This is a genomic window from Streptomyces sp. A0642 (genome assembly GCF_004795105.1).
In the GTDB taxonomy this organism is placed as follows: domain Bacteria; phylum Actinomycetota; class Actinomycetes; order Streptomycetales; family Streptomycetaceae; genus Streptomyces.
In genome coordinates, this window is record NZ_SSBL01000012.1 from 1 (window position 1) to 57671 (window position 57671).

General features: G+C 72.7%; 52 protein-coding genes. 41 read left to right on the forward strand and 11 right to left on the reverse strand.

The genetic code is table 11. From position 1 onward, the window contains the following. Window positions 1-789 (reverse strand): hypothetical protein (locus E6R60_RS37835; RefSeq protein ID WP_136328113.1); only part of this gene is annotated, 789 nt, incomplete at its 3' end. Between the two features lie 30 nt (window positions 790-819). On the opposite strand from E6R60_RS37835, the gene E6R60_RS20755 reads away from it, so the two are divergent. Further along, entirely contained in the window at window positions 820-1560 is a 741-nt protein-coding gene (locus E6R60_RS20755) for a tetratricopeptide repeat protein (RefSeq protein WP_136328114.1), read from the forward strand. Window positions 1561-1629: 69 nt separating this feature from the next. On the opposite strand, the gene E6R60_RS20760 is transcribed toward E6R60_RS20755, so the two are convergent. Beyond that, window positions 1630-2907 (reverse strand): DUF1015 domain-containing protein, encoded by a 1278-nt coding sequence (locus E6R60_RS20760; protein ID WP_136328115.1) that lies wholly within the window; start codon window positions 2905-2907, stop codon window positions 1630-1632. 71 nt (window positions 2908-2978) lie between these two features. Between E6R60_RS20760 and E6R60_RS20765 the strand changes: the two genes are divergently transcribed. The 4 genes from E6R60_RS20765 (at window position 2979) to E6R60_RS20780 (ending at window position 7150) form a co-directional block, all read left to right on the forward strand. After that, window positions 2979-4007: an HAD-IIA family hydrolase gene (locus tag E6R60_RS20765; protein ID WP_136328116.1), complete on the forward strand. Its 1029-nt coding sequence runs from the start codon at window positions 2979-2981 to the stop codon at window positions 4005-4007. 193 nt (window positions 4008-4200) lie between these two features. Further along, window positions 4201-5160, forward strand: a complete 960-nt coding sequence (locus tag E6R60_RS20770) for an iron chelate uptake ABC transporter family permease subunit (protein ID WP_136328248.1) — start codon at window positions 4201-4203, stop codon at window positions 5158-5160. 89 nt (window positions 5161-5249) lie between these two features. Beyond that, window positions 5250-6239 (forward strand): iron chelate uptake ABC transporter family permease subunit, encoded by a 990-nt coding sequence (locus E6R60_RS20775; protein ID WP_136328249.1) that lies wholly within the window; start codon window positions 5250-5252, stop codon window positions 6237-6239. Window positions 6240-6322: 83 nt separating this feature from the next. Further along, a complete protein-coding gene (locus E6R60_RS20780; RefSeq protein WP_136328117.1) occupies window positions 6323-7150 on the forward strand; it encodes an ABC transporter ATP-binding protein in 828 nt (275 codons plus the stop codon). Window positions 7151-7294: 144 nt separating this feature from the next. Here E6R60_RS20780 and E6R60_RS20785 read toward each other — a convergent pair whose 3' ends face one another. Beyond that, window positions 7295-7642 (reverse strand): SCP2 sterol-binding domain-containing protein, encoded by a 348-nt coding sequence (locus tag E6R60_RS20785; RefSeq protein WP_136328118.1) that lies wholly within the window; start codon window positions 7640-7642, stop codon window positions 7295-7297. Window positions 7643-7739: 97 nt separating this feature from the next. On the opposite strand from E6R60_RS20785, the gene E6R60_RS20790 reads away from it, so the two are divergent. The 5 genes from E6R60_RS20790 to E6R60_RS20810 all read left to right on the forward strand — a co-directional run bounded on the left by E6R60_RS20790 (window position 7740) and on the right by E6R60_RS20810 (window position 12890). Next, window positions 7740-8027 carry a hypothetical protein gene (locus E6R60_RS20790; RefSeq protein ID WP_136328250.1) on the forward strand — a complete coding sequence of 96 codons (288 nt, stop codon included), beginning with the start codon at window positions 7740-7742 and terminating at the stop codon, window positions 8025-8027. Window positions 8028-8034: 7 nt separating this feature from the next. Next, on the forward strand, window positions 8035-8850 hold the full coding sequence (locus tag E6R60_RS20795; protein ID WP_136328119.1) for a TlyA family RNA methyltransferase: 816 nt from the start codon (window positions 8035-8037) through the stop codon (window positions 8848-8850). After that, window positions 8847-9752, forward strand: coding sequence for an NAD kinase (locus tag E6R60_RS20800; RefSeq protein ID WP_136328120.1), 906 nt, complete (start codon window positions 8847-8849; stop codon window positions 9750-9752). Before E6R60_RS20795 ends, E6R60_RS20800 begins: the two co-directional genes overlap by 4 nt. Before the next feature lie 82 nt (window positions 9753-9834). Then, complete coding sequence (gene recN / locus E6R60_RS20805; protein WP_206309472.1) at window positions 9835-11580, forward strand: DNA repair protein RecN; 1746 nt, start codon at window positions 9835-9837, stop codon at window positions 11578-11580. Between the two features lie 212 nt (window positions 11581-11792). Further along, window positions 11793-12890 carry a glycosyltransferase family 4 protein gene (locus tag E6R60_RS20810; RefSeq protein WP_136328122.1) on the forward strand — a complete coding sequence of 366 codons (1098 nt, stop codon included), beginning with the start codon at window positions 11793-11795 and terminating at the stop codon, window positions 12888-12890. A 9-nt stretch (window positions 12891-12899) separates the two neighbouring features. Here the strand turns inward: E6R60_RS20810 and E6R60_RS20815 are convergent, their stop codons facing one another. Next, on the reverse strand, window positions 12900-14525 hold the full coding sequence (locus tag E6R60_RS20815; protein WP_136328251.1) for a PucR family transcriptional regulator: 1626 nt from the start codon (window positions 14523-14525) through the stop codon (window positions 12900-12902). 174 nt (window positions 14526-14699) lie between these two features. Here E6R60_RS20815 and E6R60_RS20820 point away from each other — a divergent pair, with 174 nt between their 5' ends. Beyond that, window positions 14700-15626, forward strand: a complete 927-nt coding sequence (locus E6R60_RS20820; RefSeq protein WP_136328123.1) for a sulfurtransferase — start codon at window positions 14700-14702, stop codon at window positions 15624-15626. An 83-nt stretch (window positions 15627-15709) separates the two neighbouring features. Here E6R60_RS20820 and E6R60_RS20825 read toward each other — a convergent pair whose 3' ends face one another. Beyond that, window positions 15710-17512, reverse strand: a complete 1803-nt coding sequence (locus tag E6R60_RS20825) for a glycoside hydrolase family 15 protein (RefSeq protein WP_136328252.1) — start codon at window positions 17510-17512, stop codon at window positions 15710-15712. Window positions 17513-17917: 405 nt separating this feature from the next. Between E6R60_RS20825 and E6R60_RS20830 the strand changes: the two genes are divergently transcribed. From E6R60_RS20830 to E6R60_RS20895, 14 genes are all read left to right on the forward strand, one after another. Beyond that, window positions 17918-19579 carry a CTP synthase gene (locus E6R60_RS20830; protein ID WP_136328124.1) on the forward strand — a complete coding sequence of 554 codons (1662 nt, stop codon included), beginning with the start codon at window positions 17918-17920 and terminating at the stop codon, window positions 19577-19579. A gap of 88 nt (window positions 19580-19667) precedes the next feature. Further along, entirely contained in the window at window positions 19668-20294 is a 627-nt protein-coding gene (locus E6R60_RS20835) for an NUDIX hydrolase (RefSeq protein ID WP_136328125.1), read from the forward strand. A gap of 222 nt (window positions 20295-20516) precedes the next feature. Next, window positions 20517-22580, forward strand: a complete 2064-nt coding sequence (locus tag E6R60_RS20840) for a tetratricopeptide repeat protein (protein WP_136328126.1) — start codon at window positions 20517-20519, stop codon at window positions 22578-22580. A 143-nt stretch (window positions 22581-22723) separates the two neighbouring features. After that, on the forward strand, window positions 22724-23839 hold the full coding sequence (gene ald / locus E6R60_RS20845; protein ID WP_136328253.1) for an alanine dehydrogenase: 1116 nt from the start codon (window positions 22724-22726) through the stop codon (window positions 23837-23839). Between the two features lie 391 nt (window positions 23840-24230). Beyond that, a complete protein-coding gene (locus tag E6R60_RS20850; protein WP_136328127.1) occupies window positions 24231-25349 on the forward strand; it encodes a ParA family protein in 1119 nt (372 codons plus the stop codon). Beyond that, on the forward strand, window positions 25346-25945 hold the full coding sequence (locus E6R60_RS20855) for a hypothetical protein (RefSeq protein WP_136328254.1): 600 nt from the start codon (window positions 25346-25348) through the stop codon (window positions 25943-25945). Before E6R60_RS20850 ends, E6R60_RS20855 begins: the two co-directional genes overlap by 4 nt. A 112-nt stretch (window positions 25946-26057) precedes the next feature. Next, on the forward strand, window positions 26058-27275 hold the full coding sequence (locus tag E6R60_RS20860) for a ScpA family protein (protein ID WP_136328128.1): 1218 nt from the start codon (window positions 26058-26060) through the stop codon (window positions 27273-27275). Continuing rightward, on the forward strand, window positions 27272-27919 hold the full coding sequence (scpB, locus tag E6R60_RS20865) for an SMC-Scp complex subunit ScpB (RefSeq protein ID WP_136328129.1): 648 nt from the start codon (window positions 27272-27274) through the stop codon (window positions 27917-27919). Before E6R60_RS20860 ends, scpB begins: the two co-directional genes overlap by 4 nt. After that, entirely contained in the window at window positions 27919-29139 is a 1221-nt protein-coding gene (locus E6R60_RS20870; RefSeq protein WP_136328130.1) for a pseudouridine synthase, read from the forward strand. Before scpB ends, E6R60_RS20870 begins: the two co-directional genes overlap by 1 nt. A gap of 119 nt (window positions 29140-29258) precedes the next feature. Next, a complete protein-coding gene (gene pnuC / locus E6R60_RS20875; RefSeq protein WP_136328131.1) occupies window positions 29259-29912 on the forward strand; it encodes a nicotinamide riboside transporter PnuC in 654 nt (217 codons plus the stop codon). Then, the gene (locus E6R60_RS20880) at window positions 29909-30988 is read left to right on the forward strand and encodes an AAA family ATPase (RefSeq protein ID WP_136328132.1); all 1080 of its coding nucleotides are present in this window, start codon (window positions 29909-29911) and stop codon (window positions 30986-30988) included. The genes pnuC and E6R60_RS20880 overlap by 4 nt, the downstream gene beginning before the upstream one ends. After that, window positions 30985-31719: an NUDIX domain-containing protein gene (locus E6R60_RS20885; RefSeq protein WP_136328133.1), complete on the forward strand. Its 735-nt coding sequence runs from the start codon at window positions 30985-30987 to the stop codon at window positions 31717-31719. The genes E6R60_RS20880 and E6R60_RS20885 overlap by 4 nt, the downstream gene beginning before the upstream one ends. Next, the gene (locus E6R60_RS20890; RefSeq protein ID WP_136328134.1) at window positions 31716-32738 is read left to right on the forward strand and encodes an ADP-ribosylglycohydrolase family protein; all 1023 of its coding nucleotides are present in this window, start codon (window positions 31716-31718) and stop codon (window positions 32736-32738) included. Before E6R60_RS20885 ends, E6R60_RS20890 begins: the two co-directional genes overlap by 4 nt. Window positions 32739-32741: 3 nt before the next feature. Then, window positions 32742-33536 carry a nucleotidyltransferase domain-containing protein gene (locus E6R60_RS20895; RefSeq protein WP_136328135.1) on the forward strand — a complete coding sequence of 265 codons (795 nt, stop codon included), beginning with the start codon at window positions 32742-32744 and terminating at the stop codon, window positions 33534-33536. Here the strand turns inward: E6R60_RS20895 and E6R60_RS20900 are convergent. Next, the gene (locus tag E6R60_RS20900; RefSeq protein WP_136328136.1) at window positions 33525-34238 is read right to left on the reverse strand and encodes a nucleotidyltransferase domain-containing protein; all 714 of its coding nucleotides are present in this window, start codon (window positions 34236-34238) and stop codon (window positions 33525-33527) included. The two genes, E6R60_RS20895 and E6R60_RS20900, sit on opposite strands and share 12 nt — an antisense overlap. Window positions 34239-34411: 173 nt before the next feature. On the opposite strand from E6R60_RS20900, the gene aroH reads away from it, so the two are divergent. The 5 genes from aroH to der all read left to right on the forward strand — a co-directional run bounded on the left by aroH (window position 34412) and on the right by der (window position 38967). After that, complete coding sequence (gene aroH / locus E6R60_RS20905) at window positions 34412-34774, forward strand: chorismate mutase (protein ID WP_136328137.1); 363 nt, start codon at window positions 34412-34414, stop codon at window positions 34772-34774. Then, on the forward strand, window positions 34771-35856 hold the full coding sequence (locus E6R60_RS20910) for a prephenate dehydrogenase (RefSeq protein WP_136328138.1): 1086 nt from the start codon (window positions 34771-34773) through the stop codon (window positions 35854-35856). Before aroH ends, E6R60_RS20910 begins: the two co-directional genes overlap by 4 nt. A gap of 156 nt (window positions 35857-36012) precedes the next feature. Then, window positions 36013-36729, forward strand: a complete 717-nt coding sequence (gene cmk, locus E6R60_RS20915) for a (d)CMP kinase (RefSeq protein ID WP_136328139.1) — start codon at window positions 36013-36015, stop codon at window positions 36727-36729. Next, window positions 36726-37433 (forward strand): lysophospholipid acyltransferase family protein, encoded by a 708-nt coding sequence (locus tag E6R60_RS20920; protein ID WP_136328140.1) that lies wholly within the window; start codon window positions 36726-36728, stop codon window positions 37431-37433. The genes cmk and E6R60_RS20920 overlap by 4 nt, the downstream gene beginning before the upstream one ends. A 64-nt stretch (window positions 37434-37497) precedes the next feature. After that, window positions 37498-38967 (forward strand): ribosome biogenesis GTPase Der, encoded by a 1470-nt coding sequence (gene der / locus E6R60_RS20925; RefSeq protein ID WP_136328141.1) that lies wholly within the window; start codon window positions 37498-37500, stop codon window positions 38965-38967. An 81-nt stretch (window positions 38968-39048) separates the two neighbouring features. On the opposite strand, the gene E6R60_RS20930 is transcribed toward der, so the two are convergent. Both E6R60_RS20930 and E6R60_RS20935 read right to left on the reverse strand, forming a co-directional pair. Then, entirely contained in the window at window positions 39049-39393 is a 345-nt protein-coding gene (locus E6R60_RS20930; protein WP_136328142.1) for a hypothetical protein, read from the reverse strand. Window positions 39394-39530: 137 nt separating this feature from the next. Continuing rightward, window positions 39531-40313, reverse strand: coding sequence for a hypothetical protein (locus tag E6R60_RS20935; RefSeq protein ID WP_136328143.1), 783 nt, complete (start codon window positions 40311-40313; stop codon window positions 39531-39533). Between the two features lie 696 nt (window positions 40314-41009). On the opposite strand from E6R60_RS20935, the gene E6R60_RS20940 reads away from it, so the two are divergent. Further along, window positions 41010-41225 carry an I78 family peptidase inhibitor gene (locus tag E6R60_RS20940; RefSeq protein WP_136328144.1) on the forward strand — a complete coding sequence of 72 codons (216 nt, stop codon included), beginning with the start codon at window positions 41010-41012 and terminating at the stop codon, window positions 41223-41225. Window positions 41226-41633: 408 nt separating this feature from the next. Here the strand turns inward: E6R60_RS20940 and E6R60_RS20945 are convergent, their stop codons facing one another. Then, window positions 41634-42650 carry a phosphatase PAP2 family protein gene (locus E6R60_RS20945; RefSeq protein WP_136328145.1) on the reverse strand — a complete coding sequence of 339 codons (1017 nt, stop codon included), beginning with the start codon at window positions 42648-42650 and terminating at the stop codon, window positions 41634-41636. A gap of 554 nt (window positions 42651-43204) precedes the next feature. On the opposite strand from E6R60_RS20945, the gene E6R60_RS20950 reads away from it, so the two are divergent. Together E6R60_RS20950 and E6R60_RS20955 are read left to right on the forward strand one after the other, a co-directional pair. Continuing rightward, window positions 43205-44923 (forward strand): MFS transporter, encoded by a 1719-nt coding sequence (locus tag E6R60_RS20950; RefSeq protein ID WP_136328146.1) that lies wholly within the window; start codon window positions 43205-43207, stop codon window positions 44921-44923. 92 nt (window positions 44924-45015) lie between these two features. Next, window positions 45016-46227, forward strand: a complete 1212-nt coding sequence (locus tag E6R60_RS20955; RefSeq protein ID WP_136328147.1) for an acyl-CoA dehydrogenase family protein — start codon at window positions 45016-45018, stop codon at window positions 46225-46227. Between the two features lie 36 nt (window positions 46228-46263). On the opposite strand, the gene sepF is transcribed toward E6R60_RS20955, so the two are convergent. Then, entirely contained in the window at window positions 46264-46707 is a 444-nt protein-coding gene (gene sepF / locus E6R60_RS20960) for a cell division protein SepF (RefSeq protein ID WP_136328148.1), read from the reverse strand. A 308-nt stretch (window positions 46708-47015) separates the two neighbouring features. On the opposite strand from sepF, the gene E6R60_RS20965 reads away from it, so the two are divergent. After that, on the forward strand, window positions 47016-48248 hold the full coding sequence (locus E6R60_RS20965; RefSeq protein ID WP_206309477.1) for a DUF5685 family protein: 1233 nt from the start codon (window positions 47016-47018) through the stop codon (window positions 48246-48248). 81 nt (window positions 48249-48329) lie between these two features. Here the strand turns inward: E6R60_RS20965 and E6R60_RS20970 are convergent, their stop codons facing one another. Then, complete coding sequence (locus E6R60_RS20970; protein ID WP_136328149.1) at window positions 48330-49271, reverse strand: ABC transporter substrate-binding protein; 942 nt, start codon at window positions 49269-49271, stop codon at window positions 48330-48332. A 491-nt stretch (window positions 49272-49762) separates the two neighbouring features. Between E6R60_RS20970 and E6R60_RS20975 the strand changes: the two genes are divergently transcribed. From E6R60_RS20975 to E6R60_RS21005, 7 genes are all read left to right on the forward strand, one after another. Continuing rightward, window positions 49763-50629, forward strand: coding sequence for an amino acid ABC transporter permease (locus E6R60_RS20975; RefSeq protein ID WP_136328150.1), 867 nt, complete (start codon window positions 49763-49765; stop codon window positions 50627-50629). After that, a complete protein-coding gene (locus tag E6R60_RS20980; RefSeq protein ID WP_136328151.1) occupies window positions 50626-52470 on the forward strand; it encodes an FAD/NAD(P)-binding protein in 1845 nt (614 codons plus the stop codon). Before E6R60_RS20975 ends, E6R60_RS20980 begins: the two co-directional genes overlap by 4 nt. Window positions 52471-52579: 109 nt before the next feature. Beyond that, window positions 52580-53332 (forward strand): amino acid ABC transporter ATP-binding protein, encoded by a 753-nt coding sequence (locus E6R60_RS20985; protein ID WP_206309478.1) that lies wholly within the window; start codon window positions 52580-52582, stop codon window positions 53330-53332. Window positions 53333-53386: 54 nt separating this feature from the next. Continuing rightward, on the forward strand, window positions 53387-54454 hold the full coding sequence (locus E6R60_RS20990; protein ID WP_136328153.1) for an LLM class flavin-dependent oxidoreductase: 1068 nt from the start codon (window positions 53387-53389) through the stop codon (window positions 54452-54454). After that, window positions 54451-55569 carry an LLM class flavin-dependent oxidoreductase gene (locus E6R60_RS20995; RefSeq protein ID WP_136328154.1) on the forward strand — a complete coding sequence of 373 codons (1119 nt, stop codon included), beginning with the start codon at window positions 54451-54453 and terminating at the stop codon, window positions 55567-55569. The genes E6R60_RS20990 and E6R60_RS20995 overlap by 4 nt, the downstream gene beginning before the upstream one ends. Before the next feature lie 4 nt (window positions 55570-55573). Continuing rightward, entirely contained in the window at window positions 55574-56374 is an 801-nt protein-coding gene (locus E6R60_RS21000) for a DUF1684 domain-containing protein (RefSeq protein ID WP_136328155.1), read from the forward strand. 292 nt (window positions 56375-56666) lie between these two features. Further along, on the forward strand, window positions 56667-57566 hold the full coding sequence (locus E6R60_RS21005; RefSeq protein WP_136328156.1) for a S1 family peptidase: 900 nt from the start codon (window positions 56667-56669) through the stop codon (window positions 57564-57566). Window positions 57567-57671 lie beyond the last annotated feature (105 nt).

The following is a 57671-nucleotide window of genomic DNA, read 5'->3' on the forward strand; positions in this document are numbered from 1 at the left end:
GGCGGCTTCCGTCGTGACGACAGCCGTGGCGGCTCGACCGGCGGCGGTTTCCGTCGCGATGACAGCCGTGGCGGTTCGTCTTCGGGTGGTGGGTTCCGTCGTGATGACCGGGCTCCGCGTCGGGATGACGACCGTGGTGGGCGTCCGAGTGGTGGGTTCGAGCGTCGTGACGACCGGCCGCGTGGGCCGCGTCGCGACGACGACAACCGCAGCGGCGGCTTCCGCCGCGACGACAACCGTGGCGGCTCGACCGGCGGCGGTTTCCGTCGCGATGACAGCCGTGGCGGCTCGACCGGTGGTGGTTTCCGTCGTGACGACAGCCGTGGCGGCTCGACCGGTGGTGGTTTCCGTCGTGACGACAGCCGTGGCGGCTCGACCGGTGGTGGTTTCCGTCGTGACGACAGCCGCGGTGGGGCGTCTTCGGGTGGTGGGTTCCGTCGTGATGACCGGGCTCCGCGTCGGGATGACGACCGTGGTGGGCGTCCGAGTGGTGGGTTCGAGCGTCGTGACGACCGGCCGCGTGGGCCGCGTCGCGACGACGACAGCCGTGGTGGCTCCTCCGGTGGTGGTTTCCGTCGTGACGACAGCCGTGGTGGCTCGTCCGGCGGCGGTTTCCGTCGTGACGACAGCCGTGGCGGTTCCTCCGGCGGCGGTTTCCGCGGTCAGCGGGACGACCGGGACCGTGGGGGCTACCGCGGACGCGACGACCGTGGCGGTTACGAGCGGCGGGACGACCGGGACCGTGAGCCCATCAAGCGGCTTCCGATCCCCGACGACGTCACCGGTCACGAGATCGACAAGGACGTCCGCCAGGAGCTGATGAGCCTCCCGAAGACACTGGCTGAAGACGTGGCCAGGAACCTCGTCATGGTGGCCCGTCTCCTCGACGAGGACCCCGAGCAGGCGTACGCGTACGCGCGCATCGCCCTGCGGCTCGCCTCGCGCGTGGCCGCTGTGCGGGAGGCCGCGGGCTTCGCCGCCTACGCCACCCAGAGGTACGCGGAGGCGCTGGCGGAGTTCCGGGCGTCCCGGCGCATGACCGGTTCCGTGGAACTGTGGCCCGTCATGGCCGACTGCGAGCGCGGACTGGGTCGGCCCGAGCGGGCGATGGCCATGGCCGGTGAGCCCGAGGTGCAGAAGTTGGACAAGGCCGGTCAGGTCGAGATGCGTCTGGTCGCCGCTGGGGCCCGCAGGGACATGGGGCAGATCGACGCGGCCATCGTGACGCTGCAGAGCTCCGAGCTCGCGTCCAGCGCCGTGCACCCGTGGACGCCGCGCCTTCGTTACGCGTACGCGGACGCGCTGCTGGCAGCCGGTCGTGAGGACGAGGCGCGGGAGTGGTTCGGGAAGGCCCTGGAGGCCGACAAGGACGGTTCCACCGACGCGTCCGACCGCCTGGCTGAGCTGGACGGTGTCGAGTTCGTCGACGCCCTCGGTGACGACGACGACGAGACCGCCGAGGTGACGGCGCCGGTCGTGACCGAGGCCGACAACGACCTCGAAGACCCCGATGACCAGGACGACGACGAGGACGACGAGGACGGTCCCGTCAAGGCGTAGGCATAGGGAAGAGGCATGAAAGAGGGCGGCACCCCCGGGGTGCCGCCCTCTTCTGCGTTCGGGAACGGATCAGCCGAGCGCCAGGCTGCGCAGGACCAGGCCGGTGGCCGGCTTCGGGCCGAAGGAGGTCGACTTGCGGGGCATGGTGACGCCCTGGCGGGCCAGGTCCCGTACGACCTCTTCACGCACCGGATGCATCAGCACCGCCGTCGAGTCGTGGCGTTCGGCCTGTTCGACGGCGGCTGCCGTGTCATGGATGTAGGCGATGCGGGCCGGGTCGTCGGGGATCCGCCAGACGTGGTCGAGCAGGGCCGAGTGCAGGACCGTCGCGTCGAGGGTGCGCCAGGCGGCCGGCCTGTCCGCGGGAACCGTGCGGGCCAGCAGGGTCTCGTCGGGGCGGTCCGCCAGATGGAAGGCGCCGTCACCGGCGAGCAGGAAGGCGTTGCCCTCGGACGCCGCGGCGGCCAGGGCGTCCAGCGCCCGGGGGAGCGGTCCCTCGACGGTGCGGACGCGGAACAGGCCGTCCAGGGCGGCCAGCGCGTCCCTCACCGGCAGGCCGTGCAGCAGTCGGTGGATGGAGCGGACCCGGAGGGGGTAGCGGGCGGTGTCCACCAGGAGGACCAGGCCGAAGTCCCAGGGCCCGGGGACGGTGTGCTCCCGCTGGAGCCGGAGGTAGGTGGCCCATCGGTGGTGCCCGTCGGCGATCAGTGCCTGGCGACCGGCCAGATCCCTTTCGATCTCCGTACGGTCGGTGGGGTCGGTGACCGCCCACAGCCGGTGGCTGAAGCCGTCCTCGGTCGTCGTGGCGAGCAGCGGCGGGCCCTGGATGGTCCGCTCGATGACCGCGGTCGCCCCCGTGGCGTCGCCGTCGCTGCGGTAGGTCAGCAGCAGCGGTTCGAGATGCGCCGCCGTCGTCCGCATCAGGTCGGCGCGGTCCTCGACGACATGGGCCATCACGTCCTCGTGGGGGAGCACGATGCCCTCGGCAGGGCCGGAGAGGGCCAGTGCGCCGACGAGGCCGCGCTGCAGGATCTCGTCGTTGCGCTGCTCGTACACGTAGAGCGCGGGTTCGGAGTCGGCGGCGAGTATGCCCTCGGCCAGCCAGCGCTGCAGGGTCGCCGCGGCCTGCTCGGGCCGGGCGGCCGGGGAGTCGGCCTGCGGAAGGATCAGGCGCACGATGTTGTGCGGATCCGCCGATTCCAGGTGGAGCAGCCCGTCGGGCCGGACGACGACGTCGTACGGGGGCGAGGTCACCGCCGCGAGACTGCCGACCCGCTCGGGGACGTAGCGCAGTCCACGGAACGGATACAGGCGCAGTCCCTTGTCCGCCGGGCCTCGTGTGTTCATTTCTGCATCGTATGTGCGCTCCGGGTATGCGCGATGATCGGGGGAGACGCAGGCAACGAGGAGCGCGGGATATGAGTCAGGCGAGCAGGACCAGGCCGAGCGGGAGCAGCACCGCGCTGAGCGAGGCGTACGACACGGCGCTGCTGGATCTCGATGGGGTGGTGTACGCGGGCGGGCAGGCGATCGCTCATGCCGTCGACGCCCTGCGCACCGCGCGGGACGGCGGAATGCACCTGGCGTACGTCACCAACAACGCCCTGCGGACTCCGGCCGCGGTGGCGGAGCATCTGACCGAGCTGGGGGTGCCCGCCGAGCCCGCCGATGTGATCACCTCGGCGCAGGCCGTGGCCCGGCTGGTCGCCGATCAGCTGCCGGAGGGGGCGCGCGTGCTCGTGATCGGGGGCGAGGGGCTGCGGGTGGCGCTGCGCGAACGGGGCCTGGTGCCGGTGGAGTCCGCGGACGACGACCCGGCCGCGGTGGTGCAGGGGTACGGCGGGCCCGACATGGCGTGGGGCCGCTTCGCCGAGGCCTCGTACGCGATCAATCGCGGGCTGCCGTGGTTCGCGTCCAACACGGATCTGACGATTCCGGGCGCCCGGGGGATCGCGCCGGGCAACGGCGCCGCCGTGGAGGTCGTACGGATCGCCACCGGGGCCGAGCCGCAGGTGGCGGGGAAACCGCTGCCTCCGATGCACCGTGAGACGGTGCTGCGGACGGGGGCCGAGCGGCCGCTCGTGGTGGGCGACCGGCTCGACACGGACATCGAGGGGGCGTTCAACGGAGGCGTGGACTCGCTGCTGGTGCTCACCGGGGTGACGGACGCGGCGCAGCTGGTGACCGCGGTCCCCGAGCACCGGCCGACGTACGTCGACGCCGATCTGCGGGGTCTGCTGACGGGGCAGCCCGAGGTGACGAGGACGGGCGAGGCGTACGCCTGCGGCGGCTGGACGGCGTCCGTACGCGGCGGGGAGCTGGTGCTGGACGGCGACGGCGAGGCGCTCGACGGTCTGCGGGCGCTGTGCGCGGCGGCGTGGTCGCATGCCGGGGACGGTGCGTGCGCGCTGGACGCGGGCAAGGCGGTGGCCCGGCTCGGACTGTAGGCGACGGTCCGGCCTTCCCCGCCCCCCGGGCCGGAGGCTTGGCGGGGGTGGCCGGATCATGTCCATGCGAGGCTAGGCTAACCTAACTCGCGTGTTGGTTGAGAGTCCTCCGAAACCGAGCGCAGGCCCGCCGGCCGCGCCGGACAGCGCCGCGCCCCCCGGACGCCATGCGGTACGCGCCGCAGGGCTCCTGGTGGCGCTGGCCGCCCTGGTGCTGGTGTGCCTGGCGAGCATCGCGATCGGCGCCAAGGGGCTGCCGGTCGCCGACGTGTGGCACGGCCTGTTCCACCCCACGGGCAGCGGCGACGACGTCCTCGTACGGAAGGTGCGGATCCCCCGGACCGTGCTCGGCCTGGTCGTCGGCGCCGCGCTCGGGCTCGCCGGGGCCGTGATGCAGGCGCTGACCCGCAACCCGCTGGCCGAGCCGGGGCTGCTCGGGGTCAACGCCGGCGCCTCGGCGGCCGTCGTCTCCGCCATCAGCTTCCTCGGCGTCACCTCGCTGACCGGGTACGTCTGGTTCGCCTTCGCCGGAGCCGCGATCGTCTCGGTCGCCGTGTACCTGCTCGGCGGCAGCCGGTCCGCCAATCCGGTACGCCTCGCACTGGCCGGGACGGCCGTCACCGCCGCCCTGTACGGCTACGTCAACGCCGTACAGCTGCTGGATTCGGCGGCCCTGGACCGGTTGCGGTTCTGGACGGTCGGCTCGCTGGCCTCCGCCGACATGGAGACGGTCGGCAAGGTGTGGCCGTTCATCGCACTCGGCGTCCTGCTCACGCTGCTCATCGCGCGGCCGCTCAACGCCCTGGAGATGGGCGACGACACCGCGCGCTCCCTCGGCGCCCATCTGACGCGGACCAGGATCCTGGCGATGCTCGCCGTCACCCTGCTGTGCGGCGCCGCGACGGCCGCGTGCGGGCCGATCGTCTTCATCGGGCTGATGATCCCCCACCTGGTGCGCACGATCACCGGCCCCGACATGCGGTGGATCCTGCCCTACGCGGCGGTGCTCTCCCCGGTGCTCCTGCTCGGCGCGGACGTGGTCGGCCGGGTCGTCGCCCGGCCGTCCGAACTGCAGGTCGGCATCGTCACCGCGCTGCTCGGCGGGCCCGTCTTCATCCACCTCGTACGACGCAAGAGGATGTCCCAGCTGTGAAGGCCACCCAGGAGCAGACGCCTGCGCAGGCCGCGGGGACGGCGCGGTCGGTGCGGGCCGTCCGGACGGCCGGCGGCTATTCGTTCCGGATGAACGTCCGGGCGTCCCTCGTCATCCTGCTGCTCGCCGTCGTGGCGGCCGGCACGTCCGTCGTCCTCATCGGCAGCGGCGACTTCTCGATGACGCCGGGCGAGGTCGTGACCACGCTCTTCGGACGCGGCACCTTCCAGCAGGAGTTCATCGTCACGGACCTGCGCCTGCCGCGGGTGCTGGTCGGTCTTCTCGTGGGGGCGGCGCTGGGCGTCGGCGGGGCCGTGTTCCAGACCCTCTCGCGCAACCCGCTCGGCAGCCCCGACGTGCTCGGCTTCGGCCAGGGCGCCACCGTGGGCGCGCTGACCGTGATCGTCCTCTTCCATGGCGGCGCGACAGCGGTCGCGGGCGGCGCGGTGGTCGGCGGCCTGCTGACCGGCGTCGCCGTCTACGTGCTGGCGTGGAAGCGCGGGGTGCACGGTTTCCGGCTCGTCCTGGTCGGGATCGGCGCGGCCGCGATGCTCACGGCCGCGACCCAGTACCTGATCACCAAGGCCGACCTGGTCGACGCGACCCGTGCCGTCGTCTGGATGACCGGCTCGCTCGACGGCCGGGACTGGGCGCAGGTCCGGCCCCTGCTCGTGGTCTGCGGCCTGCTGCTCCCGGTGGTGTTCGCGCACGGGCCCGCGCTGCGGGTGATGGAGATGGGCGACGACGCCGCGTACGCCCTCGGGGTGGGCGTCGAGCGCACCCGGCTCGTCCTGATGGGCTCCGCCGTCCTTCTCGTCGCCGTCGCCACCGCCGCGGCGGGACCGATCGCGTTCGTCTCGCTGAGCGCCCCGCAGCTCGCCCGCCGGCTCACCCGCTTCACCGGCCCCAACCTGGTGGCCTCGACCTTCATGGGGGCGGCGCTCCTCCTCGTCGCGGACTGGGTGTCGATGGAGGCCTTCGGCGACCGGCAGCTGCCCGTCGGCGTCGTCACCGGGGTGCTCGGCGGCTGCTATCTGCTGTGGCTGCTCGTGTCCGAGCGCAAGGCGGGCCGTATATGAGGGCCCGCGCACGGGGCGCCGCTTCCGCGCCGCCTTCCCCTTCCCTTCCCCCCGCCGATCCCGCCCACCCCCGGAGTACGACCATGCAGCGCCTCACCGCGGACTCGGTGACCCTCGGCTACGACCAGCGGGTCATCGCGGAGAACCTCTCGGTCGAGATTCCCGACCACTCGTTCACCGTGATCGTCGGCCCCAACGCCTGCGGGAAGTCGACGCTGCTGCGGGCGCTCTCCCGGATGCTGAAGCCGGCCCGCGGCCAGGTGCTGCTGGACGGGGAGGCGATCCACGGGCTGCCCGCGAAGAAGGTGGCCAGGACCCTGGGGCTGCTGCCCCAGTCCTCCATCGCGCCGGAGGGCATCACCGTGGCGGATCTCGTGGCCCGGGGGCGGTACCCGCACCAGGGGCTGCTGCGGCAGTGGTCACCCGAGGACGAACGCATTGTCGAGGAATCGATGGCGTCGACCGGCGTGGGCGCGCTGGGTGATCGCTATGTCGACGAATTGTCCGGCGGCCAGCGTCAGCGGGTCTGGATCGCGATGGCACTCGCCCAGCAGACGCCGCTGCTGCTGCTCGACGAGCCGACGACGTACCTCGACATCCAGCACCAGATCGACGTGCTCGACCTGTGCGCGGAGCTGCACGAGACCCAGGGGCGCACGCTGGTGGCGGTCCTGCACGACCTGAACCACGCCGCGCGGTACGCCACGCACCTCATCGCCATGCGCGAGGGCGAGGTCGTCGCGGAGGGGGCGCCGGGGGAGATCGTCACCGCGGAGCTCGTGGAGCGGGTGTTCGGGCTGCGGTGCCAGGTGATCTCCGATCCGGAGACGGGGACGCCGCTGGTGGTCCCCGCGGCGCGGGTGCGCGGGGCGCGGGCAGCGCGGCCGGCACCGGTGTCCGGAGGCGCGTGAGCCTCGGCCACGCGTGGTCCTCAAGCGCCGGAGGGGCTTGAACGCAGGCGTGAGCGTTCCGAGGTCCGCGGGTCCCGGACGGGCCTTGGGCCGGGCGTGACGGGGTTCAGAGACGTCCTCGAGCGCCGGACGGGCCTCATGCGCCTACAGCAGTGATCTGAGTTTCAGCAGGTCGCGGAAGCCCGCCTCCAGGCGGACCCGGCCCGAGCCCCACGCCTTCGCGAAGTTCAGGTCGCCGTCCACCAGCGCCACCAGGTCGTCCCCGGTCATCGCGAGCCGGATCTCCGCCTTCTCCGGGGGCGGTCCCTCGACCGTGTCCAGGACCTGGATCCGGCCCCCGGCGAGGCGTCCGGTGAACGTCACGTCGAGGTCCTTGATGTAGCAGCTCAGCGAGCGGTCGAGCGCCGCCGCGCTGCGCACGTCGCCGTCGGCCCCCGCGAGGGTGTCGGAAAGTCTGTCGAGTGCGCTGCGGCACTCCGCCATGGTCGCCATCGTGATCGACGGTACCGCAGCGCCTCGCGGTAGCGTTTCCCGCATGAGCGACTCGACGCCGGGGCCCGACACGGCCGCCGGAACCGCGCCCGGGGAGATGCCGCACGAGGCGCCGCAGGAGCCGGCCCCCGTGGTCTCGCACGAGCCGGCCGCCCCGGCGCCCCTCGGTGTCGTCCGCACGCCCACGGGCCACGCCGACGTGGACGCGCACCTGGAGCGTCTGGCCGATGCGGACCACCTCGCGGCTGACGGACACATCGAGGTGTACGAGGATGTACACCGTGGCCTGCGCGACGAGCTGACCGCGCTGGACGCCAGGCCCGCCCCCGCACCCACGCCCACGTACGACCACGCGCACGACAGCGCGTACAACGACAGGAGCTGAACCGAACGTGGCAGGAGTGGCCCGTCGCCGCCTCGACGCCGAGCTGGTACGCCGGAAGCTCGCCCGCTCACGCGAGCATGCGAGCCAGCTGATCGCCGCAGGACGGGTGACCGTCGGCGGCAACACCGCGAGCAAACCGGCCACCCAGGTCGAGACGAGTGCCGCCCTCGTCGTCACCAAGGACGACAGCGACCCCGAGTACGTCTCACGGGGCGGCCACAAGCTGGCGGGCGCCCTCGCCGCCTTCGTCCCGCTCGGGCTGGAGGTGGAGGGGCGCCGGGCTCTGGACGCCGGGGCGTCGACGGGCGGGTTCACCGATGTGCTGCTGCGGGCCGGAGCGGCCCGCGTCGTCGCCGTGGACGTCGGCTACGGGCAGCTCGCCTGGTCGCTCCAGTCCGATGAACGCGTCCTCGTCAAGGACCGCACCAATGTGCGGGAACTGACCCTGGAGGCGATCGACGGCGAGCCGGTGGACCTGGTGGTGGGCGACCTGTCCTTCATCCCGCTCGGTCTCGTGCTGCCCGCCCTGGCGCGCTGCGCCGCCCCCGGCGCGGACCTGGTCCTCATGGTCAAGCCCCAGTTCGAGGTCGGCAAGGAGCGCCTCGGCAGCGGGGGTGTGGTGCGCAGCCCCGAGCTGCGCGCCGAGGCGGTACGGGAGGTGGCCCGACGGGCCTGGGCGCTCGGCCTGGGCGTCCGGGGTGTGACGGCGAGCCCGCTGCCCGGGCCGTCGGGGAACGTCGAGTACTTTCTGTGGCTGCGGGCCGGAGCACCGGAGCTTGATCCCGCAGATGTCGACCGTGCAGTGGCGGAGGGGCCTCGTTGACGACGAATGCGGCACGAACAGTCTTTCTCTTGGCACACACCGGCCGGCCGGCCGCGATCCGCAGTGCCGAGCTCGTCGTTCAGGGGCTGCTCCGCAGCGGCCTGGGCGTACGCGTACTGGCGACGGAGGCGGCCGACCTGCCGCTGCCGTCCTCCGTCGAGACCGTCACGGACGCCACGCCCGAGGCGGTGACGGGTTGTGAACTCCTGATCGTGCTGGGCGGCGACGGGACGCTGCTGCGCGGCGCCGAGCTCTCGCGCGCCTCCGGGGTGCCGATGCTGGGCGTCAACCTCGGACGCGTCGGCTTCCTCGCCGAGGCCGAGCGCGACGACCTCGACAAGGTCGTGGACCGGGTCGTCACCCGGGCGTACACGGTCGAGGAGCGCATGACGATCGACGTCCTCGTGCACCGCAACGGCGACGTCGTCCACACGGACTGGGCCCTCAACGAGGCCGCCGTGCAGAAGGTGTCGCCCGAGCGGATGCTGGAGGTCGTCCTGGAGATCGACGGCCGGCCGGTGACCGGGTTCGGCTGCGACGGCATCGTCTGCGCGACGCCGACCGGCTCGACCGCGTACGCCTTCTCGGCGGGCGGGCCCGTCGTGTGGCCCGAGGTCGAGGCGCTGCTGATGGTCCCGATCAGCGCCCACGCGCTCTTCGCCAAGCCGCTGGTGACCTCGCCGACCTCGGTCCTCGCCGTCGAGGTCCAGCCGCACACCCCGCACGGGGTGCTGTGGTGCGACGGGCGCAGGACCGTGGAGCTGCCCGCGGGCGCGCGCGTCGAGGTGCGTCGAGGCGCCGTGCCCGTACGGCTGGCGCGGCTGCACCAGGCCTCCTTCACCGACCGGCTGGTGGCGAAGTTCGCGCTGCCCGTGTCGGGGTGGCGGGGCGCACCGCACTGACCCGGGCGCGGCCCGCCCGTCAGCGGATCGGGCGGCGCGGCCGTGGCCCGTGTGCACGAGGGCCGGGAAACCTCGTATGGTCATGTCCGTGTTGGAGGAGATGCGGATACGGTCGCTCGGAGTCATCGACGACGCGGTGGTGGAACTGTCACCCGGTTTCACCGCGGTGACCGGTGAGACCGGCGCGGGCAAGACCATGGTCGTCACCAGCCTGGGGCTGCTGCTCGGCGGACGCGCCGATCCCGCCCTGGTGCGGATCGGCGCCAAGGCCGCGGTCGTCGAGGGCCGGATCACGGTGGCCGAGGGCGACGCGGCGGCGCTGCGGGCCGAGGAGGCAGGGGCCGAGATCGAGGACGGTGCGCTGCTCATCAGCCGTACCGTTTCCGCCGAGGGGCGCTCCCGCGCCCACCTCGGCGGCAGGTCCGTGCCCGTGGGAGTGCTGGCCGAACTCGCCGACGAACTCGTCGCCGTGCACGGCCAGACCGACCAGCAGGGTCTGCTCAAGCCGGCCCGCCAGCGGCAGGCCCTGGACCGGTACGCGGGCGACGGCGTCGCCGTGCCCCTCGCCACGTACGCGGCGGCCTACCGGCGGCTGCGCGAGGTCGCCGGTGAGCTCGACGAGCTGACCACACGTGCCCGTGAGCGGGCCCAGGAAGCCGATCTGCTGCGTTTCGGGCTGAACGAGATCGCCGCGGTCGAACCGTTGCCCGGCGAGGACACCGAACTCGCCGCCGAGGCCCAGCGCCTCGGTCACGCCGACGCGCTCGCCTCCGCCGCCGCTCTCGCGCACACCGCGCTGGCCGGCAACCCCGAGGACCAGGAGGCCGTCGACGCGACGACCGTCGTCGCGGCGGCCCGGCAGGCGCTGGACGGGGTGCGCGCCCACGACCCGGCGCTCGCCGCGCTCGCCGACCGGGTCGGCGAGATCTCCATCCTGCTCGCCGACGTCGCGGGGGAACTGGCCGGGTACGCGGACCAGCTGGACTCCGACCCCCTGCGCCTCGCCGCGGTCGAGGAGCGCCGGGCCGCGCTCACGGGCCTCACCCGCAAGTACGGCGCCGACATCGCCGCCGTACTGGCCTGGGCCGAGGACGGGGCACGCCGGCTGACCGAGCTGGAGGGCGACGACGACCGGATCGGCGAGCTGACCGCTGAGCGGGACGCGCTGCGCGCCGAACTCTCCGTGCTCGGACAGGCGTTGACCGATGCCCGCACGGCGGCCGCCGCGCTCTTCGCCGAAGCGGTGACCGAGGAACTCGCCTCCCTCGCGATGCCGCACGCCCGCGTCTCCTTCGACATCCGGCAGACCGAGACGGCGGACGAGGCGTCCGGCATCGAGATCGGCGGACGCAACGTGGCCTACGGTCCCTCCGGCGCCGACGAGGTCGAACTCCTGCTGGCCCCGCACCCCGGCGCCCAGCCCCGTCCGATCGCCAAGGGCGCGTCGGGCGGCGAACTGTCCCGGGTGATGCTCGCCGTCGAGGTGGTCTTCGCCGGCTCCGACCCCGTGCCCACCTACCTCTTCGACGAGGTCGACGCCGGGGTCGGCGGCAAGGCGGCCGTCGAGGTCGGCCGCCGGCTGGCGAAGCTCGCCAGGTCCGCCCAGGTCGTGGTCGTCACCCACCTGCCCCAGGTGGCCGCGTTCGCCGACCGGCAGCTGCTGGTCGAGAAGACCGTGGACGGCTCCGTGACCAGGAGCGGCGTCACGGTCCTGGAGGGCGAGGACCGGGTACGGGAGCTTTCCCGGATGCTCGCGGGCCAGGAGGACTCCGAGACGGCCCGGGCGCACGCCGAGGAACTGCTGGCCACGGCGCGGGCGGACGGCTGAGGGTCCCGCCGCCGGGCTGCCGCGGCGGCCCGGCGGCCTGACGCATTTCACCCGTGCGAGTGGTGCGCCACGCCCGGTTTGTTGCGGTGCGCACCGGCGTATCGGGGCGGCCGTGCCGGAACGTGCGTACGGACTGGCATCCTTGGCCGTGTACCTACGGCCGTCGGGCGACGCCGTTACCCCCGACTCGGGATCCCCGGGAGCCATTCAACGTGTCACAGCTGCGTACGGTCCAAGTGCTGGGCGGCGGCAGTGCGGGCAGCAGTGCCCATGTCGGTTCGCTGGCCGCCGGACTGGTCGCGCGAGGCGTGCAGGTCACCGTCTGCGCTCCGGCCGCACTGGACCGTGCCTATGAATTCTCCGCCACGGGGGCCCACTTCACGCCCGTGCCGCGGCGCAGCGACCCCGCCGCCGTCGCCGCCCTGCGGGCCGCCTGCGCGGGGGCCGACGTCGTGCACGCGCACGGGGTGCACGCCGCCCTGCGGGCCGCGCTGGCGCTCGGTGGGCGGCAGGTCCCGCTGGTCGTCACCTGGCACACCCGGACCCATGCGGAGGGCGCGCGCCGCCGGCTGCTGCACCTGATGGAGCGAAGGTCCGCCCGCGCGGCCTCGGTGGTGCTCGGCGCGTCCTCGGACCTGGTCGACCGGGCCCGGCGCCGGGGCGCGCGCGACGCCCGCCTCGCGCCCGTCGCCATTCCCGCACCGCGTGTCCCCCCATCGGTGCCCGATGGCAAGGTGCGTGCCGAAATCGGCGCGACAGCACGGCCGTTGATCATGGCGGTGGGCAGCCTCGTACCCCATCACGGATACGGCACGCTGCTCGACGCCGCACGGATGTGGCGCCGGCTCGACCCCGTACCCCTGCTGGTCATCGCCGGCGAGGGGCGGGAGCGGGCGGCGCTGCGGCGCAGGATCAAGGACGAGGACCTGCCCGTCTCGCTGATCGGCAGCCGCACCGACGTTCCCGAACTCCTGGCCGCCGCCGACCTGGTCGTGCTGCCCAGCCGGTGGGAGGCGCGTTCGGTGCTGGCCCAGGAGGCGCTGCGGATCGGCGCGCCGCTGGTCGCCACCGCCGTCGGCGGAGTGCCCGAACTCGTGGGGGACGCCGCCGCACTCGTGCCGTACGCGAACGCGGAGGCGCTCGCCCGGACCGTGGCCCGGCTGCTGGGCGATCCGGCGGAACGCGAGCGACTGGCGGCCGCCGGGCCGCTGCAGGCGGCGAGTTGGCCGACCGAGGACGACACGGTCGCCCACGTTCTCAGCGTGTACGACGAACTGGCCCAGCCCCTCGCGGCCGCCCGTACCTCCTGAGGACCGGGTTCACGTCGCGTGGCGGCGGGCGCGCAGAGCCAGGCTCAGCGCCAGGACGGCCTGCGGGTCGTCCAGATCGGTGCCGAGCAGTTCCCCTATGCGGGCCAGCCGGTTGTACAGCGTCTGCCGGTTCAGATGCAGCTCACGCGCCGTCTCCGCCTTGCGTCCCGCATGCGCGAGATACGTCTCCAGCGTGGGCAGCAGCGGCGGGCGCGAGGTGCGGTCGTGATCGCGCAACGGGCCGATCGCCCGTTCCACGAACGCCGCCAGATCCGGATGGTCCCGCAGCCGCCACAGCAACAGATCGATGTCGAGACGGCGCGCGTCGTACCAGGGCCGGTCGCCGAGCCCTTGCGCCGCCGTGGCCGTCTCCGCGGCATGCCGCAGCCCCGCCCCGGCCGCCGCCCAGCCGCCCGCCACCCCGACCACCACGACGGGGGGATGGGAACCCGCCCGTTCCAGACCGGCCCGCTCCACCCCGGCCCGCAACGCCGCGGCGACCCGGTCGGCCACCGCCGTACGCTCCGTCTCCGTGCGCAGCCCCAGCAACAGCGGCACCCGGCCCTCCACCGGCCGCACCCCGAGCAGCACCGGCACGCCCACCGAGGACAGCTCCTCCAGGACCGCACGCGCCAGCAGCGCCCAGTTGCCGGAGGGGGAGAGCTCCGGGGCCAGCCGCATCACGACGGGCAGCAGCGGCATCTCGCCCGGCTTGAAGCCCAGCACGCGGGCCTGCGCCGGCGCGTCCTCGGGGGTGATCCGGCCCTCCGCGAGATCGGTGAGGAAGTCGCCGCGGCCGCGCGCCGCGAGTTCCTCCTCCTGGCGGGCCTGCATCAGCACCACCGCCAGAATGCCCGCGGCCCGCTCCGCCGCCATCCGGTGCACCGGCACCAGCGGCCCGTCCACGGCCAGCAGGACCAGCCTGGCGCGCACCGAACCGGCCCCCGGACCACCGCCCGGCACATCCACCAGCACCGCGCCGACGGGCGGCGACTCCCGGGCCGCCCGGCCGCCCCGCATCCCGTCCCACACCTGGAGCGGATCGGGGGAGACCGGGCCCGACTCGGTGCCCGCCGCGTACAGCAGCTGGCCGTCCGCGGTCTCCAGGAAGACCGGGTTCGCCGTGAAATCCGCGAGGATGCCCAGTACCTGGGGCACCCCGCCGCCCCCGAGCAGGGCCTGCGTGCAGCGCCGGTGGACCTCCTCGGCGCGCTGCAGGAGCGCGTAGTGACCGTTGACGATCTCGGTGTGGATCTCCTCCGTCACCGTCACGAACGGCACCTCGCGGTGCAGCTGGACCAGCGGCAGCCCGGCCGCGCGGGCGGCGTCCACGATCGAGGACGGCAGCCTGCTGAAGCGCGGACCGAGCTCCACCACGAGCGCGGCGATGCCGCGGTCCGCGAGCCGGCGGACGAACGCGCGCTGCTCGGCGGGGCGGGTGCCGAGCCCCAGACCGGTGGTGAGGAGCAGCTCCCCGCCCTTCAGCAGGGACGCGATGTTGGGGACCTCGCCCGCGTGCACCCAGCGCACGGTGCGGCCGAGCCGGTCGGCGCCGGTCACCACCTCGGGAAGTCCGCTGCGCAGCCCCGGCAGCTCCAGGGCTCGCTGCACGGTGATGCCGCCTTGGGTCTCCACTGCTCTGGCCTCGCGCTCCGCGTCGGTCGGACCGGGCGGTCGCACGGTCGCGCCCGCCCTGGTCAGGAAGGTACCGGCCCGGAGCGCCGGAGGCCGCGCCGGGGCGGTACGCCGTTGACACCGGCGGGACCCGCTGCGATCTTGACATGTCGTTACCGGGGCGAGGGGGGAAGCATGGACGAGGACACGCTGCCGTACGGGGCCGGAGCAGGCGAGGGCGCCTCCGGGAGGGCTGGGGACGGGACGCGTCACGTGGACGCCCCGCCCGGTCCGCTGGTCGACGCCCACTGGCTCGCCGCGCGGCTCGGCCGCGCGGGGCTGCTGGTGTTCGACGCCTCCGTCGGCGCGCACCGGGGGGCCGGGCAGAGGATCGCGGGCGCGCGGCGGTTCGACATCGACGGCGCGCTCTCCGACCCCACGGGGCCGCTGCCCCACACGATGCCCGACGCCGGCCGGTTCACCGAGGAACTGCGCTCCCTGGGCCTCCACGACGGCGACACGGTCGTGGTCTACGACGCGGTGGGGATCTACTCCAGCGCCCGGGCCTGGTGGATGCTCCGCGCGATGGGCTTCGACCGGGTCGCGGTGCTCGACGGGGGCCTGCCCGGCTGGGCGGCTGCCGGACTGCCGATGGAGGACGGCGAGCCCGCCGTCCCCGCGGAGCGCGGCGACTTCACGGCCAGACCGCGCGCGGGACTTCTCGTGGGCGCCGACGAAGTGGCGGCGGCCCTCTCCGACCCGGCATCCGCCGTCTTCGACGCCCGTTCCCGTGAACGCTTTCTCGGCACGGCCCCCGAGCCGCGCCCGGGTCTGCGCCGCGGCCACATGCCCGGGGCGGTCAGCCTGCCCTTCGGCGAGCTCCAGCACGAGGGCCGGATGCGCCCGGCGGCGGAACTGCGGGCCGCGTTCGCCGGTCCGGCGCAGGGCCGGGAGCGGCTGATCTTCAGCTGCGGATCGGGTGTCACCGCCTGCGTCCTGACGCTGGGCGCCGCACTCGCCGGATACCGCGACCTGGCGGTCTACGACGGCTCCTGGAGCGAGTGGGGACTGCCCTCGGAGCACCGCCCGGCCGTGACGGACGGGCCGGGGCGGGCCGGCTGACGACGGCGCCGCGGTGGGCCTCCCGGCGCCTCGCCGTTCCGCCCACCGCCGCCCGCCCGGCCCGCCGACGGCGGGCCCCGCCGTCAGCCCACGTACGCCCCGCTCGCCGTCAGCCGCAGCGCCGTGTCGATCAGCGGCACGTGGCTGAAGGCCTGCGGGAAGTTGCCCACCTGGCGCTGCAGCCGGGCGTCCCACTCCTCCGCCAGCAGGCCCAGGTCGTTGCGCAGGGCCAGCAGGCGCTCGAAGAGCTGGCGGGCCTCGTCGACCCGGCCGATCATCGCCAGGTCGTCCGCCAGCCAGAACGAACAGGCCAGGAACGCGCCCTCGTCGCCCTCCAGGCCGTCGACCCCCGCGTCCTCCCCGGACGTGGGGTAGCGGAGCACGAAGCCGTCCTCGGTGGACAGCTCCCGCTGGATCGCCTCGATCGTGCCGATGACCCGCTTGTCGTCGGGCGGCAGGAACCCCATCTGCGGGATCAGCAGCAGGGAGGCGTCCAGCTCCTTCGACCCGTAGGACTGGGTGAAGGTGTTGCGCTCCTTGTCGTAGCCCCGCTCGCAGACCGTGCGGTGGATGTCGTCGCGCAGCTCACGCCACTTCTCCAGCGGGCCGTCCGTGTCGCCGGACTCGATCAGCTTGATCGTCCGGTCGACCGCCACCCACGCCATCACCTTGGAGTGAACGAAGTGCCGGCGCGGACCGCGCACCTCCCAGATGCCCTCGTCCGGCTCTTCCCAGTGCTTCTCCAGGTACTCGATCAGCTTGAGCTGGAGACCGGTCGCGTAGTCGTTGCGGGTCAGCCCCGTCATGTGCGCGAGGTGCAGGGCCTCGGTCACCTCGCCGTACACATCCAGCTGGAGCTGGCCCGCGGCGCCGTTGCCGACCCGGACCGGGCCGGAGTTCTCGTAACCGGGCAGCCACTCCAGCTCGGCCTCACCCAGCTCACGCTCGCCCGCGATGCCGTACATGATCTGGAGGTTCTCCGGGTCGCCCGCGACCGCCCGCAGCAGCCACTCGCGCCAGGCCCGGGCCTCCTCGCGGTAGCCGGTGCGCAGCAGCGAGGAGAGGGTGATCGCGGCGTCGCGCAGCCAGGTGTAGCGGTAGTCCCAGTTGCGGGAACCGCCGATGTCCTCGGGCAGGGAGGTGGTCGGCGCGGCGACGATGCCGCCCGTCGGCGCGTACGTCAGGGCCTTCAGGGTGATCAGCGAGCGGACCACGGCCTCGCGGTACGGGCCGTGGTACGTGCACTGGGCGACCCAGTCCCGCCAGAAGTCCGCGGTGGCCTCCAGCGCGCCCTCCGGGTCCGGGAGCGCGGGCGGCTCCCGGTGCGAGGGCTGCCAGCTGATGGTGAACGCGATCCGGTCACCCGGGGCGACCGTGAAGTCGGAATACGTGGTCAGGTTCTCCCCGTACGTCTCCGCCGGGGTGTCGAACCACACGGAATCCGGTCCCGCGACGGCGACAGTGCGGGTGTCCACCTTGTGGACCCACGGGGTGACGCGCCCGTAGCTGAACCGCATCCGCAGCTCCGAGCGCATCGGCACCCGGCCGCTGATTCCCTCCACGATCCGGATCAGCTGGGGCGCGCCGTCGCGCGGCGGCATGAAGTCGGTCACCCGGACCGTGCCGCGCGGCGTGTCCCATTCCGATTCCAGGATCAGTGAGTCCCCGCGGTAGCGGCGACGGTCCGCCGACGGCGGTTCGGCGCCCTCCGCGCGGGCCGGTCCCAGGCGCCAGAAGCCGTGCTCCTCGGTGCCCAGCAGTCCCGCGAAGACGGCGTGTGAATCGAAGCGGGGCAGGCACAGCCAGTCGGCCGTGCCGTCCCGGCAGACCAGGGCGGCGGTCTGCATGTCTCCGATGAGTGCGTAATCCTCGATGCGCCCGGCCACGTGCATCTCCAGTCGAACGGCCATGTCGCCCCGTGGGGCATTACTGCGGGTCAAGAGGTCGTTGCAAGGGGTTGATGTGGGGGGACCTGCGAACTCCTACCTCGCCCGAGCGAGTATCCGAGCAGGATACGACGCACCCGGATGATCCGCGCGACGCTCTTGACAACCGAGATGAGCCGAACGGGTGTGGTGTGTGAGACATGGGGTGATCCGGTGACCCGGGTGTGCCCATCGTGGCCGGAAGCAGGCTCCCCGCGTCGCTGTTACCCTGGTAGCCCGTGGACCGGTGGTCGTCGGCGACAGCAGACGAGGCCCCCGAACCGCAGCGACGGCACCTCCGGATTTCTCCGGACGGCAACGCCGGCACGCACCTCACGATCGCGACCACGGGAGCCCCCTTTGGCTATGCAGCCCACATCCACGACGACCAAGCACATCTTCGTCACCGGGGGTGTCGCCTCTTCCCTCGGCAAGGGTCTGACTGCCTCCAGCCTCGGCGCCCTGCTCAAGGCGCGCGGCCTCCGGGTCACCATGCAGAAGCTCGACCCGTACCTGAACGTCGACCCGGGCACGATGAACCCGTTCCAGCACGGTGAGGTGTTCGTCACCAACGACGGCGCCGAGACCGACCTGGACATCGGCCACTACGAGCGCTTCCTCGACGTGGACCTCGACGGCTCCGCCAACGTCACCACCGGCCAGGTCTACTCGCAGGTCATCGCCAAGGAGCGGCGCGGCGAGTACCTCGGTGACACCGTGCAGGTCATCCCGCACATCACCAACGAGATCAAGCACCGCATCCGGCGCATGGCCACCGACGACGTCGACGTCGTCATCACCGAGGTCGGCGGCACGGTCGGCGACATCGAGTCGCTGCCGTTCCTGGAGACCGTCCGCCAGGTCCGCCACGAGGTAGGCCGGGACAACGTCTTCGTCGTCCACATCTCGCTGCTGCCGTACATCGGCCCGTCCGGCGAACTCAAGACCAAGCCCACCCAGCACTCGGTGGCCGCCCTGCGCAACATCGGTATCCAGCCGGACGCCATCGTGCTGCGCGCGGACCGCGACGTACCGACCGCCATCAAGCGCAAGATCTCGCTGATGTGCGACGTCGACGAAGCCGCCGTGGTGGCCTGCCCGGACGCGAAGTCGATCTACGACATCCCGAAGGTGCTGCACTCCGAGGGCCTGGACGCCTACGTCGTGCGCAAGCTCGACCTGCCGTTCCGCGACGTCGACTGGACCACGTGGGGCGATCTGCTGGACCGCGTCCACAACCCCGACCACGAGGTCACCGTCGCGCTGGTCGGCAAGTACATCGACCTCCCCGACGCCTACCTCTCGGTCACCGAGGCCATCCGGGCCGGCGGCTTCGCCAACAAGGCCCGCGTCAAGGTCAAGTGGGTCGCCTCCGACGACTGCAAGACCCCGGCCGGCGCCAAGAAGCAGCTCGGCGACGTCGACGCGATCTGCATCCCCGGCGGCTTCGGCGAGCGCGGTGTCATCGGCAAGGTCGGCGCCATCCAGTACGCCCGCGAGAACAAGGTTCCGCTGCTGGGCCTGTGCCTGGGCCTGCAGTGCATCGTGATCGAGGCGGCGCGCAACCTCGCCGGGATCCCCGACGCCAACTCCACCGAGTTCGACGCCGCCACCGCGCACCCCGTCATCTCGACGATGGAGGAGCAGCTGGCCTACGTCGAGGGCGCGGGCGACCTGGGCGGCACCATGCGGCTCGGCCTGTACCCGGCGAAGCTCGCCGAGGGCTCGCTGGTCCGTGAGGCCTACGACGGCCAGCCGTACGTGGACGAGCGCCACCGTCACCGCTACGAGGTCAACAACGCCTACCGGGCCGAGCTGGAGAAGAAGGCCGGTCTGGTCTTCTCCGGCACCTCCCCGGACAACAAGCTCGTCGAGTACGTGGAGTACCCGCGCGAGGTGCACCCCTACCTGGTCGCCACCCAGGCGCACCCGGAGCTGCGCTCCCGCCCGACCCGCCCGCACCCGCTCTTCGCGGGCCTCGTGAAGGCGGCCGTCGCGCGCCAGGCGGCCGCCACGCCGGGCAAGTGACGTCGCCCTCCGGGGCGTTACGGTTGACCGGGGTACGCGTCCTTCGAGGACCTGTACCCCGGTCACTGTTTTTTGTGGGAGGACGTAGATGGGTATCCAGGACACGCCCGAGGAATGGCCGGTCACCGCGACCGGGACTCCGTTCCGGGGCAGCAAGACCAGCGTCCGCACCGATGACGTGGAGATGCCCGACGGCACGGTCGCGCGCCGCGACTACCAGGTCCACCCGGGCTCGGTCGCCGTGCTCGCGCTCGACGACGAGGACCGGGTCCTCGTGCTGCGCCAGTACCGGCACCCGGTGCGCCAGAAACTGTGGGAGATCCCGGCCGGGCTCCTCGACGTCCCCGGGGAGAACCCGCTGCACGCGGCGCAGCGCGAGCTCTACGAGGAGGCGTACGTCAAGGCCGAGGACTGGCGGGTGCTGACCGACGTCTACACGACACCCGGCGGCTGCGACGAAGCCGTGCGGATCTTCCTCGCCCGGAACATCTCCGAGGCGGACGGGGAGCGCTTCGCCGTCGCCGAGGAGGAGGCCGACATGGAGCTGGCCCGCGTGCCGCTCCAGGACCTCGTACGGGGCGTACTCGCCGGGGACCTCCACAACAACTGCCTGGTGGTGGGGGTGCTCGCGCTCACCGCGGTGCTCGCGGGCGACGGCGCCGACTCGCTGCGGCCCGCCGAGGCGCCCTGGCCCGCGCGGCCGTTCGAGGCCTGACGGTTCGCGTTCGGGGCCTGCCGGTTCGCCGGAGGTCCGGGGCCGACGCTCGCGCGGCCCCCGTGGACACTCCTTCGGCTCCCCCGATCGGAAAAGCTGCTGATCCGATCGGGGGACCTCCCGTCGCGCTCCTCAGGGTTCGTCCACCCGCCTGAACTACGCTCGGACTGCCCTGACCGGAGTCCCGGCGGGCGACGCGTGCAGCGAAGTGGAGCGTGGCCCGTGACGGATCAGGCGGTGGACACCAGCGACCCGGCCGAGGCAGCGGGGACCGAGGGACCGGCCGCCGTCGAACCACCCCGATTCTTCGGGCGCGAGCGCGAGTTGACGGAACTGCGGGCCGATATCGAACGGGCCGGACTGGACACCATGGCCGGTCGCAGGAGCGGCCGGGCCCGGGTCCTGCTGATCGCCGGACGCCCCGGTTCCGGCCGCACCGCACTCGCCGGAGAGCTCACCCGCCGACTGCTCGCCACGGGGGACTACCCCGACGGACTGCTCCGCGTCCGGCTCACCGAACCCGGCGGCGTCCCCGTCCCCGCCGAACGTGCCGCGCGCGAACTCCTGCGCGGGCTGGGCGTGAGCGGACCGCCCGGCGCGGACGCGGACGAACTGTCCGAGATGGTCCGCGAGGCGCTCGCCGTACGCCGCGTCCTGCTCCTGCTCGACGACGCCGCCGACGCCGAACAGGTCGACCCGCTGCTGCCGGACAACCCCGACTGCCTCGTCGTCGCCACCGCTCAGGGCCCGCTGACCGGCATCCCGGGCGTCCGGCCCTGCACCATCGGCGGCCTGGACGCGGGCTCCGCCGTCGGACTGCTCGCCCTTGCGATCGGCCAGGTGAGGATCACCGTCGACCCGCTGACGGCCGAGGCGCTGGCGGAGGAGTGCGGCGGGCTGCCCGCCGCCCTGGTCATGATCGGCGGCTGGCTGGCCGCCCGCCCGACGGCCTCGGTCGCCGATGTGACGAAACAACTCCGGGAACTTCCGGAGGACGCCGACCAGCCCACCGGCGCCCGCCCGCTGACCCGCGCCTTCCGGCTGGTCCACGACTCCCTGCCGCCGACCGCCGCCCGGATACTGCGCCTGCTCTCCCTGGCCCCGGCCGGGCTCGCCGACGCCCACACCGCATCGGCGCTCGCCGGCTGCTCCGTCTCGGCCGCCCGGACCACCCTCGACGACTTCGTGCGGCTGGGGCTGCTGCGGGGCGACGGCGCGGAGCAGCCGCAGTACGAGGTGCCCGGCTGCCTCGCGGGGCTGCTGCGGGCGCTGCTGGAGGAACGGGACCGCCCGGCCGAGATCCAGCTCGCCCGGGCCCGGATGCTCGAGCGCACCGTGCGCCTGCTCCAGTCCTGCCGCGCGGTCACCGAACCGGAGGGCTCCGCGTCCCGGCGCAAGCTCGCCGGGCTGCCGCGCTCCTTGCGGTTCCCCGGCCCCGAGGCGGCGGCCGCCTGGCTGCGGGTGCGCAGGCCGGCCCTGGTCGCGTCCGCCCGGATCGCCGTCGAGGACGGTGAACTCGACACTCTGGCACGGCGGTTGGTGGCCGCCCTGGTGCGAGCACTGGCCGCGCACGAGGGCACCGAGGCGGCCGCGCCCGAGCTCTACGGACTGCACGGTCTGGTCCTGGCCGTCGCGGAGCGGCGCGATCTGCCCCGGGAGCGGGCGGCCGCCCTGCTCAACCTCGCCGACCTGGACGCCGGGACCGGCCGGACCCGGGAGGCGCTGGCCCGCTACCGGGCCGCCCTGGACGCCGGCCGGGCCGCGAAGGACCCCTACGCCACCGGCCGGGCGATGGAATCCGTGGGCGGCGCCTACGCGGAGCTGGGCGACTTCCACCGGGCCTCCGACTGGTACGGGCGGGCCCTCGCCCAGCGGCTCACCCAGGGCGAGCGCGCCGACGAAGCGCGGCTCTACGGGCGGCTGGGCACCGTGCACACGTATGCAGGCCGGTACGGCGAGGCGCTGCGGAACTGGCGCGCGGCCGCGGCCGGCTACCGCAGGCTCGGCGATCTCCCCGCCCACGCCCGGGCGCTCAGCGAGGTCGCCCGGGTCCAGGAGTACGCGGGCCGTCCGCAGGAGTCGCTGCACACGTGCCGCGAGGCCGTGGAGTGGGCCCGCCGGGCCGAGGACGTGCGCCTTCAGGCCGCACTGGAGCTGCGGCTGGCCGACACCCTCGACCGCCTCGGCGACCCCGCAGCCGCGGGTCTGCACCGGGGCGCAGCCGAGAGATTGCTGGGCGAGGAGAGCGCAGCCTACGAAATCCGTAGTGCAGTGACAGAAAATTAATGCTTTGTAAGGCTAGACAGCGGGAACCCCTTCATTAGACTGGCTCTGCCGCGGGTCTTCGCGGTGTCTCCATTTACGATGCGTATATCCGGGTATGTACAGGTGTGCCCGGGTAACTCTCTGAGCCAAGGACCGTGATCGACGTGAAGGTCGGCATCCCCCGCGAAGTCAAGAACAACGAGTTCCGCGTGGCGATCACGCCTGCCGGTGTGCACGAGCTCGTCCGCCACGGCCACCAGGTGGTCGTCGAGGAGAACGCCGGAGCCGGCTCCTCCATCACGGACGCGGAGTACGTCGCCGCCGGGGCGCAGATCCTGCCCACCGCCGACGAGGTCTGGGCCTCCGCGGACCTGCTGCTGAAGGTCAAGGAGCCGGTCGCCGAGGAGTACCACCGCCTCCGCAAGGGCCAGACCCTCTTCACGTACCTGCACCTCGCCGCCTCCCGCGCGTGCACGGACGCGCTGCTGGAGTCCGGCACCACCGCGATCGCCTACGAGACCGTCGAGACCGCGAACCGCGCGCTGCCGCTGCTCGCCCCGATGTCCGAGGTCGCGGGCCGGCTCGCCCCGCAGGTCGGCGCGTACCACCTGATGCGTTCGGTCGGCGGCCGCGGCGTGCTGCCCGGCGGTGTCCCGGGCACGGCGGCCGGCAAGGCCGTCGTCATCGGCGGCGGGGTCTCCGGCTGGAACGCCACGCAGATCGCCGTCGGTCTCGGCTTCCACGTCACGCTGCTCGACAAGGACATCAACAAGCTCCGCGAGGCCGACAAGATCTTCGGCACCAAGGTGCAGACCGTCGTCTCCAACGCCTTCGAGCTGGAGAAGGCCGTCGTCGAGGCCGACCTCGTCGTCGGCGCCGTGCTGATCCCCGGCGCGAAGGCCCCGAAGCTGGTCACCAACGAGCTCGTCGCCAAGATGAAGCCCGGAAGTGTACTTGTCGACATTGCAATTGATCAGGGTGGTTGCTTCGAGGACTCGCACCCCACGACGCACGCCGACCCGACCTTCATGGTTCACGACTCGGTCTTCTACTGCGTCGCGAACATGCCGGGCGCGGTCCCGAACACCTCCACCTACGCCCTCACCAACGCGACGCTGCCCTACATCGTGGAGCTCGCCAACCGTGGCTGGGTCGAGGCGCTGCGCCGTGACGCCGCACTCGCCAAGGGCCTCAACACCCATGACGGACAGGTCGTTTACCGCGAGGTGGCCGAGGCCCACGGTCTCGACCACGTCGAACTGAGCACGCTCCTCGGCTGACGTCCCCCGCCTCCGGAAGGGTGTTCCCGCCCCGCTTCCGTCAACCTCGTGCGTCCGGCCGGACCTTGCCGTGCAAGGTCCGGCCGGACGTGTGTCGGGGCTCCCCGGAGCCCCGTGCAACTCGCCTCGAACGTAACCCTTCAACCGATTCGTGCCCCCGCGAAAAGTGCGCCCGGGAGGCTGCGCGCCCTTGACAGCGGGGTGTTCGATTGCCGACACATCGGGCCGGGTCCGGCGGATTGTGTTGCTGCGGAGCGGTGACACGCCATAGAGTCGCCAATCGTCGGCATGGTGCCACGCTGACCTATCGATAAGTTTCCTGGTCACGTCCAAGGAGGTAAGACGACTTGTGAATGAGTCGACATTTACTCCCGGGGGTGTTCATCCAGGGATGCCTGCACGGGGCCAGAGCCCGAACGGGCTGGAGGCTGTCGGCTCCGTCGCTGTCCGCACCTTCGCCACCCTCCAGCACATGACGACAGCCCCCCAGATGATGGACGGCCTACACGTGAACGCCATGGCCGGCAACGAGAGTGGCCGGGACACCGCCCACTTCGCCGACTTCGACGAAGCGCCCCAGGGGCACTTCTACGACCCAGACGCCGAGTACGAGCCCGATCCGGAGTACGCGGCCACCCTCGCGCCCGACGCCGCCCGGCAGCGCCGTGAGCGGATCGGCCCGACCGGCCGGCCCCTGCCCTACTTCCCGATCCCGGGGCCGCTGACCGACCACGGCCCCGCGAAGATCATCGCGATGTGCAACCAGAAGGGCGGCGTCGGCAAGACCACGTCGACCATCAACCTGGGCGCCGCGCTCGCGGAGTACGGCCGGCGCGTCCTGCTCGTCGACTTCGACCCGCAGGGAGCCCTGTCGGTCGGCCTCGGCGTCAACCCGATGGAGCTCGACCTCACCGTCTACAACCTGCTCATGGAGCGGGGCATGGCGGCCGACGAGGTCCTCCTGAAGACCGCCGTGCCCAACATGGACCTGCTGCCGAGCAACATCGACCTGTCGGCCGCCGAGGTCCAGCTGGTCAGCGAGGTGGCCCGCGAGTCCACGCTCCAGCGTGCCCTGAAGCCGCTGATGGCCGACTACGACTACATCGTGATCGACTGTCAGCCCTCGCTCGGCCTGCTGACGGTGAACGCGCTCACCGCCGCCCACAAGGTGATAGTGCCGCTCGAGTGCGAGTTCTTCGCGCTGCGCGGTGTGGCCCTGCTCACCGAGACCATCGAGAAGGTCCAGGAGCGGCTCAACCCGGACCTGGAGCTCGACGGCATCCTCGCCACCATGTACGACTCCCGTACCGTGCACAGCCGTGAGGTCCTCGCGCGCGTCGTCGAGGCCTTCGACGACCACGTCTACCACACGGTCATCGGGCGCACGGTCCGCTTCCCGGAGACCACGGTCGCCGGTGAGCCCATCACCACGTACGCCTCCAACTCGGTCGGCGCCGCCGCCTATCGCCAGCTCGCCAGGGAGGTGCTCGCCCGGTGTCACGCCGAGTGAGTCTGCCCGGCGCCGACGAACTGTTCCGTACGACCGGGGGGATGGGGCTGCAGTCCTCGTCCCCCGCGGAGCGGCGGCGCAAGGCGAACGGCGAGGCCCGGGTACCGGCGCCGGCCGGCGAGGGCGATTCCGCCGGGGACGACACGCCGGGCGAGGGCTCCGAGCCCTCCGCGGACGCGGCGTCCTCCGAGCGGGAGGAGCACTCCGCGGCGGACACCGACGCCGGCGGCTCGCGCAGCCGGGGCGGTGAGAACGACCGCGTCGCGGTGGCCGCACAGGCCGGGCGCCGGCCGCAGCCGCCGTCCTCGCAGGAACCCGTCCCCGCCCCCGTCGTCCAGCAGCAGCGCAGACGGGGCGCCGGCCGCGGTGCGAACCGGCGGCCCAGCGGCCGGGAGCGCCACGACGAGAAGATCACGGTCTACGTCTCCGCCGAGGAGCTGATGGACCTCGAACACGCGCGTCTCGTGCTGCGCGGCGAGCACGGTCTGGCCGTCGACCGGGGGCGGATCGTGCGCGAGGCCGTCGCCGTGGTCCTCGCGGACCTGGAGTCGCGGGGCGACGCCAGCATTCTCGTACGGCGGCTGCGCGGCCGCTGACCGGTGCGGCGCCGGTAGCCTGCCCGGAGGGCGGCCGCCGGCCGAGCGGTGCGGCCCGCCCCCCGCACGGGCCGCCGCCCGCCGCCCGTGTCCCGTCGCTCCCTGGATCCGCATGCCGACACCCGACCAGCCCGCCCGCACCTCCCGCCGCCCCCTGGGCCGCGGGCCGGGCGGCGGATCCGCGCCCGGGGACGGGGCGGCGGCCTCGGAGGACGTCACCCCGGGTTCCCCGGAGGACGTGGTCCCGGGTTCCGCGGAGGACGTGATCCCGGGTTCCGCGGAGGACGTCACCCCGGGTTCCCCGGACGACGTGATCCCGGGTTCCCCCGAGGACGACGGGGTTCCGGTGGTTCAGGAGGCTCCGCCGGCCGGGCCCGTCGCCGTGGACGCCGCGCCCGCTCCTGACGACGTCACCCCGGATCCCCCGGAGGACGGGGCTCCGGTGGTTCAGCAGGCTCCGCCGCGCGGAGCCCACGCCGTGGACGCCGCGCCCGCCCCCGGGGCCGCCCCCGACGACGGGCGTTTCAGCGTCCGGCTGGCGAACTTCGAGGGGCCGTTCGATCTGCTGCTCCAGCTCATCTCCAAGCACAAGCTGGATGTGACCGAGGTCGCCCTCTCCAAGGTGACCGACGAGTTCATGGCGCACATCCGGGCCATGGGAGCGGACTGGGACCTCGACGAGACCACCGAATTCCTGGTCGTCGCCGCGACCCTCCTCGATCTCAAGGCCGCCCGCCTGCTGCCCGCCGCCGAGGTGGAGGACGAGGGGGACCTGGCGCTCCTGGAGGCCAGGGACCTGCTCTTCGCCCGGCTGCTGCAGTACCGCGCGTACAAGCGCATCGCCGAGATCTTCAGCGCCCGCCTCGAAGCGGAGGGCCGGCGCTTCCCCCGTACCGTCGGGCTGGAGCCGCACCACGCAGAGCTGCTGCCCGACGTGGTCATCAGCATCGGGGCCGAGGGCTTCGCACGGCTCGCCGTGAAGGCGATGCAGCCGAAGCCCAGGCCGCAGGTCTACATCGACCACATCCACGCCCCCCTGGTCAGCGTCCGCGAACAGGCCGGGATCGTGGTGGAGCGGGTCCGGGAGGCGGGGGAGATCAGCTTCCGGGAGCTGACGGCCGACGCCCCGGACACCCTCACCGTCGTCGCGCGGTTCCTCTCCCTGCTGGAGCTCTACCGGGAGAAGGCCGTGGCCCTGGACCAGGACGAGGCGCTCGGCGAGCTCATGGTGCGCTGGACCGGGGGAGAGGGGGCCGGACCGGCCGTGACGGACGAGTTCGACCAGGAGACACCGGACGTGCAGGACGAACGGCAGGAGGGCAAGGCATGAGCGAACAGGACGTCACCGGCTCCGCCGTCGCGGACCTCGATCTCAAGCCGGCCCTGGAGGCCGTCCTGATGGTCGTCGACGAGCCCGCGACCGAGGAGCACCTGGCCAAGGTGCTGGAGCGGCCCCGGCGGGCCGTCGCCGACGCGCTGCGGGAACTGGCCGACGAGTACACCGTCCAGCGCCGCGGTTTCGACCTCAGGCTGGTCGCGGGCGGCTGGCGCTTCTACACGCGTCCGGAGTACGCGGCGGCGGTCGAGGGCTTCGTCCTGGACGGCCAGCACGCCCGGCTGACCCAGGCGGCGCTGGAGACCCTGGCGGTCGTCGCGTACCGCCAGCCGGTGAGCCGGTCGAGGGTCTCCGCGGTGCGCGGCGTGAACTGTGACGGGGTCATGAGGACCCTGCTCCAGAGGGGCCTCGTCGAGGAAGCGGGCGCGGAACCCGAAACAGGTGCGATCCTGTACAGGACGACGAACTACTTTCTGGAGCGAATGGGCCTGCGTGGCCTGGACGAGCTCCCGGAGCTCGCGCCCTTCCTCCCCGAGGCGGACGCGATCGAGGCTGAGACGCTAGAGGGTGTGCCGTCGTTCGATCCGGACGCACCGGACACCCCGGATACTCACGCACACGACAAGACGGAATTTTGATGCGAAGCAGTGGCAGGAACAGCGGCAGCAGCGGCGGCGCCGGCAGGAGCGGCGGCAACGGCGGCGGCAGGAGCGGTGGCAGCGGCGCCGGCCGGAGCGGCGGCAACAGCGCCGGCGGCGGCAGGAGCGGCGGCCGGAACAACACCGGCACCGGCAGGAACACCAACCCGAGCCCCCGGGTCTCCGGATCCGGGCGGGAGGACAGCCAGGAGCAGCGTCCCCGCCGGCCCCGCCCCGAGGAGCGGCGCTACGACGTCGGCAACGACAAGCCCGGCGGCGACGGCGGCACCCGCAAGGGCCGGGGCGCGGCGGCCCGCGGCGGCGCCAAGGGCGGCCCCAAGGCCGCGTCGAGCGGTTCGCGGAGCAGCGGCCGGCGCGCCCCCTACGGCGCCCCGGCCCGCCCGCGCGAGCTCGACGCCAAGATCGAGCAGCGCAACCGCGACAGGTACGCGGACAAGCCCGAGATCAAGACGCCCAAGACCCACCCGGGTGCCGAGCAGGAGGGCGAGCGGCTGCAGAAGGTCCTCGCCCGGGCCGGCATGGGCTCGCGCCGCGCGTGCGAGGAGCTCATCGAGCAGTCCCGCGTCGAGGTGAACGGCGAGATCGTCGTCGAGCAGGGCAAGCGCGTCGACGTGCACAAGGACGAGATCAAGGTGGACGGCCTGACGGTCGCCACCCAGTCGTACCTCTTCTTCGCGCTGAACAAGCCGGCCGGTGTCGTCTCCTCCATGGAGGACCCGGACGGCCGTCAGTGCCTCGGCGACTACGTCACCAACCGTGAGACGCGTCTCTTCCACGTCGGCCGGCTGGACACCGAGACCGAGGGCATCATCATGCTCACCAACCACGGCGAGCTGGCCCACCGTCTCACCCACCCCAAGTACGGCGTGAAGAAGACCTACCTCGCCGCCATCCAGGGTCCGCTCCCGCGCGACCTGGGCAAGCGGCTCAAGGACGGCATCCAGCTGGAGGACGGGTACGCCCGCGCCGACCACTTCCGCGTCGTCGAGAACACCGGCAAGAACTACCTCGTCGAGGTGACCCTCCACGAGGGACGCAAGCACATCGTCCGCCGGATGCTGGCCGAGGCCGGCTTCCCCGTCGAGCGTCTCGTGCGCACGTCGTTCGGGCCGATCCCGCTGGGCGACCAGAAGTCGGGCTGGCTGCGGCGGCTCACCAACACCGAAGTGGGCATGCTGATGCGCGAGGTCGGTCTGTAGACCGTCCCCGCACCGCTCACGGCCCGCGGCCGGTTCCGGATTTCGAAAGGAACCTGCCGCGGGCCTTTTGCTGCCTCCGATCTCCCTTTATAGTCAGAGTGACTATTAAGGAGGCGGGCGTGAGTCTCGCGGATGTACTCGATCCTCTGCAGCAACCCCTGGTGACCGTTCTGGACACCCCGGTCAGCTGGACCGAGGTACTGGGCTTCGGCAGCGGTGCGCTGTGCGTCTGGCTCGTGGCCCGCCAGCACCTCGCCAACTGGCCGATCGGCATCGCCAACAACGTCTTCTTCATCCTGCTGTTCGCCCAGTCCGGTCTGTACGCGGACGCGGGCCTCCAGATCGTCTTCATCGCCCTTGCCGCCTACGGCTGGTGGACCTGGACCCACGGGGGTGGACCAGGGACCGACGGCCTGCCGGTGCGGAGCACCACCCGCACCGAGTGGACCGGGCTGCTCGCGGCAGGGGCGGTGGGGACCCTCGCACTGACCGTCCTGCTCGACCGGGCCACCGACTCGACCGTGCCCTTCTGGGACGCGCTGACGACCGCCCTGTCGCTCGCGGCGACGTACGGGCAGTGCAGGAAGCTCGTCGAGTCGTGGTGGCTGTGGATCGCCGCCGACGTGGTCTACATCCCGCTGTACGCGTACAAGGAGCTCTATCTGACCTCGTTGCTGTACGTCGGCTTCCTGACGCTGTGCCTGATCGGACTGCGCAACTGGCGGCGGGACCTCACCGTCCGGCGTCCCGAGCCCGTGGAGGCCGCGGCATGAAGCGTTTCGCGCACGGGCTGGTGCTCGGCAAGTTCTATCCGCCGCACGCCGGCCACCACCACCTCGTCCGCACCGCCCGGGACCGCTGCGAGCGGCTCACGGTGCTGGTCTGCGCCGCCTCGGTGGAATCCGTGCCGCTCGCGGACCGCGTCGCCTGGATGCGCGAGGTGCACCCGGACGTGACGGTGGTGGGCGCCGTCGACGACACCCGCATGGATCTCCACGACCCGGCGGTCTGGGACGCCCACATGGCGGTCTTCACCGGGGCCGTGCCCGAGCCGGTGGACGCCGTCTTCACCTCGGAGTCCTACGGGGACGAACTCGCCCGCCGCTTCGGCGCGGAGTCCGTCTGCGTGGACCCCGGCCGTACGGTCTTCCCGGTCTCCGGCACCGCCGTCCGCGCGGACCCGGCCGGCTGCTGGGACTACCTCGAACCGCCGGTCCGCGCGGCCCTCGCCCGCCGGGTCGTCGTCCTCGGCGCCGAGTCCACCGGCACCACCACGCTGGCCCGCGACCTCGCCGCCCACTACCGCCGGCGCGGCGGCATCTGGGCGCACACCGGATACGTCGCCGAGTACGGGCGCGAGTTCAGCGAGCAGAAGCTCGCCGCGCTGCGCACCCGCCGGCCCGACGCCCAGTGGGAGGACGTCACCTTCACCACCCACGACTTCCCGCTCATCGCCGAGACGCAGAACGCCCGCGAGGAGGCCGCGGCCCGCACCGGATCCCCGCTGCTCGTCTGCGACACGGACTCCTTCGCCACGACGGTGTGGCACGAGCGGTACGTCGGCGGCCGCAACCCCCTCGTCGAGCGGACGGCCGACCGGGTCACCCACCACCTGTGGCTGCTCACCGACCACGAGGGCGTCGCCTTCGAGGACGACGGTCTGCGCGACGGCGAGGAGTTGCGGCCCTGGATGACCGACCGCTTCCGGGCCGAACTCACGCGGACCGGACGGACGTTCACCGAGGTCACCGGCGACCGGCAGGAACGGCTGGCCGCCGCCGTCACGGCCGTCGACGCCCTGCTCGCCGACGGCTGGCACTTCGCCGCGCCGCTCCCGGAGCGACGATGAACGCCGCCGCCCCCGAGGGCTACGACCCGCACGCCTTCGAGCCGTTCGCCGTCACCGTCGACCTCGCCGTCTTCACCGTCCGCGAGTCCCGGCTGCACGTCCTGCTCGTCGAACGCGGCGAGGAGCCGTACAAGGGCCACTGGGCACTGCCCGGCGGCTTCGTGCTGCCCCGGGAGTCCGCCGGGACCGCGGCCCGCAGGGAGCTGGCCGAGGAGACCGGGCTGACCGAGGACACCCTCCCGTCCCTCCACCTGGAGCAATTGCGCACCTACAGCGAACCGGACCGCGACCCGAGGATGCGGGTCGTCTCCGTCGCCTACGCCGCCCTCGTGCCCGATCTGCCGGAACCACGCGGCGGCGGCGACGCGGCAGGCGCCCGGTGGTGGGACGCCGGCAGGCTCGGCACGCTCGCCTTCGACCACGACGTCATCCTGGGCGACGCCCGGGCCAGGATCGGCGCGAAACTCGAGTACACCTGCCTGGCCACCGCGTTCTGCCCGCCCGAATTCACCCTGGGAGAACTCCAGCAGGTGTACGAGACGGTCTGGGGCGTCGAGCTGGACCGGCCCAACTTCCGGCGCAAGGTCCTCGCCACACCCGGCTTCGTCCAGGCCGTGGAGGGGGCGCCGCGCCGCACCGGCGGCCGGGGGAAACCGGCCGCGCTCTACCGGGCGGGCGCCGCCACCGCCCTGCACCCCCCACTGCTGCGACCGGAAGGAAGAAGCACATGATCGTGACCAGGACCCTCACCAAACAGGCCGCCACCGGCGCGCTCACCGGGCTCGCGCTCGGCGACGCACTGGGCTTCCCGACCGAGTTCAACAACGTGCCGTCGATCCTCGTCAAATGCGGCCCGTGGCGCCAGATGCGGCTGCCGAAGCCGGCGATCGTCAGCGACGACACCCAGATGACCCTCGCCCTCGGCCGCGGAATCCGCACCGCCATGGACCGCGGACTGCTCACCCCCCTGCGCCTCGTGCGACCGGTGCGCGACGAGTTCGTCGACTGGTACCACTCGCCCGACAACAACCGCGCCCCCGGCCGCACCTGCATGACCGCCTGCCGGCTGCTCGACAGCGACCGCCTCTGGCAGGAGGCCAGCCAGACCGGCTCCAAGGGATGCGGCGCCAACATGCGCGTCGCACCGGTCGGACTCGTCCCCGGGCTGAGCGACGAGCAGCGCGCCGGCGCCGCACAGCTCCAGGCGGCCCTCACCCACGGACACCCGACCGCCCTCGCCGCCTCCGACCTGATGGCCCGGGCGGTGTACCTCCTGGCGCAGGGCGCGGAACCGATGGGCCTCATCGGGCAGCTGCGCAGCTACGCCTACGAGAACAGCGGCCGCTACCTCACCCGCTGGCTCGGCGATCTCTGGCGCCACGCGGGGGACTCCTCCCCGGAGCTGTTCATCCAGCGCGGCTGGGACGAGTGCCTCACCGCCCTCGCCCGGGTCCAGGACGCCCTGCGCCACCCGTCCCCCGAGACCGACCCCTGCGAGAGCACCGGCGACGGCTGGATCGCCGAGGAGGCCCTCGCCACGGCCCTGCACTGCTTCCTGCTCTTCCCCGACGAACCCGTCACCGCCCTGCGCCGCGCCGCCTGCACCCGGGGCGACTCGGACTCGCTCGCCTGCCTGACCGGCGCGCTGGCCGGCGCGCACCTGGGCTCGGCGGCCTGGCCCAAGGAATGGTCCGAGCGGATCGAGTACCGGAGCGACCTCCTGTCACTGGGGGCGCTCTGGGACGCTTGATCCATGAGCACGGACACCACGCACCTCCAGGACGCCGGGCTGCCGGTCACCGACCTCGGCCCGGTCCTCGCCGGGGAACGCCACCCGCTGCTGTTCGCCACGGTCTCCGGAGCGCACCTGTACGGGTTCCCGTCCCGGGACTCGGATGTGGACCTGCGGGGGGTCCACGTCCTGCCCGCCGAGGACCTCGTGGGGCTCCGGGAGCCGGAGGAGACCCGCTCGCGGATGTGGGACAGCGAGGAGGGGGTGGAGATGGACCTGGTCACCCACGACCTCCGCAAGTTCGCCCGGCTGATGCTGAAGCCGAACGGCTATGTGCTGGAGCAGCTGCTGTCGCCGCTGGTGGTGCACACGACCGCGGTGCACGCCGAACTGGTGGCCCTCGCCCCGGCCGTCCTCACCCGCAACCACGCCCACCACTACCGCGGATTCGCCCGCACCCAGTGGAGGCTCTTCGAGAGGACCGGCCAACTGAAACCGCTCCTGTACACCTTCCGGGCGCTGCTCACCGGCATCCACCTGATGCGCAGCGGCGAGGTGCTGGCGCACCTGCCCACGCTGCTCACCCGGGTGCCGGCGCCCTCCTGCCTCCCCGGCCTGATCACGGCCAAGGCCGCGGCCGAACACGGGGGAGCGGAGGGAGTGGACCGGGCCGAGGCGGCCCGGGACGTGGAGTCGCTGCACCGGACGCTCGACCGGGCCCAGGCCGACTCGGAGCTCCCGGACGCAGCGAGCGGGTTCGACGCGCTGCACGAACTGGTGGTGCGGGCGCGCCTCACCCCGGCCTCAGCCGGCTGAACCCTCCCCGGACGCCAGGGCCGACGCCCTGCGGGTGCGGATCAGGAAGTCCTCGACGCGTGCCCGGTCCGGGTGGGCGGGGAGGGGCGAGACGGCGGCGGCCTCGTCGTTCTCCTCGGCCAGGGCACTCATGCGCCGCTCCACCTCCCGCCACGCGACCTCGCCCCGCTTGACCGCCAGCAGCTCCTCCCGGGCCGCGCCCACGTCGATGGTGAGTTCTCCCGTACGCAGCAGGTCCCGGCAGCTCGCCAGCAGCCGCAGCAGATGCATCGCGTGCTTCCAGCGCGGCGCCCCGTACTGCCGCACGTCCGCCTCCAGCTTCCTGCGCTGCCCCAGCGCGTACCGGACGAAGGTCCGATGAGCCTCCCGGGACAGGAACGCGCCCCGCAGCGACAGGAGCTCACGGCCGGTCGCGTCGACCCGCTCCACGAGGGGCGAGTGCAGGCACTCCAGCACATTGGGGTTGGCCCGCAGCGCCAGGGAGCAGAACCGTTCCAGCTCCCAGGAGAACTGCTCGTCCGCCGGCCCGTCGACATGCGCCGGAGGCTTGTCGAAACGCCAGAACAGCGGGGTCGGGGCGAGGAACACCCCGCGCCGGTCGGTGTCGCTGCCGTCCGTCGCGAGCCCGAAGGCGCGTGAGCCCATCACGCAGGAGTAGACCGTGTGGTCGCGGACCAGGGCCTCGTCGGCGGGGGAGATCATGCGGGGAGGGTACGCGAGCCGGCACGCCCTCGTACGGACGGCAGCGGCCTCTCCCGGCCGCGCGCACGCCACCGCCCGCGTCTCACGGACAGGGCGGCCCGGCGCGGGACCGCGCCGCCCCTCTAGGCTGAAACGCAAGCACAGACGCGACAGGCACAGGCAAGGAGCACGACGTGGCGGTACGAGCGGTCCGCGGAGCCGTCCAGCTGGAGCGGGACGAGGCCGGGCACATGGACGAGCAGGTCAGCGCCCTGCTCACCGCCGTCCTTGAGCGCAACGGTCTGGTCGCGGACGATCTGATCAGCATCTGGTTCACGGCCACACCCGACCTGCACTGCGACTTCCCCGCCGCCGCGGCGCGCGGCATCGGTATCGTCGACGTACCGCTGATCTGCGCCCAGGAGCTGGACATCCAGGGGGCCATGCCCCGGGTGGTCCGGATCCTCGCCCATGTCGAGACGTATCTCGCCAAGTCCGAGATCGCCCACGTCTACCTCGGCGCCACCGCCTCCCTCCGCAAGGACATCGCCCAGTGAGAACCGCCGTCGTCATCGGAACGGGCCTCGTCGGCACCTCCGCCGCCCTCGCCCTCGCCGGGCGCGGCATCAAGGTCCACCTCGTCGACCACGACCCGGAGTCGGCCCGTACGGCGGCCGCGCTGGGCGCCGGTACCGAGGAGCCGCCCGAGGGCCGTGTCGACCTGGCGGTGATCGCGGTGCCGCCGGCCCACACCGCGACCGTGCTCGCCGCCGCCATGAACGGCGGGGTCGCCCGCGGCTACCTCGACGTCGCGAGCGTCAAGGGCGGACCGCGCCGCGAGCTGGAGGCGCTCGGCGTCGACCTCGCCCCGTACATCGGTACGCACCCCATGGCCGGCAAGGAGCGCTCCGGCCCGCTCGCCGCCACCGCCGACCTGTTCGAGGGCCGCCCCTGGGTCCTCACGCCCACCCGGGACACCGACACCGAGGTCCTCAACCTCGCGCTGGAGCTGGTCGCGCTCTGCCGGGCCGTCCCGGTCGTCATGGACGCCGACGCCCACGACCGGGCCGTCGCCCTCGTCTCCCACACCCCGCAGCTGATCTCGTCGATGGTCGCCGCCCGCCTGGAGGAGGCCGACGAGACCGCGGTGCGCCTGTGCGGCCAGGGCATCAGGGACGTCACCAGGATCGCGGCCTCCGACCCCCGGATGTGGGTGGAGATCCTGTCCGCCAACCCCGGCCCGGTGGCCGACGTCCTCGCCGGGGTCGCCGCCGACCTGGAGGAGACCGTCCAGGCGCTGCGCGGGTTGCAGTCCGCCGACGGGGACAAGCGGCGCGAGGGCACCGAAGGCATCGAGGACGTCCTGCGCCGCGGCAACGCCGGCCGGGTCCGGGTGCCCGGGAAGCACGGCGCGGCCCCCTCCACGTACGAGATCGTGGCCGTCCTGATCAGCGACCGCCCCGGCGAGCTGGCCGGGATCTTCGCGGACGCGGGCCGGGCCGGCGTCAACATCGAGGACGTACGGATCGAGCACGCCACCGGCCAGCAGGCGGGCCTCGTCCAGCTGATGGTCGAACCGAGTGCCGCACCGGCGCTCGGCGCGGCGCTGCGCGAGCGGGGCTGGTCGCTCCGGCAGTAGGGGGAGCAGGAGCGGCCGCCCCGGTCTCCCGAGCCCTTGGGACACCGGGCCGGGAGGCACTTTTCCACAGGGGTGGTCGGGCCCGCCCCGGCACTCGGTAACCTTGTGCGGGGCGGGTTCACGCGTCCCGTCCCGCCCGCCCCGTGTACCAGGAAGGTGTCCACCACCGTGGAAACCGTAAGCGCCGCCGCCCGGACGGCCCCGGCCGCAGTGATCGTCGCCATCGACGGCCCCTCCGGCACCGGCAAGTCGAGCACGTCCAAGGCCGTCGCCGCCCAGCTCGGCCTGAGCTACCTGGACACCGGTGCCCAGTACCGGGCGATCACCTGGTGGATGCTGAACAACGGCATCGACGTGCACGACGCGGCGGAGGTGGCGACCGCCGCCGACAAGCCGGTCATCGTCTCCGGCACCGACCCCACCGGCCCGACGATCACCGTCGACGGCGAGGACGCCTCCGGCCCGATCCGTACGCAGGAGGTCACCTCCAAGGTCAGCGCCGTCAGCGCCGTCCCCGAGGTGCGCACCCGCATCACCGAGCTGCAGCGCACCATCGCCGCCGGAGCGGAGAAGGGCATCGTGGTCGAGGGCCGCGACATCGGCACCACCGTGCTGCCCGACGCCGACATCAAGATCTTCCTGACCGCGTCGCCCGAGGCCCGTGCGGCCCGTCGCAGCGGCGAGGTCAAGGGCTCCGATCTGGCCGCCACCAAGGAGGCGCTGATCAAGCGGGACGCCGCCGACTCCGGCCGCAAGACCTCGCCGCTCGCCAAGGCGGACGACGCGGTCGAGGTGGACACCACCGAGCTGACCCTCCAGCAGGTCATCGAGTGCGTCGTCACCCTCGTGGGGGAGAAGCAGGCCGCCAAGTGACACCTGCCACGGGCGCGCCCACGCTGCGCGGAGCGGCGGTCGGGCGCGGCATCGGGATCGGGCTGATGTACGGGCTCTTCAGGCCCCGCGTACTCGGCGCCTGGCGGGTCCCCGCCTCCGGACCCGTCATACTCGCGGTGAACCACTCGCACAACGTCGACGGGCCGATGCTGATGGGCACCGCGCCCCGGCCCGTCCACTTCCTGATCAAGAAAGAGGCGTTCGTCGGCCCCCTCGACCCGTTCCTGCGCGGAATCGGTCAGCTGAAGGTGGACCGTTCGACCGTCGACCGCACAGCCATCACCCACGCCCTCGGAGTGCTGGAGGACGGCGGAGTGCTCGGGATCTTCCCCGAGGGCACCAGGGGCGAAGGGAACTTCGCCTCGCTGCGGGCCGGACTCGCGTATTTCGCGGTACGCAGCGGGGCGCCGATCGTGCCCGTGGCCGTACTGGGAAGCACCGAGCGCCGCGGACGGTTGATATCAGCACTGCCGCCGTTGCGCAGCCGCGTCGACGTCGTCTTCGGCGAAGCGTTCGAAGCGCAGGAGGGCGTGCGAAGCTCGTATACGGGTGGAGGCGGGCGACGGGCGGGCGGCAGCGGGCGGCGGACGCGCAAGGCGCTCGACGAGGCGACGCTGCGCATCCAGGGACGGCTGACCGGCCACCTGGAGCAGGCCGGGCGCCTCACCGGGCGCAACGGGTAAGACGTGAGTAGTGGGCCGCGTGCTGCGTGGTCCATCGATGATGATGCAAAGAGGAACGGACTTCATGAACGACCAGATTCACTCCGGCGGCTCGGACCACGAGCACGGAGCGCTTGGCGATGCCGAGTACGCGGAGTTCATGGAGCTCGCCGCGCAGGAGGGGTTCGACCCCGAGGACGTCGAGGGCGCCATCGGTGAGGCCGGTCACGGCCCGCTGCCCGCTCTCGCCATCGTCGGCCGCCCCAACGTCGGCAAGTCGACGCTGGTGAACCGGATCATCGGCCGCCGTGAGGCCGTGGTCCAGGACAAGCCCGGCGTCACCCGTGACCGCGTCAGCTACGAGGCCGAATGGGCGGGCCGCCGCTTCAAGGTCGTCGACACCGGCGGCTGGGAGCAGGACGTGCTCGGCCTGGACGCCTCCGTCGCCGCCCAGGCCGAGTACGCGATCGAGATGGCCGACGCGGTCGTCTTCGTCGTCGACTCCACCGTCGGCGCGACCGACACCGACGAGGCCGTCGTCAAGCTGCTGCGCCGGTCCGGCAAGCCGGTCGTGCTCTGCGCCAACAAGGTCGACGGACAGAGCGGCGAGGCGGACGCCACCGCGCTCTGGTCGCTCGGCCTCGGCCAGCCGCACCCGGTCTCCTCGCTGCACGGCCGCGGCACCGGCGACATGCTGGACGCCGTGCTGGAGGCGCTTCCCGAGGCCCCGGCCCAGTCGTTCGGCACGGCGGTCGGCGGCCCCCGCCGCATCGCGCTGATCGGCCGTCCGAACGTCGGCAAGTCCTCCCTCCTGAACAAGGTGGCCAACGAGGACCGCGTCGTCGTCAACGAGCTGGCGGGCACGACCCGCGACCCGGTCGACGAGCTGATCACCCTCGGCGGCATCACCTGGAAGTTCATCGACACGGCCGGCATCCGGCGCCGGGTCCACCTCCAGGAAGGCGCGGACTACTACGCCTCGCTGCGTACCGCCGCCGCGGTGGAGAAGGCCGAGGTCGCCGTGATCCTGATCGACTCCAGCGAGTCGATCAGCGTTCAGGACCAGCGCATCGTCACCATGGCCGTCGAGGCCGGGCGCGCGATCGTCGTGGCCTTCAATAAGTGGGACACCCTGGACGAGGAGCGCCGCTACTACCTGGAGCGCGAGATCGAGACGGAGCTCGCGCAGGTCGCGTGGGCCCCCCGGGTCAACGTCTCGGCCCTCACCGGCCGCCACATGGAGAAGCTGGTCCCGGCGATCGAGACGGCGCTGGAGGGCTGGGAGACCCGTGTCCCGACGGGCCGGCTGAACGCGTTCCTCGGCGAGATCGTCGCCTCGCACCCGCACCCGATCCGGGGCGGCAAGCAGCCCCGCATCCTCTTCGGCACCCAGGCGGGCACCAAGCCGCCGCGCTTCGTGCTCTTCGCCTCCGGCTTCCTGGAGCACGGCTACCGCCGGTTCGTCGAGCGCCGGCTGCGTGAGGAGTTCGGCTTCGAGGGCACGCCGATCCACATCTCGGTGCGGGTCCGCGAGAAGCGCGGCCGCAACAAGTAGTCCCTGGCGGGCCAGGCCCTGAACACGACGGAGCCCCGGACCACTCACTCACCGAGTGAGTGGTCCGGGGCTCCGTCGTGTTCAGGCTCCCCGGGAGCCCGGTGGCAGCGCGGCGGGCTGGACCCGGCCCGCGTGTCGTCCGACCCGCTGCCAGGAGCCGAGGCTGCCCGTGTGGCTGCTCGGACCGCTGCCGTGACCGGCGGCCGTGCCGGAGGTGGTGCCGGAGGCCCCTCCGGTGTGCCCGGAGTGGACGCTCAGCGGGGCGCGGGAGCCGAAGAACCCGGCGCCGAGGCCCTGCAGACCCAGATGCTCCTCGCCGCTCCGATCACCCGGCAGCGCCCTGAACGACCTGCGGTACTCGGAGTACAGCGCGTCGTAGATCGGGGTCTGGGACGGGCCGCCCGATGGGTCCTGCGAGGGACGCATGGCAGGGATCGGGCTCGGACGCTGGTGGGAGGGGTCGTATGAGTGCACGTAGGTGCCAACGACCCCGCCGTCCGTCGGATGCGGGCGCGCGGGAGAAATCGCTGTTCGCCGCGGGTGCGAGGAGTGCGCGGCCATGATCAGGTCCCGGCCAGCGGCATCGCTGCGGCGACCAGGAGCCCGCCCGCCGCGGCCTTCTCCAGTGCGTCGCGCAGCAGGTCCTCACGGGGCTGCTGGCCGATCGAGCCTGCCGGGGCGGCGTAGACGAGCACGGTCTGCGACTTGTTGGCCGCGGTCCGCCAGCCCTCGGTGACCTGGAGGGGCGCGTGCGCCTGCCACCAGGCCACCGGGGCCCCGCCGCCCGTGCCCGGCTGGAGGACCGCGTGGAGCTGCCCCATGGCGAGCAGGATGGACCAGCCGTGCAGCACGTCGGGGACCTGGTCCATCCGGTGGACCGGCCTGAAACCCTGCTCCAGCAGCAGCTGGAGGAACTCGTCACCGCCGCTCCCGTCGGTGCCCGGGCGGGCGATCGCCCCGGTCGGCTCGACGACCAGGGCGGGGTGGAGTTCGTCGTCGATCAGCACGAGGCCGCTGGTGATGCCGAGCACCGCCTGTTCGGGGGTCAGCCGGCCCGGGGCGTCCTGCTCGCTGCCGGTGATGCTGCGTACGGCCCCCTGCAACTGCTCCTCCGCGACCTGGACCACCTGCGAGGGGATGCAGGTCGCGTGGGCGAAGGCGAGGACGGCGGTCTCCTCCCCGACGAACAGCACCGTGCTGGTCCGTTCCTGCTCGGAGTCGCCGGGGGTGCGGCAGGAGGTGCAGTCGTAACTGCCGGGGGCGTTGTCGCCGACGAGCAGCCGGTCGGCTTCGGCATCGCCGATCTCGGCGCGTACGTCCTCGCTGACGTCGAGCATGCGCGGCACGGGTGGCTCCTCGGACTCGGTACGGGCGCCGGGCGGATCCCGGCTCATGCAGAAGACAACGGGTGAGCCGCTGCCGGGGTCACGCGAGAAGCAGCACCGAATCGGGCCGTGCGGTGGGGCCTGCCCGGTTGCATCATGACAAATACCGACATACGGAAAGGTGCCTCGTGCATGCGAGCCGCCCCTCCCCGGGCGGGGCCGACCGTGCCGAAAGGGCTTGCGCGGAGGGGCCCGGGCGCGCGGGGCGCTGACCGGCGGCGGGTCCGTGCCCCGCCGCCCGGGGTCGCCATGCGGATGACGGGACTGTCCGCTATACGGGCGGATGGAGGTCCGGGAGGGGGCGTGGTGGGATGGTGTGGATATCGTCACGTCCGGATAAGGGTGCGATAAGGAAGGGTGAATTCCCGGTGGTGTGTTCCTTTACGAGAAGGCATTCCTCAGGGAAATCCAGGGCGCTCGGCAGTGGCTATTCCGCCCCCATTCCAGGTCGTTCCGGTCGGCTTCGGTGATCGTTTTACGGCCTGTGTGATTACTGTGTGTCCCGTCGTGAATCGTGCATCCGAACGGATGACTCCACGGAGAACACGTGTAGTGCTCCTGTGACACAAGTGTGACCGGTGAGGTACGTGAGGATGCGTGGCGACCGGGTGGCGCCCCGGCTTCCGCGGTGGCCGGGAGCCGCCTACGGTGAGAGGCATGGCACCCGTACCGACTCCTCCCGCCCAGCCCGACGACACCCCCGGCGCTTACGTCGGCCTTGCCGCCGAGACCGCAGAACGGCGAGCCCGGGAGCGCGGCTGGGACACCGTCAGAGCCCTGCCGCCGGGCACCGTGATCACCATGGAGTTCCGGAGCGGGCGGATCAACTTCGAGGTCGACGCGGGCGTGGTCAGGCGCTGCTGGACCGGCTGAGCGACCGCACCGCCCTGTGCGCGCGCCCGCGTCCTCGCGAGCGGCCGTAACGGCCCCGGCCCGGCTCCCGCGTGAGGGAGGCCCGGTCCGGCTCCCCGCGTACCGGTCCCGGCTCCCCGCGTGACGGAAGCCCGGTCCGGCCGCCTGCGCGACGGGCAGCCGGGTCCGGCCCCCTGCGTGGGGGAACCCGCGTCCCGCCGCCTGGGGGGGGCAAGCCCCGCCCAGCCCCGCCGCATGGAATTCCGGCCCGGCTAGCCCCCCCCCCGTGACGGAAGCCCCGGCCAGGTCGGCCCCCGCGTGACGGAAGCCCTCATGCGGAAGGCCCCGGCCGAAGCCGGGGCCTTCCGCATGAGGGCTTCCGTCAGGGACGCGTGCGGCCGGGTACGCCCTGCCCGCAGCCCTGCGGGGTCACCCGCCGGCCACCGGACGGGCCGGGGCCGCGCCGCCGCGGGGTGTGCGGTCCGCGTGCGGCGGCCGGCGGCTGCCGGCCGGGGTGACCGGGGTCCGCTCGGAGCGGGCGGTGTGCCCCGGGTGCGCGGGGGGTCCGCTGTGCGCCCGGGGGCGGCTGCCGCCGGCCGTGAGCACCGTCGTCTGGTGTCCGCCGCCGGTCGGCGCCGCCTCCCCCGCGGCCGGAAGCCGGGCGGGCGCGGGGCGGGGGGCGCCCGCGGCCGAGGGCTGCGGTGCCACCGTCCTGCCGCGCGCGCTCAGCCACTCGCGGGCCGCGAAGATCCAGTTCTCCGCCCGGGTGATCATCGGCTCGGCCCAGGGCAGGCCCAGGAGGATCAGCAGCCCCGCGGCCCAGCCGAGGACCACGTCGCTGAGCCAGTGCGTACCGAGGTAGACCGTCGTCAGGCCCACTCCGAGGGAGACGATCGCGGACATGGCCGACAGGTAGCGCCTGGCGCGCGGAGTGGCGGCCAGGTAGGCGAGGATTCCCCAGGTCACGACGGCATTGGCCGTGTGACCGGAGGGAAATATATCGCCGCCGGCGAAGAGTTCCGCCGATCCGATCTGCGTCGCGTAGTGCGGGCCGAGCCGGCCGAGGCCGATCTTGACCGCGCCCACCGTCACGTTGAGCAGCAGGAGCGAGGCGCCCAGCGTCAGCAGCGGCCTCAGTGTGTGCTGCCGCCAGGAGCGCCAGCCCAGCCAGCAGGCGACCATGACGGCGGTCGGTCCGCGCTGGCCGAGGACGACGTAGTAGTCGAGGAAGGCGTGGATGCCGGGCCACTGCTGGTACGGCCGGAAGAGCATGACCTTCCAGTCCAGGGCCACCAGCCAGGACGACATGAGCACGGCAATGACGATGGCCAGATAGAACGCCAACGTCCCGCCGAAGAGAGCGATGCGGTGACGGCTCATCCGCGGTGTCTCTATCTTCGGCGGTTCCGGCTCCCGGTCCAGACGGGCGAAGATGTCGGTACGCACCCAATCGACGTTACAGCGAGTGAGTGGGTGACTCGGTCGATCCGGCCGCTTTGTGATGACGATGTGATGTGGACTATGTCTCAGCCGAGCCGATTTTCTGAGTTTCCAGGAGGCCCGAGTTCCTTACGTTCCATTCATTGGGCACCCTTTCCGTAAACGCATTCGGTTAAGGGCGGAAAGGGGTGCGGCAGGGCGGAGTGCATTCGCCCAGGGGGGCCGCGGGGCGGGAACGGACGGTGTCGGTCCGGTTACTGAATGCCCTCGGCGGGTGTGCCTCGGAGGGTGCCCGCACCTCCCGGCCCCGCCGCCCCCGCGGCGGAACGGCCGGTCGCCGCAGGTCCGGGCGGCCCTCCGGAGGGGGCGGACCGGGCGGCCGCAGTGGCGTACACCACACTCGACGGCATCGGCCGGTATGAGATGGGCCACGTGTGGCCCTGCCGAACTCGCGTACGCTGACGGACCACTCGCCCGTCGATGCCGGGCCCGGAGGGACAGCGGACGCTGAATCGCCGGGGGGCCTGCCGAGCGCGAGGGACCTTTTGGGAGGTAGATGCATGTCCGGGACGACGACAGCCCGAATCCGTCTGCGCGACGCCGCCGACGGGGCCAATCGATGGGTCGTCCTGGTCGTCCTCTGCCTCAGTCTGCTGCTCGTGGCACTCGACGCGACCGTGCTGCACGTGGCCGTGCCCGCAGTCACCGAGGACCTGCGGCCCAGCGCCGTCGGTCTGCTGTGGATCGTGGACGTCTATCCGCTGGTCTGTGCGTCCCTGCTGATCCTCTTCGGCACGCTCGGCGACCGCGTGGGACGCCGGCGCATACTGCTCCTCGGCTACGCGCTCTTCGGCGTCGCCTCCGCCGTCGCCTCCCTCGCCGACAGCGCGGGCGTGCTCATAGCGGCCCGGGCCCTGCTCGGCGTCGGCGGCGCGATGATCATGCCGGCGACCCTGTCGATCCTCCGGCAGGTGTTTCCCGACCGCCGTGAACGGGCCATGGCCATCGGGGTGTGGACCGCCGTCGCCGCCGTCGGCGCGGCCACCGGCCCGGTCATCGGCGGTTTCCTCGTCGAGCACTTCTGGTGGGGCTCGGTCTTCCTGATCAACGTCCCGCTGATGGCCCTGATCCTGCCGTTCGGCCGGCTGCTGCTCCCGGAGTCCCGCGGCAGCAGCGACGGACCCTGGGACGTGTTCGGCGCGCTGATGGCCGCCGCCGGTGTCCTCGGCGTCGTCCTCGGAGTGAAGCGCGCGGGAACCGGCGAGGGGCTGCTCGGCCCGGGCACGCTCGTGCCGCTGCTGGCCGGAGCCGCCCTGCTGGTCGCGTTCGTCCGCCGTCAGAGGCGCCGTACGCATCCGCTGATCGACATGGGGATGTTCACCCGGCCCGCCTTCACCACGGCGGTGGGCTGCATCGTCCTCGCCATGCTGGCGCTGGTCGGGCTGGAGCTGATAGCCGTCCAGTACCTCCAGCTGGTCCTCGGCCTCAGCCCGCTGGAGACCGGTCTGAGACTGTTGCCGCTCACCTTCGCCGCCATGGCCGCGGGCGCCACCGGCTCGCACACCCTGCGCCGGGTCGGCCCGCGCCGGATGGTCGGATGGGGCTTCGTCCTGACGGCGGCCGCGGTGCTGATGCTGACCGCGATGGGCCTGCACGACCGGCCCGGCCTGCTGACCGTGTCCTTCGTCCTGCTGGGCTTCGGCCTCCAGTCCACGCTCTTCGGCGCGTACGAGTCCATGCTGAGCGAGGCGCCGGCCGACCGTGCGGGCGGAGCCGCCGCGATAGGGGAGACCTCCTACCAGCTGGGCGCCGGCATGGGCATCGCCCTGCTCGGCAGTGTGATGAACGCCGCGTACGCCCCCGGTCTGGCCGGGCTCCCGGACAAGGGGATCCCCGCCTCGGCGGGCGCCGCGGCCGCGCACTCGCTCGGTGAGGCCTACCAGGTCGCCGCCCAGTTGGGCGGTCCCCTCGGCGCCGTCCTGCGCTCCACCGCGCGGGACGCCTTCGTCGGCGGGCTGCACCTCACCCTTCTGGTCAGCGCGGGTCTGCTGCTGCTCGGGGCGCTCGCCGCGCTGAGGCTGCCCCGCGTGATGGAGTGCCCGCCGCTCTGCGAACCCCGCACGCCGGCCGACGATGCGGTGGCGCCGGAGGCCAGGGAGACGCAGAGCCCCCTGGGCGGCCGCGAACTGCCGGCCCAGGAGCGGCCCGAGGTGCTGCTGCGGCTGCCCGCGCGGCGCGCGCCCGCCGAGGCGACGGGCTCTGGACGCGCGGCACACTGAGTCGTAACGTCGGCACGACGCCGTAACTAACACTGCTAGTTTTCGGCGCCCACCGACATCGGTACCGTGCGAGCCGCCGGAGGCACTCCCTCATGTCCACCGCTCCGTCCTCGAAACTCCCGCCCTTCGACCCCCGCGACCCGATCGGCATCGACGATCTCCTCGGCCCCGAGGATCTCGCGATCCGCGACACCGTCCGGGTCTGGGCCGCCGACCGGGTCCTGCCGCACATCGCCGAGTGGTACGAGAACGGTGAACTGCCCGGCATCCGCGAGCTCGCCCGCGAGCTCGGCTCGCTCGGCGCCCTGGGCATGTCCCTCCAGGGGTACGGCTGCGCCGGCGCCACCGCGGTCCAGTACGGGCTGGCCTGTCTGGAGCTGGAGGCCGCCGACTCGGGGATCCGCTCGCTCGTCTCCGTACAGGGCTCGCTCGCCATGTACGCGATCCACCGCTTCGGCTCCGAGGAGCAGAAGCGGCAGTGGCTGCCCGGGATGGCGGCCGGCGAGATCATCGGCTGTTTCGGGCTCACCGAACCGGACCACGGCTCCGACCCGGCCGGCATGCGGACGTACGCCAAGCGCGACGGCGAGGACTGGGTCCTCAGCGGCCGCAAGATGTGGATCACGAACGGTTCGGTCGCCGGGGTAGCCGTGGTCTGGGCGCAGACCGACGAGGGCGACGCGGGCGGTGGCATCCGCGGATTCGTGGTGCCCACCGATGCCCCCGGCTTCTCCGCGCCGGAGATCAGGCACAAGTGGTCCCTGCGCGCCTCGGTCACCAGCGAGCTGATCCTCGACGAGGTACGGCTGCCGGCCGACGCCGTGCTGCCGGGCGTCACCGGACTGCGCGGGCCGCTCAGCTGCCTCAGTCATGCCCGCTACGGCATCGTCTGGGGGGCCATGGGCGCCGCCCGGTCCAGCTTCGAGGCGGCCGTCGACTACGCGAGGACGCGTGAGCAGTTCGGGAAGCCGATCGGCGGCTTCCAGCTCACCCAGGCCAAGCTCGCCGACATGGCGGTCGAACTGCACAAGGGCATCCTGCTCGCCCACCACCTCGGCCGTCGGATGGACGCGGGCAGGCTCCGTCCGGAGCAGGTCAGTTTCGGAAAGCTGAACAACGTGCGGGAGGCCATCGAGATCTGCCGCACCTCGCGCACGATCCTCGGCGCCAACGGGATCTCGCTGGAGTACCCGGTGATGCGCCACGCGACGAATCTGGAGTCGGTGCTCACCTACGAAGGAACCGTGGAGATGCACCAGCTGGTGCTGGGCAAGGCGCTCACCGGCCTGGACGCGTTCCGGTAGACCCGGGACCGCGGCCAAACCGCCGTGAGCCCTTGCTCAGCTCTGGTTGAAGAAGCCGTCGGCCGGCCGGCCGGCGGCTTCGCCGTTGACGACCTGGGTGTCGGCGGGGGTCAGCAGGAAGACCCGGGTGGCCACGCGGTCGATCGACCCGCGCAGTCCGAAGATCAGTCCCGCGGCGAAGTCCACCACGCGCTTGGCGTCGGCGGAGTCCATGGACGTGAGGTTCATGATCACCGGGACGCCGTCCCGGAACAGCTCGCCGATGCTCCGGGCGTCCCGGAAACTGTCCGGGGTCACCGTCGCGATCCGGCGGCCCGTCTCCTCGGCCGCCTCCGAGACCACTCGCACCCGCGGATCGGTCACCCACGCCTGCCCGGTCCCGGTCCGTGCACCTTCGGCGTACTCGTCGTCGTCGTAGTACCGCTCGTTGCTGTCCTCTACGAGGCCCAGCCAGGCACTCGCCTTGCGCACCGATCCCATGGACGCCTCCTCTCACCGCGGTTCCTTGGTGTTCCGCATCTCTTTCGTATCCCTATGGTCGTCCATCATGCGGATCGTGCGCCAAGGGGATAGGCGGCGCGCAGGGCATTCGTGACGGTACTGGTGCAGAAGATGTGGCGATTCGTCAAGGTTCCTCCTGGATAAGGGCCCTGGAGATAAGAAAATATGGTCCGCCGGTCCGTACGGGTGACATGGGGGACGTACGGGTGAACGGGTCACTCGATACGATGCACGTCGTGCGCGCGCCCGAGCGCCGCGCACAGCAGAACGACTACCGGGGGATAGCCGTGTTCGGAATCGTCAGGCCCTGCACGCACCGCTTGTCGGAGGGGCTCAAGGCCGAGTGGATGGCCCATCTCTGCGGGCTGTGTCTGGCACTTCGCTCCGATCACGGCCAGTTCGCCCGGATCGTCACGAACTACGACGGTCTGATCGTCTCGGTCCTGACGGAGGCTCAGACCGAGCGCACCCCCGGGCAGCGGCGCACGGCCGGTCCCTGCCCGCTGCGCGCCATGCGCACCGCCCCGGTCGCGCGCGGCGAGGGCGCCAGGCTCGCCGCCGCGGTCTCGCTGGTGCTGGCCTCGGCCAAGGTGCGCGACCACGTGGCCGACCGCGACGGCTTGTTGGCGCGGCGCCCGGTGGCCGCTGCCGCGCGCAGGGTGGCCGCGGGCTGGGACCGGGCCGGGGCGCGCACCGGCGCCCAGCTCGGCTTCGACACGGCGCTGCTCGTCGACGCCGTCGACCGGCAGACGGGCATCGAGCTGCTCGCGGGCCCCGGAACCCCGCTGCTCACGGTCACCGAGCCCACCGAGACCGCCACGGCTGCGGCCTTCGCGCACACCGCCGTGCTCGCGGGCAAGCCGCAGAACGCCGCGCCGCTGGCGGAGGCCGGGCGGCTCTTCGGACGGCTCGCTCATCTGCTGGATGCCGTGGAGGACCAGGAAGCTGACGCCGCGTCGGGTGCCTGGAACCCCCTCACGGCGACCGGCACCTCGCGGGCCGAGGCCCGTCGGCTGTGCGACGACGCGCTGCGGGGCGTACGGCTGGCGCTGCGCGACGCGGAATTCGCCGATGACCGGCTCGCCCATGTGCTGCTGGCGCACGAGCTGCGGCGCTCGGTGGACCGGGCGTTCGCCACGGACGTCTGTTCCCATCAGGGCGGCGGGCTCCTGACGGAAGCCGGCCACCCGTCAGAAGGGCGGCCTGTGGCTTCGTTCGGGCCGCCGCCGGGCAATCCGTACGCCCCCACGGGGCCGTCCGGGCCGTTCGATCCGCCGCAGCCGCCGGAGCCCCCGCGCGACCGGCGGGGGCTCATCATGGGCTGCCTCGTCTGGGCGGGCCTCGCCTGCACCTGCCAGATGTGCTGCGGCACCTTCGACGACCCGTGGAGCCACCAGCGGCGCGAAGGACTGTGCAGCAAATGCGACTGTGGTGACTGCTGCGACGCCTGCGACTGCTGCGGCAACTGCGGGGACTGTTGTGACGGCTGCGACTGCTGCGGGTGCGACTGCAGCTGCTGATGCGGCGTCAGGGGAGCGGCAGGGACGCTCGGAACGTGCGGGTCCACACGGTCCGGGCCGTCCCCGGCGGCTGACCGGCACTCACCTGATCTCGGGCGGCGAGATCTGCGAGGTCCTGACGGCCGAGGCGGAGATGCCCCACTTCTTCAGGATCCGCTCGTAGGTGCCGTCCGCCTTGAGACGGTTGACGGCGGCCTGGAAGGCGGGCGCCAGCGGGGTGCCCTTCTTGAAGGCGAAGCCGACGTCGAGGCGCTTGAACTCGTTGAGGAAGCGCACGTCCTCCTGCTGCCCCACGGCGTACCTCAAACCGTTGATGGTCGACATCACCACGTCCGTACGCCCCTGCTGGAGCGAGGACCAGACCGCCGAGGCGTCGGCGTACGTCTTCACGGCGTAGGCCTTCTCGCCGGCCTCGGAGCACCGGTGCCGGTTCTTCTCCAGCGTCGCCTCGAACGTGGTCCCCGCCGCGGTGCCCACCGTCAGGCCGCAGAGCTGGGTGAGGTCGGTGATCCCGGACAGCTCGCTGTCGTCGCGGACCGCGAAGCCCTGGCCGTCGTTGAGATAGGTGACGAAGTCGATCGTCCGGCTGCGTTCGTCGGTCACGCCGAAGTTGCCGGTGCCCACGTCGTACTTCCCGCTGCCGAGCGCGGGCAGGATCGCCTCGAACGCGGCGACCTCCCGCTTCGGCTTCAGCCCGAGCACCCGGGCCACGGCGTCCCCGAAGTCGATGTCGGCGCCGGCCAGGGTCGTACCGTCCGCGAGATAGGTGGCGCTGGGCGGGGAGCCGACGCTGGAGGCGATGCGCAGAGTGCCGGAGGAGCGGACCCGGGCGGGCAGCAGCGCGGCGGCGGCCGCGTCCTTCTTCACTCCCGACACGACGTCGGCGGTGGGGACCGCACCCTTGGCGGCGGAACCGGCCGCGCCCGCGGGGGCGGTCGCCGGATCGCCGGACCCGCACGCGGTCACGGTCAGCGTGGCGGCGGTGATCAGCGCGAAGGCAGCGAGGTGCCGGGTACGGGACATGACAGATGGTTCTCCAGATTCGTCGGCCGGGGGCGGGCGCGGGGCAGCGCGAGAGGGCCCCCGGACGGGGCGGAGGAAAGGCGGAACACGACGGAAAAGCCGGTGCGAGGGGAGGGTGGTGCGGCGTTGTGTACGCGAGGGCACGCAGGGAGAAGAGCTCAGACGCCGGTCACGGCGCGAGCGGGAATGCGGGGCGGAGCAGGGCGGAGGCTCAACAGGAACAGGACCACACGCGACCGAAGTCGATGTGGGAGCGCTTGACCAGCCACTGCTGCGAATGCATGGCCCAAGTGGAACAGGCATCCGTTGGTCCGTCAACTGACCTGAGACGTACGGCTCACAGTGTGGACAGCCTTGACAAGCGGCCGCCGGCAGCGCTTACCTCGGGATGCGGATCGGGCTGAGGGGCCCGGTCCTCGTCGTGTTCCACCGTTGTGTTCCGTGCCGAGGGCGCGCCCCGTGTTCGATCGCCGCATCCACGGAGCCCTCGCATGTCCGCACCGACAGACACCCTTCCGCCGGCCCTCCCGGCCGGACCCCTCGAGGACGACGACCCCGGCCCCCTGCGGATCGTCCCGGCGCGCAGGACCGGCCAGTGGACCGCCGCCGGGGCCGTACTGGTCCTGCTCGCCCTCGCCCTGAACTCCGTCATCCGCAACGACGCCTTCCAATGGGACGTAGTCGGCGACTACTTCACGACCACGGCCGTGCTGCGCGGGCTCGGGCTCACCCTCTGGCTCACCGCGCTCGTGATGGCGCTCGGCTTCGCGCTCGGCACGCTGCTCGCCGTCCTCAGACTCTCCGCGAACCGCGTGCTCCAGGCGGTCGGCTGGGGATACGTGTGGCTCTTCCGGTCCACGCCGATCCTGGTCCAGCTGCTGTTCTGGTTCAACATCGGCGCGCTCTACCCGGAGATCCTCGGCGTCCGGACCGTGAACCTCCTCGGCCCCGTCACCGTCGCCGTCGTCGGACTGACGCTCCATGAGGCCGCCTACGCGGCGGAAGTCGTCCGCGGCGGCATCCTGTCCGTGGAACGCGGACAGCTGGAGGCCGCCCAGTCCCTCGGACTCGGCCCGTGGCGGCGACTGCGCAGGATCGTGCTGCCGCAGGCGATGCGCTCCATCGTGCCGCCCGCCGGGAACATGCTGATCGGCACCCTCAAGGGCACCTCGATCGTCAGCATCATCGCCGTACAGGACCTGCTGTACTCGGTCCAGCTGGTGTACCACCGCACCTACCAGGTCATCCCGCTGCTGCTCGTCGCCACTCTCTGGTACGTCGCCGTGACCTCGCTGCTGGGCGTCGGCCAGCACTACGTCGAGCGGTACTACGCGCGCGGCACCGGAGACGCGCGGTGAGCGGCGTACCGACGCTGGTCGTCATAGGGGCGGGGCCGCGGGGCACGGGCGTCATCGAGCGCATCGCCGCCAACGCCCCCTCGCTGTACGACGGCCGGCCGCTGGACATCCATCTCGTCGACCCGTTCCCGCCCGGCGGCGGCCGGATCTGGCGCCACGACCAGTCGCCGCTGCTGTGGATGAACTCCATGGCCGAGGACGTCACCATGTTCACCGACGACACCGTCCGCCTCGAAGGCCCCGTACGGCCGGGGCCGGCCCTCCACACCTGGGCGGCCGACGTGCGCGAGGGACGCACCGCACCAGGCCCGGACGTCGCCCGGGAACCCGGGCTCCGTGCCGAGATAGACGCGCTGACGGGGGAGGACTTCCCGAGCCGGCGGCTGCAGGGGGCGTATCTGCGCTGGGTGTACGAGCAGTCGGTGGCCGCGCTGCCGCCCACCGTCAGCGTCCACGAACACCGCCGCCGGGCCCTGCGCGTCACGGGACCCCGCGACGGCCGCCAGTCCGTCCACCTGGAGGGCCGCGCCGAACCGCTCACCGCCGACCTCGTGATCCTCACCCTCGGCCACCTCGACGCCGAACCGGAGGAGGAACAACAGCGTCTGTCCCGCTTCGCGGACCGGCACGGCCTCGTCCATCTGCCGCCCGACTTCACGGCCGACAGCGACCTGAGCACCCTGCCGGCGGGCGAACCCGTCATCGTGCGGGGCTTCGGGCTCGCCTTCATCGACCTGATGGTGCTGCTCACCGAGGGGCGCGGCGGGCGGTACGAGAACGGCGTCTACCTGCCCTCCGGCAAGGAGCCCGTGCTCTACGTCGGATCGCGGCGCGGCGTCCCGTACCACTCCAAGATCGGATACGTGCGGCCGGGCGAGCGGCCGCCCCTGCCGCGTTTCTTCGGTCCCGGCCTGGCCGACGAGCTCCTGAGCCGGCCGCACCCCCTCGACTTCCGCCGGGACGTCTGGCCCCATGTCGACAAGGAACTCGGCTACGCCCACTACCACCGGCTCTTCGCCGCCCACCCGGAGCGCACCACGGCCGACTGGTCCGTCTTCGAGGAGAAGTACGCGGCCGCCGACCCCGGCAGCGCCGATCTGCGCGCCGTGATCGCCGCGGCCGTCCCCGACCCGGCCGACCGGCTCGACCTGGCGGCGCTCGATCACCCCCTGGACGGGGTGCGCCACCCCTCGGCCGCCTCCTTCCAGGAGGCGACGCGCGCCTACATCACCGCGGACCTGGCCCGCCGGCACGACCCCGCGCACAGCGAGGACCTCGCCGTCTTCCTCGGACTGCTCTCCGTGTACGGCCAGTTGGCCCGGTTCCCCGACGTCGGGGACTGGTGGCACGGCTTCTTCAGCTACCTCGCCTCCGGACCGCCCGGGCCTCGGCTGCGGCAGCTGCTGGCGCTGTCCCGGGCCGGTGTCGTCCGCTTCCTCGGCGCCGGGACGACGGTCGAGGCCGACGAGGAGCGGGGTCTGTTCCGGGCAGCCGGCGCCACGGTGCCGGGGGAGCGGATCGAAGCCCGCGCCCTCGTCGAGGCCCGGCTCCCCGACGCCTCGCCGGGACGCACCCGCAGCACCCTGCTCCGGGCGCTGTACGAGGACGGGGCCGCCGCCACCGCCACCGGGCTGCTCGCGGTCGACCCCGGCGACGGCCGGATCCTGGACCGCGACGGGCTCCCGCACCCCCGCCGCTTCGCGCTGGGCCCGCACACGGCCGCCCGCACGAGCGGCGCCTTCACCCGGCCACGCACCGGCGGCCCGGCCTTCGGGCAGAACGACGCCACCGCCCGCGCCGCCCTCACCTTCCTGCGCGGTACCGGCCACGCCGATGGCTGACCGGCGCGCACTCCGTTCCGTACCGTCCGAGGACACCGCCATGAAGACGACCAGCCGACCCCCGACGAACGAACCGGCGTCCGCTCGCGCCCACGCGCCCGCCGCCCCCGTGGTCGAGATCCGGGGGGTGCACAAGAGCTTCGGCTCCCTCGACGTCCTGCGCGGCGTCGACCTGTCCGTAGGTCCCGGCGAAGTGACCGTGATCCTCGGTCCCTCCGGCTCCGGGAAGTCCACGCTGCTGCGCACCGTCAACCACCTGGAGAAGGCGGACCGGGGATCGATCACCGTGGACGGGGACTTCGTCGGGTACCGCAGGAAGGGCGACAAGCTCCACGAACTCCCCGAGCGCGAGGTCCTGCGCCGCCGCACCCGGATCGGCTTCGTCTTCCAGAACTTCCACCTCTTCCCCCACCTGACCGTCCTGGAGAACATCACCGAGGCCCCGGTCGCCGCCCTCGGCCGCACGAAACAGCAGGCCGCCGCCACCGCCCGCCGGCTGCTGGCCCGGGTCGGGCTCGACGGCAAGGCGGCCGCGTACCCGGGACAGCTCTCCGGCGGCCAGCAGCAGCGCGTCGCCATCGCCCGGGCCCTCGCCCTCGAACCGAGGCTGCTGCTCTTCGACGAGCCCACCTCCGCGCTCGACCCCGAACTGGTCGGCGAGGTCCTCGACGTCATCAAGGACCTCGCGCAGCAGGGCACCACGATGATCGTCGTCACGCACGAGATCGGGTTCGCGCGCGAGGTCGCCGACACCGTCGTCTTCATGGACGAGGGACGGATCGTCGAGCAGGGCCCGCCCGCCGAGGTGCTCGGCCGGCCGCGCCACCCACGGACGCGCGCCTTCCTCTCCAAGGTGCTGTGACCCGGCACCCCGCATCCACGAGCCACGTCCGCACCCTCCGAAAGAGCCCGCCCCATGTCCTCTCTCCGCCCGCTCCACCTGGCCGCCGGGATCGGCGGCCCGCCCCGCTACGACCCCGCGCACTACACCGGCCTCGCCCGGCTCGCCGAGCACGGAACCCTCGACTTCGTCACCCTGGGCGACTCGTTCGCCCGGCCGGGACCGGACGCCCTCTCCGTGCTCTCCCGGGTCGCGCCCGGAACGCGCAGGATCGGACTCGTCCCGACGGTGACCACCACCCACACCGAGCCCTTCCACGTGTCGTCCGCCGTGGCCACGCTGGACTGGGTCAGCCGGGGCCGGGCCGGCTGGTGGGTGGACGTGTCGACGACCGCCGCCGAGGCCCGGCTGTTCGGACGCCGCCCCGCCGCGCCCGCCGCCGGACTGTGGCGGGAGGCCGGCGAGGCCGCCGACGTGGCGGCACGGCTCTGGGACAGCCGGGAGGACGGCGCCGACGTCCGGGACGCCGCCACCGGACGCGTCCCCGACCGTGCCAGGGTCCACCGCACCGACTTCGAAGGCGCCGCCTTCCGCGTCCGCGGACCCGGCATCGTGCCCCGGCCCCCGCAGGGCCACCCGGTCACGGTCGTCGACGGCACGGCGGATCCCGCCCGGGAGACCGCCGCCCGCCACGCCGACGTGGTGCTCGTACGGGCCGGCACCCCCGAGCGGGCCGCCGGGATCCGCGACGACGTGCTCCGCCGCGCGGCGGCCCACGGGCGCGACCCCGGGACGCTGCGGGTGCTCGCCGCGCTCACCGTCGATCTCGGCGACGTCGAGTCGGCCCCCGAACCGGGCCTGGAGAGCGGTCCACCGCTCGCCGGGCACGGCACGTACTACCGCGGCGGGCCGGTCGACCTCGCCGACCTCATCACCCAGTGGCACCGTTCAGGAGCCGTCGACGGCTTCCACCTCACCCCGATCACACCCGAGCGCGACCTCGAACGGATCGTCAACGGCACGGTGGCCCTGCTCCAGCACCGCAGCCTGTTCCGCACCTTCTACCCCGGCGGCACCCTCCGCGAGCACCTGGGGCTGGCCCGCCCGGCCAACCGGTACGCCCTCCGAGGAGCACGGGTATGACGGCCGCCCCCAGACAGATGCGCCTCGCCGTGCACTTCCCGGTGGACGACACCGTGCCGAGCGATCCGCGCTCCGGCAGCCGGATCGCGTTCTCCTCCTTCGAACACCTCGCGCGGACCGCCGAGCGCGGGCTGTTCGACTTCCTCCTCCTCGCCGACGCGCTTCCGCCGCCCGACCGGGGCGGCCCCGGCCGCGATCCGGACGCGGGCCGCCCCGAACCCCTCACCGTGCTGGCCGCGCTGGCGGCGGTCACCGACCGGATCGGCCTCGCCGCCACCGTGAGCGCGACCTTCAACGAGCCCTACGAGGTGGCCCGCCGGTTCGCGACCCTCGACCACCTCAGCGCGGGCCGTGCCGCCTGGAACGTCACCACCGCGGCCGACGCCCGCATCGCCGAGAACTTCCGGCGCGGCGGCCGCCTCGACCGGGAGAGTGAACACGCCCGTACCGCCGAGTTCATCGCCACCGCCCGTGAGCTGTGGGATTCCTGGTCACCCGGCGGGGACCCCCGCCCCTTCGCCCACCACGGCCGGCACTTCTCGGTCGAGGGCGAGTTCACCGTCCCGCGCTCCCCGCAGGGGCACCCCGTCGTCATCCGGACGGGGCACTGCGCGCAGGCCCGCGAGTCCGCCGCGTCGGACGCCGACGTCGTCCTCACCCGGCACGGCACCCCGGAGGCGGGGCGTGCCTTCCGCGCCGACGTCCGGGGGAGGCTCGCCGCGTACGGCCGGGAGCCCGGCGCCCTCACAGTCATGCCCCGTGCCGGCGTGGTGCTGGGCGACACCGATGCCGAGGCGCGGGAGCGGGCGGCCGCACTCCGGCGCGAGCCGGACCGGGGGAGCGGCGTGTCCCTCCGGCAGACGGTCACCGGGGCGGCGGCCTGTCGGCCGTTCGTCGGCGCCCCGCGGACCGTGGCGGCGGAGATGGCCCAGCGCGTCGCCACGGGGGCCGCCGACGGCTTCGTGATCGTTCCCCATCCCACCTCCGGCGGCCTCGACGGCTTCGTCGACCGGGTCGTCCCGCTCCTCCAGGAACGGGGGGTGTTCCGCACCGCGTACACCGGCTCCACGCTGCGGTCGCACCTCGGACTCGCCGAGCCGGAATGGAAAGGTTGACCCCATGAGCACGGACGCACAGCAGCAGGCGGCGCGGGACTGGGACCACTGGCACCAGGAGCGGACCGCCACGGTCGCCGCACCGTACGGGCCGCTCTCCCTCACCGGGACCCATTGGCTCTCCGATTACCCGGAAGGGCGAATTCCGGCCGTCCCGGGGCAATGGCGGGAGGACGGCGACGAGGTGGTGCTCACCGCCGGCCCCGAGGACGCACTGAGCGTCGACAACAAGCCCTTCACCGGCCAGGTCCGGCTCGCCGCCGACCGCGGGCGCATCGAGGACTCCCGGGTGGCGCACGGCGAGCGCCGGCTCGTGGTGCTGAGCCGTGAAGGCCTGTGGGCGGTAAGGGACTTCGACCCGGACTCCCCGGCGCGGCGCGCCTTCCGGGCCATCGAGGCCACGCCGTACGACCCGGGCTGGGCCGTGCCGGGGGCCTTCCGCCCGTACACCACCTCACGCACGGTCCGGGTGGAGAACGCCGACGGCGTGGAGCGCGGGCTCGGGCTCGGCGGGGAGATCGCCTTCGAGCTGGCGGGCGTCGAGCACACCCTCCAGGTCGCCGTCGAGGACGACGGCTCTCTCTGGGCGGTCTTCGCCGACGCCACCAGCGGGAACACCAGCTACCGCTTCCGGTTCCTGCGGCCCGCCGCACCGGACGCCGACGGCACGGTGACGGTGGACTTCAACCGGGCGCTGCTGCCGCCCTGCGCCTTCGCCGACCACTTCATCTGCCCGTTCCCGCCGCCCGGCAACACGCTTCCCGTCCCCGTCGAGGCGGGGGAGCGGAACAGGACCGACGGCTGACCCCGGCCTCTTCGCCGACACCCCGCGTCCGGCCCCGGCAGACCTCGTCCGCCGGGGCCGGACGACGGACGGCGGAAGCGTGTGACGCGGGGAGCCGCGGAAGCGTGTGATCCGCGGAGCTCAGGCCAAAAGGCGCCCTTGCGCGAGAAGTTGACGCCTTGAATACTCCCGAGCAGCGCTTGTCAGGGGCACGGCATATCCGCAATGCGGACGGACGGCCGGGACCCTGACTGCGCCTCACGGGTCCGACCACCCCACAGGCGGACCCCCGACTCCCCCCGGGAGGAAACAAGTGAGGATCAAGCGCACCACCCCCCTCGGCAGCACCGCGAGACGCAGCAGGGCCGTCGGCATCGCCGCAGGACTTGTGGCGGTCGCCGCACTCACCGTCCCCAGCGCCCAGGCCAGCTCCACCGGAACGTACAGCGCGAACCAGCTCTCCGCCGCGAGCGACGCCGTCCTCGGCGCCGACGTGGCCGGCACGGCCTGGAACGTCGACCCCGTGACGAAGAAGCTCGTCGTCACCGTCGACAGCACGGTCTCCGCCTCGGAGATCCGGCAGATCAAGGAATCCGCGGGCGTCAACGCCGGTGCTCTGCGCATCGAGCACACGTCCGGCAGGTTCAGCAAGCTGCTCTCCGGCGGCGACGCCATCTACGCACCCAGCTGGCGCTGCTCCCTCGGATTCAACGTCCGCAGCGGCACCACCTACTACTTCCTGACCGCCGGTCACTGCACCGACGGCAACCCGCCCTGGTACACCAACTCCTCACACACCACGAGCATCGGCCCGACGGTCGGATCGAGCTTCCCGACCAACGACTACGGTCTGGTCCGCTACGACAACACCTCCGTCGCCCACGCCGGCACCGTGGGCAGCGTCGACATCACCGGCGCGGCCAACGCCACGGTGGGGATGTCCGTCACCCGCCGCGGCTCCACCACCGGCATCCACAGCGGCACCGTCTCGGCGCTCAACGCCACGGTCAACTACGGCAACGGCGACATCGTCTACGGCATGATCAAGACGAACGTGTGCGCGGAGCCCGGTGACTCCGGCGGTCCGCTCTACTCCGGCTCCAAGGCGATCGGACTCACCTCGGGCGGCAGCGGCAACTGCAGCTCCGGTGGTACGACCTTCTTCCAGCCCGTCACCGAGGCACTCAGCGCGTACGGCGTCAGCGTCTACTGACACGCCGGGTGGCCGGTTCCGTCCCCCCGGAACCGGCCCGTCCCTCGAAAGCGCATGTCGAACAGGCCGAGCCCCCGCCCGAATTCCGGGCGGGGGCTCCCGCTG

What these genes read in the sequence shown, in the direction of transcription:
- E6R60_RS20835 (WP_136328125.1), top strand. Translation starts at nt 19,668, where the DNA reads ATGGGTATCCAGGACACGCCCGAGGAATGGCCGGTCACCGCGACCGGG.
- E6R60_RS20820 (WP_136328123.1), top strand. Translation starts at nt 14,700, where the DNA reads ATGGACGAGGACACGCTGCCGTACGGGGCCGGAGCAGGCGAGGGCGCC.
- recN (WP_206309472.1), top strand. Translation starts at nt 9,835, where the DNA reads ATGTCCGTGTTGGAGGAGATGCGGATACGGTCGCTCGGAGTCATCGAC.
- E6R60_RS20765 (WP_136328116.1), top strand. Translation starts at nt 2,979, where the DNA reads ATGAGTCAGGCGAGCAGGACCAGGCCGAGCGGGAGCAGCACCGCGCTG.
- E6R60_RS20760 (WP_136328115.1), bottom strand. Translation starts at nt 2,907, where the DNA reads ATGAACACACGAGGCCCGGCGGACAAGGGACTGCGCCTGTATCCGTTC.
- E6R60_RS20785 (WP_136328118.1), bottom strand. Translation starts at nt 7,642, where the DNA reads ATGGCGACCATGGCGGAGTGCCGCAGCGCACTCGACAGACTTTCCGAC.
- E6R60_RS20990 (WP_136328153.1), top strand. Translation starts at nt 53,387, where the DNA reads ATGTCCTCTCTCCGCCCGCTCCACCTGGCCGCCGGGATCGGCGGCCCG.
- der (WP_136328141.1), top strand. Translation starts at nt 37,498, where the DNA reads ATGAACGACCAGATTCACTCCGGCGGCTCGGACCACGAGCACGGAGCG.
- E6R60_RS20950 (WP_136328146.1), top strand. Translation starts at nt 43,205, where the DNA reads ATGTCCGGGACGACGACAGCCCGAATCCGTCTGCGCGACGCCGCCGAC.
- E6R60_RS20955 (WP_136328147.1), top strand. Translation starts at nt 45,016, where the DNA reads ATGTCCACCGCTCCGTCCTCGAAACTCCCGCCCTTCGACCCCCGCGAC.
- E6R60_RS20830 (WP_136328124.1), top strand. Translation starts at nt 17,918, where the DNA reads ATGCAGCCCACATCCACGACGACCAAGCACATCTTCGTCACCGGGGGT.
- E6R60_RS20975 (WP_136328150.1), top strand. Translation starts at nt 49,763, where the DNA reads ATGTCCGCACCGACAGACACCCTTCCGCCGGCCCTCCCGGCCGGACCC.
- sepF (WP_136328148.1), bottom strand. Translation starts at nt 46,707, where the DNA reads ATGGGATCGGTGCGCAAGGCGAGTGCCTGGCTGGGCCTCGTAGAGGAC.
- E6R60_RS20755 (WP_136328114.1), top strand. Translation starts at nt 820, where the DNA reads ATGAGCCTCCCGAAGACACTGGCTGAAGACGTGGCCAGGAACCTCGTC.
- E6R60_RS20880 (WP_136328132.1), top strand. Translation starts at nt 29,909, where the DNA reads ATGAAGCGTTTCGCGCACGGGCTGGTGCTCGGCAAGTTCTATCCGCCG.
- E6R60_RS20940 (WP_136328144.1), top strand. Translation starts at nt 41,010, where the DNA reads ATGGCACCCGTACCGACTCCTCCCGCCCAGCCCGACGACACCCCCGGC.
- E6R60_RS20775 (WP_136328249.1), top strand. Translation starts at nt 5,250, where the DNA reads ATGAACGTCCGGGCGTCCCTCGTCATCCTGCTGCTCGCCGTCGTGGCG.
- E6R60_RS20780 (WP_136328117.1), top strand. Translation starts at nt 6,323, where the DNA reads ATGCAGCGCCTCACCGCGGACTCGGTGACCCTCGGCTACGACCAGCGG.
- E6R60_RS20860 (WP_136328128.1), top strand. Translation starts at nt 26,058, where the DNA reads ATGCCGACACCCGACCAGCCCGCCCGCACCTCCCGCCGCCCCCTGGGC.
- E6R60_RS21000 (WP_136328155.1), top strand. Translation starts at nt 55,574, where the DNA reads ATGAGCACGGACGCACAGCAGCAGGCGGCGCGGGACTGGGACCACTGG.
- E6R60_RS20970 (WP_136328149.1), bottom strand. Translation starts at nt 49,271, where the DNA reads ATGTCCCGTACCCGGCACCTCGCTGCCTTCGCGCTGATCACCGCCGCC.
- E6R60_RS20870 (WP_136328130.1), top strand. Translation starts at nt 27,919, where the DNA reads ATGCGAAGCAGTGGCAGGAACAGCGGCAGCAGCGGCGGCGCCGGCAGG.
- E6R60_RS20890 (WP_136328134.1), top strand. Translation starts at nt 31,716, where the DNA reads ATGATCGTGACCAGGACCCTCACCAAACAGGCCGCCACCGGCGCGCTC.
- E6R60_RS20895 (WP_136328135.1), top strand. Translation starts at nt 32,742, where the DNA reads ATGAGCACGGACACCACGCACCTCCAGGACGCCGGGCTGCCGGTCACC.
- scpB (WP_136328129.1), top strand. Translation starts at nt 27,272, where the DNA reads ATGAGCGAACAGGACGTCACCGGCTCCGCCGTCGCGGACCTCGATCTC.
- E6R60_RS20790 (WP_136328250.1), top strand. Translation starts at nt 7,740, where the DNA reads ATGCCGCACGAGGCGCCGCAGGAGCCGGCCCCCGTGGTCTCGCACGAG.
- E6R60_RS20885 (WP_136328133.1), top strand. Translation starts at nt 30,985, where the DNA reads ATGAACGCCGCCGCCCCCGAGGGCTACGACCCGCACGCCTTCGAGCCG.
- E6R60_RS20995 (WP_136328154.1), top strand. Translation starts at nt 54,451, where the DNA reads ATGACGGCCGCCCCCAGACAGATGCGCCTCGCCGTGCACTTCCCGGTG.
- E6R60_RS20930 (WP_136328142.1), bottom strand. Translation starts at nt 39,393, where the DNA reads ATGCGTCCCTCGCAGGACCCATCGGGCGGCCCGTCCCAGACCCCGATC.
- E6R60_RS20850 (WP_136328127.1), top strand. Translation starts at nt 24,231, where the DNA reads ATGCCTGCACGGGGCCAGAGCCCGAACGGGCTGGAGGCTGTCGGCTCC.
- E6R60_RS20900 (WP_136328136.1), bottom strand. Translation starts at nt 34,238, where the DNA reads ATGATCTCCCCCGCCGACGAGGCCCTGGTCCGCGACCACACGGTCTAC.